This is a genomic window from Rhodoplanes tepidamans (assembly GCF_030813915.1).
Lineage (GTDB): Bacteria > Pseudomonadota > Alphaproteobacteria > Rhizobiales > Xanthobacteraceae > Rhodoplanes > Rhodoplanes tepidamans.
In genome coordinates this window covers 1-56,490 of the sequence record NZ_JAUSUJ010000028.1, presented here as the reverse complement: position 1 = coordinate 56,490, position 56,490 = coordinate 1, and the positions used below count along the sequence as shown (strand labels likewise).

54 protein-coding genes (1 of these 54 only partly in view) are annotated in these 56,490 nt (G+C 69.4%); 14 read left to right on the top strand and 40 right to left on the bottom strand.

Going from position 1 to position 56,490, the window contains the following annotated elements:
• Nucleotides 1–1,503: the 3' portion of a KAP family P-loop NTPase fold protein gene (locus J2S22_RS25870; RefSeq protein ID WP_272778192.1), read on the top strand. It extends 663 nt beyond the left edge of the window; 1,503 of the gene's 2,166 nt are visible here — the last part of the coding sequence; its start codon lies beyond the left edge, outside the window; the stop codon is at nt 1,501–1,503.
• 282 nt (nt 1,504–1,785) lie between these two features.
• On the opposite strand, the gene J2S22_RS25865 is transcribed toward J2S22_RS25870, so the two are convergent.
• The 3 genes from J2S22_RS25865 to J2S22_RS25855 are packed head-to-tail and all read right to left on the bottom strand — an operon-like array spanning nt 1,786 to nt 6,378.
• Nucleotides 1,786–3,120 (bottom strand): phage head morphogenesis protein, encoded by a 1,335-nt coding sequence (locus J2S22_RS25865; protein WP_272778191.1) that lies wholly within the window; start codon nt 3,118–3,120, stop codon nt 1,786–1,788.
• 10 nt (nt 3,121–3,130) lie between these two features.
• Nucleotides 3,131–4,768 (bottom strand): DUF935 domain-containing protein, encoded by a 1,638-nt coding sequence (locus tag J2S22_RS25860; protein WP_272778190.1) that lies wholly within the window; start codon nt 4,766–4,768, stop codon nt 3,131–3,133.
• Nucleotides 4,765–6,378: a hypothetical protein gene (locus J2S22_RS25855; protein ID WP_272778189.1), complete on the bottom strand. Its 1,614-nt coding sequence runs from the start codon at nt 6,376–6,378 to the stop codon at nt 4,765–4,767. Before J2S22_RS25855 ends, J2S22_RS25860 begins: the two co-directional genes overlap by 4 nt.
• Nucleotides 6,379–6,449: 71 nt before the next feature.
• Between J2S22_RS25855 and J2S22_RS25850 the strand changes: the two genes are divergently transcribed.
• Nucleotides 6,450–7,097: a hypothetical protein gene (locus J2S22_RS25850; protein ID WP_272778188.1), complete on the top strand. Its 648-nt coding sequence runs from the start codon at nt 6,450–6,452 to the stop codon at nt 7,095–7,097.
• 1 nt (nt 7,098) lies between these two features.
• Here J2S22_RS25850 and J2S22_RS25845 read toward each other — a convergent pair whose 3' ends face one another.
• The 22 genes from J2S22_RS25845 to J2S22_RS25740 form a co-directional block, all read right to left on the bottom strand.
• A complete protein-coding gene (locus J2S22_RS25845; protein WP_272778187.1) occupies nt 7,099–7,704 on the bottom strand; it encodes a DUF3486 family protein in 606 nt (201 codons plus the stop codon).
• A gap of 10 nt (nt 7,705–7,714) precedes the next feature.
• Nucleotides 7,715–8,008 carry a VpaChn25_0724 family phage protein gene (locus J2S22_RS25840; RefSeq protein WP_272778186.1) on the bottom strand — a complete coding sequence of 98 codons (294 nt, stop codon included), beginning with the start codon at nt 8,006–8,008 and terminating at the stop codon, nt 7,715–7,717.
• 11 nt (nt 8,009–8,019) lie between these two features.
• Complete coding sequence (locus tag J2S22_RS25835) at nt 8,020–8,340, bottom strand: DUF2730 family protein (protein WP_272778185.1); 321 nt, start codon at nt 8,338–8,340, stop codon at nt 8,020–8,022.
• 222 nt (nt 8,341–8,562) lie between these two features.
• The gene (locus J2S22_RS25830; protein WP_272778184.1) at nt 8,563–8,970 is read right to left on the bottom strand and encodes a hypothetical protein; all 408 of its coding nucleotides are present in this window, start codon (nt 8,968–8,970) and stop codon (nt 8,563–8,565) included.
• Complete coding sequence (locus tag J2S22_RS25825; RefSeq protein WP_272778183.1) at nt 8,967–9,857, bottom strand: glycoside hydrolase family 108 protein; 891 nt, start codon at nt 9,855–9,857, stop codon at nt 8,967–8,969. The genes J2S22_RS25830 and J2S22_RS25825 overlap by 4 nt, the downstream gene beginning before the upstream one ends.
• Before the next feature lie 210 nt (nt 9,858–10,067).
• A complete protein-coding gene (locus tag J2S22_RS25820) occupies nt 10,068–12,326 on the bottom strand; it encodes a hypothetical protein (RefSeq protein ID WP_272778182.1) in 2,259 nt (752 codons plus the stop codon).
• 297 nt (nt 12,327–12,623) lie between these two features.
• A complete protein-coding gene (locus tag J2S22_RS25815; protein ID WP_272778181.1) occupies nt 12,624–13,019 on the bottom strand; it encodes a hypothetical protein in 396 nt (131 codons plus the stop codon).
• Nucleotides 13,016–13,330, bottom strand: a complete 315-nt coding sequence (locus J2S22_RS25810; RefSeq protein WP_272778180.1) for a hypothetical protein — start codon at nt 13,328–13,330, stop codon at nt 13,016–13,018. The genes J2S22_RS25815 and J2S22_RS25810 overlap by 4 nt, the downstream gene beginning before the upstream one ends.
• The gene (locus tag J2S22_RS25805) at nt 13,327–13,695 is read right to left on the bottom strand and encodes a hypothetical protein (RefSeq protein WP_272778179.1); all 369 of its coding nucleotides are present in this window, start codon (nt 13,693–13,695) and stop codon (nt 13,327–13,329) included. The genes J2S22_RS25810 and J2S22_RS25805 overlap by 4 nt, the downstream gene beginning before the upstream one ends.
• Complete coding sequence (locus J2S22_RS25800) at nt 13,692–14,453, bottom strand: regulatory protein GemA (RefSeq protein ID WP_272778178.1); 762 nt, start codon at nt 14,451–14,453, stop codon at nt 13,692–13,694. Before J2S22_RS25800 ends, J2S22_RS25805 begins: the two co-directional genes overlap by 4 nt.
• Entirely contained in the window at nt 14,450–14,641 is a 192-nt protein-coding gene (locus J2S22_RS25795) for a hypothetical protein (RefSeq protein WP_272778177.1), read from the bottom strand. The genes J2S22_RS25800 and J2S22_RS25795 overlap by 4 nt, the downstream gene beginning before the upstream one ends.
• Nucleotides 14,638–15,162: a host-nuclease inhibitor Gam family protein gene (locus J2S22_RS25790; RefSeq protein ID WP_272778176.1), complete on the bottom strand. Its 525-nt coding sequence runs from the start codon at nt 15,160–15,162 to the stop codon at nt 14,638–14,640. The genes J2S22_RS25795 and J2S22_RS25790 overlap by 4 nt, the downstream gene beginning before the upstream one ends.
• The gene (locus J2S22_RS25785; RefSeq protein WP_272778175.1) at nt 15,110–15,817 is read right to left on the bottom strand and encodes a helix-turn-helix domain-containing protein; all 708 of its coding nucleotides are present in this window, start codon (nt 15,815–15,817) and stop codon (nt 15,110–15,112) included. Before J2S22_RS25785 ends, J2S22_RS25790 begins: the two co-directional genes overlap by 53 nt.
• Nucleotides 15,814–16,191 (bottom strand): hypothetical protein, encoded by a 378-nt coding sequence (locus J2S22_RS25780; RefSeq protein ID WP_272778174.1) that lies wholly within the window; start codon nt 16,189–16,191, stop codon nt 15,814–15,816. The genes J2S22_RS25785 and J2S22_RS25780 overlap by 4 nt, the downstream gene beginning before the upstream one ends.
• Nucleotides 16,188–16,571, bottom strand: coding sequence for a transcriptional regulator (locus tag J2S22_RS25775; protein ID WP_272778173.1), 384 nt, complete (start codon nt 16,569–16,571; stop codon nt 16,188–16,190). The genes J2S22_RS25780 and J2S22_RS25775 overlap by 4 nt, the downstream gene beginning before the upstream one ends.
• Entirely contained in the window at nt 16,568–17,134 is a 567-nt protein-coding gene (locus J2S22_RS25770; RefSeq protein ID WP_272778172.1) for a hypothetical protein, read from the bottom strand. Before J2S22_RS25770 ends, J2S22_RS25775 begins: the two co-directional genes overlap by 4 nt.
• A gap of 47 nt (nt 17,135–17,181) precedes the next feature.
• Entirely contained in the window at nt 17,182–17,910 is a 729-nt protein-coding gene (locus J2S22_RS25765; RefSeq protein ID WP_272778171.1) for an AAA family ATPase, read from the bottom strand.
• A gap of 67 nt (nt 17,911–17,977) precedes the next feature.
• A complete protein-coding gene (locus tag J2S22_RS25760) occupies nt 17,978–20,209 on the bottom strand; it encodes a TnsB C-terminal domain-containing protein (protein ID WP_272778170.1) in 2,232 nt (743 codons plus the stop codon).
• Nucleotides 20,206–20,661, bottom strand: a complete 456-nt coding sequence (locus J2S22_RS25755; RefSeq protein ID WP_272778169.1) for a hypothetical protein — start codon at nt 20,659–20,661, stop codon at nt 20,206–20,208. Before J2S22_RS25755 ends, J2S22_RS25760 begins: the two co-directional genes overlap by 4 nt.
• Nucleotides 20,662–20,665: 4 nt before the next feature.
• Nucleotides 20,666–21,505: a ParB N-terminal domain-containing protein gene (locus J2S22_RS25750; RefSeq protein WP_272778168.1), complete on the bottom strand. Its 840-nt coding sequence runs from the start codon at nt 21,503–21,505 to the stop codon at nt 20,666–20,668.
• A gap of 11 nt (nt 21,506–21,516) precedes the next feature.
• A complete protein-coding gene (locus J2S22_RS25745) occupies nt 21,517–21,912 on the bottom strand; it encodes a hypothetical protein (protein WP_272778167.1) in 396 nt (131 codons plus the stop codon).
• Complete coding sequence (locus J2S22_RS25740) at nt 21,909–22,208, bottom strand: helix-turn-helix domain-containing protein (RefSeq protein WP_272778166.1); 300 nt, start codon at nt 22,206–22,208, stop codon at nt 21,909–21,911. Before J2S22_RS25740 ends, J2S22_RS25745 begins: the two co-directional genes overlap by 4 nt.
• 125 nt (nt 22,209–22,333) lie before the next feature.
• Between J2S22_RS25740 and J2S22_RS25735 the strand changes: the two genes are divergently transcribed.
• Complete coding sequence (locus tag J2S22_RS25735; RefSeq protein ID WP_272778165.1) at nt 22,334–23,008, top strand: XRE family transcriptional regulator; 675 nt, start codon at nt 22,334–22,336, stop codon at nt 23,006–23,008.
• Nucleotides 23,009–23,013: 5 nt separating this feature from the next.
• Complete coding sequence (locus J2S22_RS25730; RefSeq protein ID WP_272778164.1) at nt 23,014–23,397, top strand: hypothetical protein; 384 nt, start codon at nt 23,014–23,016, stop codon at nt 23,395–23,397.
• 616 nt (nt 23,398–24,013) lie between these two features.
• On the opposite strand, the gene J2S22_RS25725 is transcribed toward J2S22_RS25730, so the two are convergent.
• Nucleotides 24,014–26,581, bottom strand: coding sequence for an HWE histidine kinase domain-containing protein (locus J2S22_RS25725; RefSeq protein ID WP_272778163.1), 2,568 nt, complete (start codon nt 26,579–26,581; stop codon nt 24,014–24,016).
• 1,546 nt (nt 26,582–28,127) lie between these two features.
• On the opposite strand from J2S22_RS25725, the gene J2S22_RS25720 reads away from it, so the two are divergent.
• From J2S22_RS25720 to J2S22_RS25710, 3 genes are all read left to right on the top strand, one after another.
• Complete coding sequence (locus J2S22_RS25720; protein ID WP_272778162.1) at nt 28,128–29,111, top strand: quinone oxidoreductase family protein; 984 nt, start codon at nt 28,128–28,130, stop codon at nt 29,109–29,111.
• A 119-nt stretch (nt 29,112–29,230) separates the two neighbouring features.
• The gene (locus J2S22_RS25715; protein WP_272778161.1) at nt 29,231–30,673 is read left to right on the top strand and encodes a TAXI family TRAP transporter solute-binding subunit; all 1,443 of its coding nucleotides are present in this window, start codon (nt 29,231–29,233) and stop codon (nt 30,671–30,673) included.
• Nucleotides 30,666–31,436 carry a potassium channel family protein gene (locus J2S22_RS25710; protein ID WP_272778160.1) on the top strand — a complete coding sequence of 257 codons (771 nt, stop codon included), beginning with the start codon at nt 30,666–30,668 and terminating at the stop codon, nt 31,434–31,436. The genes J2S22_RS25715 and J2S22_RS25710 overlap by 8 nt, the downstream gene beginning before the upstream one ends.
• A gap of 38 nt (nt 31,437–31,474) precedes the next feature.
• Here the strand turns inward: J2S22_RS25710 and J2S22_RS25705 are convergent, their stop codons facing one another.
• The 6 genes from J2S22_RS25705 to J2S22_RS25680 form a co-directional block, all read right to left on the bottom strand.
• Nucleotides 31,475–31,663, bottom strand: coding sequence for a hypothetical protein (locus J2S22_RS25705; protein WP_272778159.1), 189 nt, complete (start codon nt 31,661–31,663; stop codon nt 31,475–31,477).
• 185 nt (nt 31,664–31,848) lie between these two features.
• On the bottom strand, nt 31,849–32,850 hold the full coding sequence (locus tag J2S22_RS25700; protein ID WP_272778158.1) for a branched-chain amino acid ABC transporter permease: 1,002 nt from the start codon (nt 32,848–32,850) through the stop codon (nt 31,849–31,851).
• A complete protein-coding gene (locus tag J2S22_RS25695; protein WP_272778157.1) occupies nt 32,847–33,728 on the bottom strand; it encodes a branched-chain amino acid ABC transporter permease in 882 nt (293 codons plus the stop codon). The genes J2S22_RS25700 and J2S22_RS25695 overlap by 4 nt, the downstream gene beginning before the upstream one ends.
• 76 nt (nt 33,729–33,804) lie before the next feature.
• Nucleotides 33,805–35,028 (bottom strand): ABC transporter substrate-binding protein, encoded by a 1,224-nt coding sequence (locus tag J2S22_RS25690; protein WP_272778156.1) that lies wholly within the window; start codon nt 35,026–35,028, stop codon nt 33,805–33,807.
• A gap of 89 nt (nt 35,029–35,117) precedes the next feature.
• On the bottom strand, nt 35,118–35,822 hold the full coding sequence (locus tag J2S22_RS25685) for an ABC transporter ATP-binding protein (protein ID WP_272778155.1): 705 nt from the start codon (nt 35,820–35,822) through the stop codon (nt 35,118–35,120).
• The gene (locus tag J2S22_RS25680) at nt 35,815–36,570 is read right to left on the bottom strand and encodes an ABC transporter ATP-binding protein (RefSeq protein WP_272778154.1); all 756 of its coding nucleotides are present in this window, start codon (nt 36,568–36,570) and stop codon (nt 35,815–35,817) included. The genes J2S22_RS25685 and J2S22_RS25680 overlap by 8 nt, the downstream gene beginning before the upstream one ends.
• A gap of 546 nt (nt 36,571–37,116) precedes the next feature.
• Between J2S22_RS25680 and npdG the strand changes: the two genes are divergently transcribed.
• Nucleotides 37,117–37,794: an NADPH-dependent F420 reductase gene (gene npdG, locus J2S22_RS25675; RefSeq protein WP_272778153.1), complete on the top strand. Its 678-nt coding sequence runs from the start codon at nt 37,117–37,119 to the stop codon at nt 37,792–37,794.
• A gap of 183 nt (nt 37,795–37,977) precedes the next feature.
• Here npdG and J2S22_RS25670 read toward each other — a convergent pair whose 3' ends face one another.
• Together J2S22_RS25670 and J2S22_RS25665 are read right to left on the bottom strand one after the other, a co-directional pair.
• Entirely contained in the window at nt 37,978–38,622 is a 645-nt protein-coding gene (locus J2S22_RS25670; RefSeq protein WP_272778152.1) for a DUF1007 family protein, read from the bottom strand.
• 112 nt (nt 38,623–38,734) lie between these two features.
• A complete protein-coding gene (locus J2S22_RS25665; protein ID WP_272778151.1) occupies nt 38,735–39,775 on the bottom strand; it encodes a helix-turn-helix domain-containing protein in 1,041 nt (346 codons plus the stop codon).
• A 249-nt stretch (nt 39,776–40,024) separates the two neighbouring features.
• Between J2S22_RS25665 and J2S22_RS25660 the strand changes: the two genes are divergently transcribed.
• A complete protein-coding gene (locus J2S22_RS25660; RefSeq protein WP_272840539.1) occupies nt 40,025–43,099 on the top strand; it encodes an autotransporter domain-containing protein in 3,075 nt (1,024 codons plus the stop codon).
• A 219-nt stretch (nt 43,100–43,318) separates the two neighbouring features.
• Here J2S22_RS25660 and J2S22_RS25655 read toward each other — a convergent pair whose 3' ends face one another.
• The 4 genes from J2S22_RS25655 to J2S22_RS25640 form a co-directional block, all read right to left on the bottom strand.
• A complete protein-coding gene (locus tag J2S22_RS25655; RefSeq protein ID WP_272778149.1) occupies nt 43,319–45,709 on the bottom strand; it encodes a thiamine pyrophosphate-binding protein in 2,391 nt (796 codons plus the stop codon).
• Between the two features lie 152 nt (nt 45,710–45,861).
• Nucleotides 45,862–46,737, bottom strand: a complete 876-nt coding sequence (locus tag J2S22_RS25650; protein WP_272778148.1) for an amidohydrolase family protein — start codon at nt 46,735–46,737, stop codon at nt 45,862–45,864.
• Nucleotides 46,738–46,763: 26 nt separating this feature from the next.
• Complete coding sequence (locus tag J2S22_RS25645) at nt 46,764–47,750, bottom strand: tripartite tricarboxylate transporter substrate binding protein (protein ID WP_272778147.1); 987 nt, start codon at nt 47,748–47,750, stop codon at nt 46,764–46,766.
• 149 nt (nt 47,751–47,899) lie between these two features.
• Nucleotides 47,900–48,349 (bottom strand): DUF6163 family protein, encoded by a 450-nt coding sequence (locus tag J2S22_RS25640; protein WP_272778146.1) that lies wholly within the window; start codon nt 48,347–48,349, stop codon nt 47,900–47,902.
• A gap of 146 nt (nt 48,350–48,495) precedes the next feature.
• Between J2S22_RS25640 and hemB the strand changes: the two genes are divergently transcribed.
• Complete coding sequence (gene hemB / locus J2S22_RS25635) at nt 48,496–49,572, top strand: porphobilinogen synthase (protein WP_272778145.1); 1,077 nt, start codon at nt 48,496–48,498, stop codon at nt 49,570–49,572.
• A gap of 112 nt (nt 49,573–49,684) precedes the next feature.
• The gene (locus J2S22_RS25630) at nt 49,685–50,383 is read left to right on the top strand and encodes a hypothetical protein (RefSeq protein WP_272778144.1); all 699 of its coding nucleotides are present in this window, start codon (nt 49,685–49,687) and stop codon (nt 50,381–50,383) included.
• 31 nt (nt 50,384–50,414) lie between these two features.
• Here the strand turns inward: J2S22_RS25630 and J2S22_RS25625 are convergent, their stop codons facing one another.
• A complete protein-coding gene (locus J2S22_RS25625; RefSeq protein ID WP_272778143.1) occupies nt 50,415–51,638 on the bottom strand; it encodes a threonine ammonia-lyase in 1,224 nt (407 codons plus the stop codon).
• Nucleotides 51,639–51,791: 153 nt separating this feature from the next.
• Between J2S22_RS25625 and J2S22_RS25620 the strand changes: the two genes are divergently transcribed.
• Nucleotides 51,792–52,328 carry an RDD family protein gene (locus J2S22_RS25620; RefSeq protein WP_272778142.1) on the top strand — a complete coding sequence of 179 codons (537 nt, stop codon included), beginning with the start codon at nt 51,792–51,794 and terminating at the stop codon, nt 52,326–52,328.
• Between the two features lie 220 nt (nt 52,329–52,548).
• The gene (locus J2S22_RS25615) at nt 52,549–53,292 is read left to right on the top strand and encodes an arginyltransferase (protein ID WP_272778141.1); all 744 of its coding nucleotides are present in this window, start codon (nt 52,549–52,551) and stop codon (nt 53,290–53,292) included.
• A gap of 129 nt (nt 53,293–53,421) precedes the next feature.
• Here the strand turns inward: J2S22_RS25615 and J2S22_RS25610 are convergent, their stop codons facing one another.
• Nucleotides 53,422–55,038: a caspase family protein gene (locus J2S22_RS25610; RefSeq protein WP_437182551.1), complete on the bottom strand. Its 1,617-nt coding sequence runs from the start codon at nt 55,036–55,038 to the stop codon at nt 53,422–53,424.
• Nucleotides 55,039–55,196: 158 nt separating this feature from the next.
• On the opposite strand from J2S22_RS25610, the gene J2S22_RS25605 reads away from it, so the two are divergent.
• On the top strand, nt 55,197–56,348 hold the full coding sequence (locus J2S22_RS25605; RefSeq protein WP_272778140.1) for a hypothetical protein: 1,152 nt from the start codon (nt 55,197–55,199) through the stop codon (nt 56,346–56,348).
• The last annotated feature ends 142 nt before the right edge of the window (nt 56,349–56,490 follow it).

Sequence of the window (56,490 nt, the reverse complement as noted above, 5' to 3'; positions counted from 1 at the left end):
CTTGCAGAGGCGATCGTTTCTGAGCGCTATCCGTCCGAAGGACCGCATTATCTCGAAAAAATCATTCAGGCTGGATTCGACGTTCCTCGGCCGCGTCACGTCGACCTCACCAACGAGTTACTGCGACAGATCGAACTTATCTGCGGTTCGCCTCGTGAAGATGCGATAGTGCGGTTTATGAACGTCTTTTACGACGTGATTGCGCCTGAAATCACGACACCCCGCGATCTCATCCGAATTGCCAACGTTCTTTCCGTTACATGGCCTGCTGTCGGCAGCGAGGTTGATTGCGCCGATTTCGTCGGCCTGGAAGTAATGCGTCTGTTCCAGCCGTCGGTTTATCGGAACCTGCGCTCAAGCAAGGAAAAATTATGCGGGACCGGCGACAGGACTGGCCGTTCTGGTCGCGACCGCGCGGGCGAGATGAACGCGCTGTTTCTCGATATCGTACCAGAAAAGGACAGAGAACACGTGAAGCGGTCGTTGATGCGGCTGTTCCCGGGGCTCGAATCCGTCTGGGGTAACCTGAGCTATGGAGATGGCGCTGCCGCCACCTGGAGTCGTGACCGATTGGTCTGCTCTGAGGACCATTTCGACTCCTATTTCCGCTTTTCAATTGGCGATGATGTCCTTTCGCGAACGGAACTAGACGAACTCATTTCCAAGGCATCAGATGAGATATTCGTGAAGTCATCAATGCGGGCCGCGCTCGGCGTGAAACGGCGCGATGGCAGTACTAAAGCTAAGTTGATCTTGGATGAGCTGAACCTGCATGCTGCGAGAGTTGAGAAGAAGGATGTCGGCCCTTTGTTGAAGGCTCTCTTTGAAATTGCCGACGAGCTGGACGTTGAAGCCGATAGAGAGCGAGGCTTCTCGATCGGCGACAACGAATTGCGCATCCATTGGCTTCTGAGGAGCCTCACACGAGGCCGATTCGATCTTGCGACGCGCTCGAAGTTGTTTGCAGCCGCGTGCAGGACGGCAAGCCTGAGTTGGCTAGTCGATTTTGCTCAGTCTGCTTATACAGATTACCATCCACGAGAGGGCAAGGCACCGTCGGCCGAAGCCGACTGCCTGACAACGGAGCCAGATGCCGAGGCTTTACATGCTCTCGCATTGAAGCGAATCCGCGCAGCAAGCAGGTCAAGCGAGCTGGCATCGTCCAAGCGCCTAGCGTATCTCATGTTCCGCTGGCGCGAGCTTGCCGCTGATGAGGGGCAGCAAGTCAAGAGGTGGGCGAAAAAGCAGCTCAAAGACGATGCAATGGTCGCAATCTTTGCCAAGGCGTTTACTTCTCATTCGTGGACCCAAGGCGCCGGCGATGCGGTGGCCAGGCGGCATACAGTCGCGAGCGTGGGCTCACTGGACAAGGTACTTGACCGCGATCAACTCCGCAGGCGCGTCGAAGAAATAGCGGCGGAAGGCGCTACAGACGATGCCGCGATAGCGGTGATGGACTTCCTGACGGCTTGGAAGAAGAAAGACGCAGATAACGATCACTAGCCGTCGCGTTCTATTCCGGCCATCCCGAACATGATCGATGCCCCGTCCCGCCCCGTAGAAGGGGGCGTAGAAGCCGTTTCGAGGTCGGGCGGGCCGAGATGCCCCGGAGGGCGGCGGCGCATCAGCGGGCTTCCCACGGGCTCGCCATCAGGATCGAGCGCCCGTTGCGGATCCGAGCCGCGAGGAATATGTTTGGAGGTGCGGGGAAATTGGCGCTCCGGCGCCGCCGTCCCGGTCCTGATGCGTCTCGACCAGAGGGGGTTACGGCCCTCCCCCGCATTCTCATCCCACGCGATCGGCATCGGCGAGCGCCTTGGCCAGATAGCGCTGTGGCACCTGGAACAGCGTGACGACCCCGCAGCGATCGCCGGGGACTTCCGCCAGGACGAGCATCATCGTCCGGCCTGCGACCTCGCCGACGACGAGATAGCGTCCGTCGTGCCGCCGTCGGTAGATCGCTCCGCTTTCGACCATCTCCTGCAAGCGTGACCACACCCAGTCCGGGTAATGGTGGGCGGGAGAGTGCCCGACCGCCGCGTCCGTGATCGTGACCGCCGGGTTCGTCACTCCGAGCTTCGCCGCAACGTCGTCGGACAGCCGCGCGACTGGCACCGGACTGTGCGACCACGGAGCGGCAGCCTCGATCGCCGTGCGGCTCGCTCCAGCCTGCTGCAGCGCCGCGCGCCGCGCGCCTTGCTCCTGCGCCCGCCATAGGAACGAGCGAAACCCCTCGCTGTCGGTCAGCCTCTCGATACGGCCGCGGGCGAGGTCGAGCGGCGTCGCGTCCACCTGGTCGGCGAGGATGCGCCCGAGCGTGCGGCCGCGGCCGATGCCGGGATTGGTCTGCCAGCCGGGGTCGATGCCGACCGGCACCTCGGCGCGCTCGCCGGTGCGCCGGTTGACGAAGGTGCGCGTGACGGTCGGTGGCGGCTCGTCCGTGTAGCTGATCGCGCCCGGCGCATCGCTCGCCGGCCGGGACAGATAGTCGTCGCGCTCCTCGGCCGTGATCGACCGCACGGAGCATTTGCAGCCCCAACCGTTCGGCGGGAAGTGGCTCGACCAGAACGGATGGTCGACCGGCAGGATGGTGCCGACCCAGCGCAGGTGATCGGGCCGCTTCCGTTCGGACACCGAGCGCACGTAGAGCAGATAGGGCAGCGCCCGCTTGGTCCGCTGGATGCGGTCCCATTGGCCTGCGGCACGCGCCGCCCGCATGTTCGCCCAGAACGTCGTCTGCAGGCGGCGTGGCGCCGAGAAGTCGACCGGCTTGGTCCGCCAGCGGCCCTCCGGGTCCTCGACCTGGCGCGGCCCCCACCACCCGCGCGGCGAGAGGCGCTTCTGCATCTCTTCGCGGAAATGCTCGAAGCCCCAGCCCTCGACGATCGCCTTGTCGATCGAAGCCTGGAATTGCGCCAAGACCTTCGCCTCGGTGACGCCGGCGACCGTGAAGGCGTGGGCGTGCTCCTCGCCCCACACGTCGAGCCAGGAGAATTTCGGCGTGAGGCTCTTGTCGCGGAAGAACGACAGCACCTCGGGCGGCGCCGCCATGCCGCGCTCGATGGTGCCGGCCAGCGCCGCGATCAGGCCGAGGACCTGGCGGCGCGTCGGCCGCATCATCGAAAGCCCCTCAATCCGTGGCGTCGCCGAGGCCGCGGGCGATCGCCGTCAGCCGCGCCAGGCGCTCGGCGAGCTTGCTGCCGTCGATCCGGCCGGACGCCTCGGCCAGCAGGGCCTGCAGCTCGTCGAAGGAATGCGCACGAGCGAGCGCCTGGCGCAGCGGCGCCAGCAGCGGATCGGCGAGTTCCTCCCAGTCTGCGAGCTGCTCCTCGAGGAGCTGGTCGAGCTCGGCCTCGACGTCGACGCCGGTGCGGGGATCGGCCGCGAGCGCACTGGTGCCCGCCTCGGTGCGCGCGGGCCGGCACGACGGGCACGCGCAGCCGCCGTGATGCGCCGACGCGATCGCCGGCCGAGCCGGCTGCCGACTGCCGGCGCCAGTGCGCACCTCGATCGGCCCGGCCGGGGCCGCCGCCGGCGGCGTCAGCAGATCCTCGCCCGCAGCCGGCTCCGACAGGCCGAGCTTTCCGCGCAGCTCCTTCTGCGACACCTTCAGGCCGAGCGGGACGAGCTTCTCCACGGCGTTCGCGAGCGCCGCCGTGTCCTCCGGCTCGGCGACCGGCATCTCGATCGACGGGTACGCCGCCTGCGGCCCGAAGTTCATGGCCACGAACAGCCGCACCAGCTGGCTGTTGGCCGTGTGGGCGAGCTGGCCGCAGTCGGCCCGCTGGATGTCGAGCCGCACCTGGTTGTGCACCTTCGCCTGGGCGAGGCTCGCGCCCTTGTCGGCCGTCATGGTCTGGCCGACGACCAGCTTGGAGATGTTGCGGTCGAGATAGTCGACGAGCTTCTCGAAGCTCGAGCCCTCCAGCGCCTTGCGCTCGATGAACTCGATCTCCATTCCCTGCGGGATGATGGCGGCCGCGTCCGACGAGAAGCCGGCGACGGCGCGCAGCAGCGTCTTCTTGTCGGCCTCGCTCGCGCCCGAGTGATACTTGCCGAGGCGCAGCGGCATGCCGAACACCTCGCAGAAGGCGGCCCAATCCTTCAGGGTGAACTGCTGGATCAGGAACGCCCAGGCGGCGGCGCGCGCAAAACCGCGACGGATCGGGATGCCGGTCTTGGCCCGTGGCGCGTGGACGATGAACTTCGCCTTCGGCAGGGGCACGCCGTCGAGATTTCCGTCGACCGCGAGCCGCAGCTCGGTCATCGACAGCCGGTCGAACTGGAAGAAGCGCGGATCGCGCCAGCGATAGGCGACGGGCCGCAAGAGGCCGGCCTCGTATTCCCAGATCGGCTCGACCACGGCGAAGCCCTTGGCGATGCCGTCGGTGAGCGCGCCCATGGCGTCGAGGAAGCCCGGATCGGCGATCAGCTCGTGCACGGCGTCGGCGATCTTGGCCGGCACGCCGTCCGGCACCTGCAGCGAGATCTCGGTGCCCTCGATCGCCAGCCGCCGCGTCTGCACCTGGCTCGCATAGTGGAGGTAGCGCTCCTCCATCTCCTCGGCGAGCGTGAGATAGGCCCGGATCTCGCCGATGGTGGCGCGCTTGAGCACAGCCGCGAGGCCCTCCGGCGTCAGGCCGGACGCGACCGCATCGGCCAGCACCGAGCGGGCGCCGCCGAAGGTCGCGGTCGCCACCTCCTGCGACAGCAGCGAGGTGTCGATCGGCTCGCCATCCGGGCCGAGGATCGGCTTTCGCGGGGTCACCACAGCGCACGCCCTCCCGTATCGTCCGCCACCACCTGGTCGAGCCAGGCGTCGCTATCGTCCGCCAGCGCGGAGGCCGGCACGTAGCCATAAGCTCCGACCTCGGCGTCCATGGCGGCGTTCGCCAGCACCAGCGCGATCGCGTAGTCGCCGTGGCGCTGGCCGCCGTCGGTGCCGGTCGTGTGGGCGTCGTCCGGCACCTTCGGCACGCCGCGCACCATGCGGATCTGGCGCAGATCGTCCTTGTGGTCGCCGTCGCGCGGGATCGCGATGGTGCGGTCCTCGAAGCGGCGCTTCAGCGGCGGCACGTTGGCGATGTACCAGGGCTGCGACGGCATCACGGCCTCGATCGCCAGCGCGCCGTAGCGCTGCACGGCGTACTCGGCGAGCGCCTGGCCGTTGCCGCGGGCGTCGTGCTTGCCGGCGCCGAAGCGCGGCAGCCGGTCGACGACATGGAACAGGATGCGCTCCTGCTCGCGGAACGGCACGTTGCGCAGCTCGATCACGAAAGGCGTCCGCCGCACCAGGTCGCGGCCTTCCGACAGCGGCACCATGACGGAGAGGTCGCCCGAGCGCGCAAAATCCCAGCCGTAGCCGTGGCGCACCCGCACATCGAGCGCCGCCAGCACGGGCGCGAGCGCGTCCTCGATCCAGGCGTCGACGAAGCTGGCGCGCTCGGCGTCGGGCTTCAGCTCGAAGCCCTTCGGGCAGGCGAGCCGCAGCACCGGCGCGCCCGCCGTCATGCAGGCCTCGATCAGCGCGCCGGTGAGATAGACTCCGGAGCCCTGCGCCGGGATGCAGTCCAGTTCCTCGGCGGCGCCTGAGCCGTAGAAGCCGCGGATGTCGGCCCGGAAGGTCGCCTCGGCCTCCGGCGACCAGGTCTTGCCGGTGACCAGGCAGATGCGCTGATAGAGGCCCTGTTCGAGCGCGTCGTCGAAGGTGCAGCGCACGACGGCGCCCGGCCGGCGCTTCTCGCGGATCTCCTGGATCAGCGTGTTGAACGGGTTGTCGACGCCGTTGTGGGTGGAGATCACCAGCACCTTGCCGCCCCAGATCAGCAGCGCGATCGCGGCCTTCAGCAGTTCGTCGGCCTCGTCGTGGAAGGCGAACTCGTCGAGGATCACGTAGCCCTGGCGGCCGCGCAAGCTACGCGGGCGCGACGACAGCGCGACGATCTCGAAGCCGCTGGCGAAGCTGATCCGGAAGGCCTGGATGGCCCGGTCGGCGCCCTTGTCGTCCTGCTCGTGGAACAGGAACTCCTGCACGGCCGAACAGGCCGGCGAGAAGGCGCGCGCCCACATGGCGCAGGTGTCGATGAACTCGCGCGCCATGTCGAGATTGTAGCCGAGATAGAGCACGTCCATGCCGCCGGCGCTCTTCTGGCTCCCGGCTGTCAGCACCGCATCGGCGCCGATCCCCCAGGTCGCCCCGATGCGGCGGGACTTGTCGACGACGACGAGCTGCGTCCGCGCCGTCGCGGCGAGCAGCTCGCGCTGATACGGGAGCAGCACGGCCGGCAGGCTCTCGCCCTGCAGCGCGGGCGGCAGCGCGGCTAGCATCTCGTGCCGGTGCTGGGCCCAGTCCTCGGGAGTGACGAAGGGGGCAGTCATAGGGCGCACCCCTTCACAGGCGATTGTTTGCGCGCTTCTATCTCGGTTCCGCCGAGATGCTGGAGGGGGCAATGAGTATCGAACGCTGGAACGCGAGTGTCCTGTGCGCTGCCGTCGGGATCATCGGTTTCGTCGGCGGCTTTGCCTATGGAATCGAATTTCGCCGAGTCGACCTGGACTGGCTCCAGAGATGGCAAACATTGATCAGCGCAATTGTGGCGCTCGGTGCGGCGACGACGGCATTCTTCATGACCCGTCAGACGCACCGAATAACCGTGCTGATCAAGGAGCAGGAGAGAATTGACAAAATCCTCCCGGTCGTTGCGCCGGTCGCGCATGATCTTGGGGCGCTGCATCTGAAGCTCAAAGAACAGATAAATTCTCTTCAAGGGATGTGCGCAATCTTTCGTGACACTTTTGATCTCACTGCGGGACTGCCCGTGAAAATCGACGAACAGGTCCTGTCGAAGTTTCCGACTGCCGACATTGAGACCGCTGACCTCCTCCGGCGTCTTCTGAAAGAACCGGCGCAGATCGCGGTGAAGTGGCTGCCACACCACGCGCCGATTGGAGCAGCTATTTTCACGATGAAGATGCAGTATTTGGTCAGAAATATCGGAGAGGCAGCGAGGTATCTGAATCGCAAGGTCCACAAGCTCAGTGCTCGTCGCAGTTCGGTCGAGAGGCAGCTCAGCAGGTACTTCGAAGATAGGCTGTAGCCTAGCCATTCGAGTGCCCCGACACTCCCAAAATCTTCGCCTTGATCGTCTCCACCGTTTCCGCCGAGAGCCCCTTGCTCGCCGCGACCGCATCCACGGCCTTCGCGGCCTTGACCTGGAACTCGGTCTCGATCTTGCGCCGCGTGTCGGTGCTGATCCGCTTCGCCTCCTCGGCGTGCTTCAGGGCGCGGGCCGTCATCATCAGCATCTCGGCCGTGGCTCCGTCGGCGGCGATCTCGCCGGCGTTGGAGAGCAACTCGTTCAAAAGCATCTTGATGCTCTCGGAGACGAGCAGCGTGACGGAATCGTCGCCGGCGGCTTCGAGCTTCGGGGCCAGCACGGCAGCGATCTCACGGGTCTCCTCCAGGCGGCGGCCCAGCACGGCGAGTCGGCAGGCAGTGCGGTTGAAGGCCGTGCGCGAGATCTGCGGCGGGTCCATCACGCCGTTGGTCAGCGCCGCGGCGCGCAGGCGCGCGTTGAACTCGTCGAGAATGTCGAGCTGGGTGCGCTTGCGCTCCTTCAGCTCCGAGAACGCCCACAACTTCGTCTCGTCGGCCCAGTCGGGCAGACGGTCGATGGCGGAGAGCTGACCGCGGCCTTCGGCCATCGTCCGGTCCTCAGAGGTCCGGTGCCGACATCGGCTTGACGCCGTCGAGCAGCGCGCGGCGCTCGACATGGTCCTCGCCGCGGCGGGTGAGGCAGGCGACCAGGACCGAGCCGGCCGACACGATGGCGACGGCGCCGAGCTGCTCCAGGTAGCGCATCTCGCCGTGCACCCAGTCGCGCGAGCGGCCGATGCCGAAGCTCTCCAGCGAGCGGCGCAGCAGCTCGGAATTCAGCCGCTTGTCCATCTCGCCGGCCAGCGTCCGCAGGATGATGAGGCGGGCCTCCTCGCGGACGATCCTGTCCATGATGCTCATCGTCACTTCGCCTGTTCGAGAAGAAAGTTCTGTAGCCGGGCAGAGGTCGCCGCCATCGGCCCGATGCGCTCCGTCAGGGCCTTGAGGTCGCCGCGCATCTCGGCGAGCGACAGCTCGAGCCGGTGGGTCGCGTCGCGGTCCGGCAGGCTCTCGATGCGTCCCTCGATCTGGGTCAGCCGCTTGTCGGCTTCGCCGAATTTTTGGCCGAGGGCCGCGAGCTGATCGGCGTTCGCCTTCCGGCGCTGGCTGACGATCGTGTAGACGAGGGTCGCGAGCGCCACCCCGGGCCCGGCGAGCGCGAGCAGAACGGTCTCCAGGGTCACTTCACGCCCTCACAGCTCGCACCGGCCGGTGCCTCGCCGGCGAGGCCGGCCCGCATGCAGTCCCAGTCGCGCCGGGCCGCGCCGATGATCGCGTTCGCCTTCTCGCGGCCTGCCTTTTCGCGCGCCGCGACCAGGAGGGCGTTCTCGCCCTTGCGGGCCCGAGCGACCTCGACCGGCTGCAGATAGGCGGGCGCCAGCGGGACCGCGGCCGTCGTCTCGGGCCTAACGACCGTCGAGGAGGCGCAGCCCGCGATCAGTGAGGCCGCAAGCGTCGTCGAGCAGGCGATCGCTGCGACGTGCAGCAGCCGAAGCGCCCGGGCGCGCGGCGCGCAGGCTCTCGATCTCGGATTGAAGGTCACGGTGTCGCTCCTGTGCGGCGGCGTCCTGGGCGGCCAGCTCGGCGGCCGTCCGGCGGGCGGACTCGGCGAGCGAGGTGGCGGCGGCGAGCTCGTTCTCCAGCTTCGCGACCCGGGCCTTGGCGGCGGCCGCGTCGCACTTCTGCTCGGCGGTCTGGTAGCCGGCGTCCCACACGGCCCAGACGAACCAGGCGAAGGCGATCGCGGCCGCGGCGCCGAGCAGCCAGCGCCAGCCGCCGCCGACGAGCCACGCGATGATCCGGGCGATGGTCATGCCGGCCCCCCGAAGGCGAGGTCGACGGCGGCCCAGTCGTCGACCTCGGCGCGCGCCTCGGCCGACCAGACGCGCTCGGCCTGGCGCCGCTGCCGCGCCGCCCACAGGGCATAGGCGGCGCCGCCGAGCGCGATGGCGATGCCGGCCAGGGTGAGCACCGTGAACACCAGGTCGACCGTCTTGTTGCTGCCGACCAGCGGCAGCAGCGACTCCTTGCCGCCGTTGACGGCCGCGGCGATGGCGCCGCCGCCGAGCGTGCCCTGGGTGGCGGCCTCGGCCGAGACCTTCGGCAGCGCCACGTCGGCGACCAGCGCCTTGGCGTCGCCGCCGATCTCGTGCACGGCCACGGGCTGCGGGCCGACCGAGCCGGTCGCCCAGGCCTGGCCGATCGCCTTGACGTTGGCGACCCGGCGGCCCCAGCCCTTGCCGAAGGCGTCCCAGGTGGAGAGCCGCTGCAGCATGCCGAGCCGGCGGGCGCAGATGTCCGCGATCAGGGCGTCGTGGTCGGGATGCGCCAGCGCGGCCGCGATCGTCGCCTCGCCCAGCTCGCCGTCGACGCGTTCCATGCCGAGCGCCCGCTGGAGCCACTTCGTCGACTGCGAGAAGCCGGAGTTCACGGCCCCGTCGAACACCACGAAGTCGACGCCGTCCGGCAGCCGGTCGCCCTGCACCTTGTCCCAGTACTGGCGCCGGTAGATCTCCAGCAGCTCCTCGCGGGTGAGCCGCCGCACGCTGCGAGGCTCCAGCCCCTTGGAGCGCCGGAAGCCGTCATAGACGCGCTGGATGATGCCCTTGTTGGTCGGGCCGCCCGGATCACGCGGATGATTGGAGTACCCGCCCTCGTAGACGAGCACCCGCTCCAGCGCCTTGGCGAAATTCTGCTTCATGTCCGGCCCCCGAGGACCGGACAGTGCGGTGATTAGGCGACACGCGAGCCCCTGACAGGGTCAGGACGTGCGCCGGCCGCTATGGCTATGTTAAGATTTCGATGATCAATCGAAAAGATGGCGTGTTATTTTGAACCGAAGGGTTACACCAAGCTCGTCGCGACCGTTATGTTCTTGTCGAACCAGCCGTGTAGGCGATGCACACTTTGCTCAGTCTGGCGGATCGGACGACCACTGTCCCTCGGTATCGGGGGAGATCAGGCTGGCGATTTCATTAAGAAGTGGTCGCAGAGTCTTGGAGTCAACTTGAGACATCGCAAAGGCGATATTGGACGACCAGTGACCGGGGCGATCCAGATTCGCAGCACGATTGCGAACGTCTTTTGCAGCGCGGTCGCGCGCTTCCTTGTCTGGCAGTCCTCCCGCCATCAGTTGCGAAGAAATCTCGGCCTTCAGCTTATCCACCGCGCCAGGATCATCAGCTAGCAAGGCAAGCACAGCGAGCCCGCATAATGAACGCTGCAAAATGGACCATGGAGTTTGGTGCTGACCCGCTTTAAACATCCATGAAAGCAGCATTCTCTGGCTGCAGGCGAAGACCTCTGTACACCCAAGTCGATGCGCGTCAGCCGCCGCTTCGAAAAAAATCTCGGTCATTCTGAACGTTTCGACAAAGCTTACAGTTTCTTTTTCTGTCGGAATCCACGACAAAACTGAAACAAGTCGAACAGCGGAACATTGCAGTTCGCTTTTGTAATAATTATTGCAGGCGGCCGCGTTCGATGCTGTGATGAGAATCTTGGTGATAGCCGTAATCCGGTGAATTATATCAAATGCAAAATGAGATCGCTTCTCGATGGCTCGGAGAAGAACTTCTCGCTCAGTTTCGCTTATGTCATCCGCCCATTCCCTTAGATTGGCAATTGCCTTGCGCGCATCGGCATCGTTGGGTGGCGCTTCCATGACAGTGTTAACGAAGTGAGACAGGCGCTCGACTAGGCCTTGTGCGCTGGCTGCGGAGTAGTATGGCGCCAAATATGTGCTCGCGACGTTGAATAGTGGCGTGTCCGGTATCGTGAGGAAATATTTCGCGAGCGATGCCATAGTCGATCGAATCTGCCGCTCTGCATATCCAACCTCGCAGGAGCGTGTGCGTAGAAGATCAGAACTGAGGCGAGCTAATTGCTCAACTCCCGTGAGAGAGACAGCTCGATACTCCTCACGTACTGCGCCGGCACTTGAAATTGCGCCAATCTTTTGCGTCAGAGCTACTATTCCGATAGGCCCCTCGCTGACTAGCAGCATATCAGCGCACTTCCCCATAAGCCGCACGCCCTCCATCAAAACGTCTGGCATGCCGTGCGGAACAATACGCTCAACTTCGGCTGCTAAATACGTCGTCGCTAAATGCGCGTGAGTTTTCGATGCATCGGCGCTCGCATAATCTATCTTCAGGTAGACGCCGACTAGTGCTGTTAAGCAACGAAACGCCTGCTCAATCTGCTGTTCGTCTCCGCGCGAAATTCCGGCCCGAATTGTCTGCCGAAATTGCTCTAGCGTCTCGTTTATAAACTCATCGGAAGTATATGGATTGTCAAAAAGCAGCTGATGAGCAAAAAACGTTTTTCCCTTCGCCTCGATGTAAACTGCATTAATCGCAACGATTATGTTCAGAGCGGCGGCACTGACCTCCTGATCGCCTTGTTCGGAATAGCGTCGAGCGAACGATGTTGCATATTTGACACCTTGTAAGGCGCTTTCCGCCCAGCCGGGATTGACTTGAAAGTAGGTGAGGCGGGCAACGTCGCGTTGCGGTTGCTCGGAACTCATCTCCGTCCGATCGGATGTGTCTTGAAGACGAAGTAACGGTTCAGCTCGTTTGGCGCGGCGAACCCACGAGCGCAGTTCGCGCTGAGTGCGGCGAAGCACCGAATTGAGCTGCTGGATAGGATTAATTAGATATAATGCGCGCCGATAACTATAAAGAAAAAGAACGAGAATCAATATAGTCCCCCAAAATCCGGCGACGAGCGCAACCCCAATCCACTGGTGATCGGGTATCAAGCAAAGACTGGTGACAGTCACTGCCAAGAGAAATGTGAAGGAAAATGCGCTTAAAAGCTTTCGGTCCGAGCTGAGCATCCGAAATAATCCATGAGGCATTCTCTCGATATTCACCTGCATTGCAAATAGAACAAGCGATGAGACGATGGCGGCCGCTCCGATGAGTGAGCCACCAAGCTGCACAAAAAACGCTCGAAGCGCTGCGATTTGCGTTTCTGCCCGGAAGTAAGGGGTCAGCGCTTCCTGGAGGGGGGATATCAAAAGGAAACTAAACGCGATTAGCAAAAGGAGGGTGCCGACCGCAGCGGTAGAGCCGTATCGCTTCTTCCAGATGAAATATCGATAGCGCGCCACTCCCATTCGCCTCCAAAGAATTGCTCTGAGGCGGCGCAATTTCTCAGCCACTTCTATCCTTCTTTGCTTCAAGCGCCGAAGCGCCTCCCGCATACGAGTGCTAACTCTTCCGACCACCGAATTCCGGAGCCATTTGGAGCATTTCAATGCGAATTTTGGCCCGCGAGTTGGACGCGAGTGAGATGGACTGTGTGGAAAGATTTTTGCGGCCATTGCTCTTCCCTCGGTTGTTGCGAGGAAAGCGATCAAATGCCCGAAAAGCAAGAAGTCTTGGAAGCGGGCGAGCAACACGATCGCCAGGCAGAAGATTAATGTCGATCCGGCTATGGCGCCTAGAATTATTCCGTGTCAGAACAGCCGCCCCTGCCTGTCATCGCAGCCGCGCCTGGAACGTCGTCGCATTCGATACGCACTCCGCTCCGTCATCCCGGCCGCTCTGGCCGCCTCGGCGGCCGAGGCGCCGCGGGCGAGCGCCTGCGCCATGACGCGGCGGGCGTTGGCGGCGCGGCCGAGCGGGACCTCGACATAGACGCCGCGGGGGCGGTTGGTGCCCTGGCGGAAATGGATGCAGATCGCGTCGGCGGCCTTGCGGCCGACGCAGCGGGTGAGCCAGTGGTCGTCGTCGGCCTGGGCCGGGATGCGGACGCGGGTGCCGCCGCGGGCGGCCGCGAGCGCCAGCGCCGCGTCGAGGCCGGCAACCTCGGCGATCTCGGCGAGCAGCCCGGGCAGCCAGGAGTAGCTCATGGCACCGCGGCCTCCCTCGCCGGAGGGAGCGCGAGGACCGGGACGGCTGCCGCGGCCGGAGCGCCGGCGGCGTTCACTAGCTCCCGCACGGCCGCCTCGTGAGGGGCGAGCAGCGACAGGAGCATGGAGGCCTGGCCGACCAACTCGGCGCTCGCGCGCAGCTCCGCCAGCGTCACGCCGAGGCGGTCGTTCGGGTAGCGGGCCAAAAACTCCTCGACGCCGTGGTTCGCCAGCACCTCGCGGTTCGCGTAGACCCGCAGCTCGAAGGCGAGCGTGGCGAAGGAGGCGGACGGCATCACCAGGCGGCTCACATCCAGTCTCCCGAGAGCGCGTCGATCGTGGCCTGGTCGAGCCGCGCCGCGGCGAGCGGCACGCCGTCGCGGCCCAGCGCCGCCAGCACCACGCTCTTGGCATCGGCCGAGATCATCACGGCGGCGGCCGCGCGGAGGCCGTCCCGGGGCCTCGGCGACAGCTCGACCGTGACGGTGAGGCCGCCATGCGGGCGGGCGTCTAGGGCGTCTCGGACCGCCGCCGCGACGAGCCGCCGGGCGCGCGCGTCGAGCGTCGCACGGGCGCTGCTGGCCCAGCCGCGCAGGAGGACGAGCGTGTCGGTCCCGCGCGGGACGACGTCCACGGTCGGCTCGTCGGCGGGCAGGCGGAGGGCGGCGTCCGTCATGGCGTTGCCCTCGCCGGCGTGGCCTTGGCGGCGATCGCCTTGCGCAGCTTGCGGCCGAGGGCGGCCTGGACGGCCGCATAGTCGTCGCCGTCGAACCACACCCAGCCCTGCTTGGCGGCGACCGTGAAGGCGTAGCGCTCCAGGTCGTGCAGCGGCTTGTCGGCGAGGAACAGGCGCACGGCACCGAGCTGCACCAGGCGCATCCACTGCGCCGTGAGGACGGCGCGTTTGAGATCGAGCGGATCGGCCTCACGGCCGGGCCAGACGATGCCGCTCTCGCGGGCGATCCAGCTCTTGAGCGCCTCGATCACGGCGGCCGCGTCGCGAGCGTCGCGCAGCCACCGCGTGTGGATGATGCCGGTCTGGCGGGCGACGAAGGACACCAGCGCCGCATCGCTGCGGTCGCGCACGATGCCGAGGTCCCAGGCCGCGATCCACAGCGCCCGCAGCTTGGCCGCATAGGTGCCGTCGAGCCGCAACGGGCCGGCGGCCGCGCCACCCGGCGCCGCGGCCCGCGGCAGGGTGTCCGGCAACCCGGACTCGAAGCCGCTTCGAGCCTGCCCCGAAAGCCCCTTCAAGCGGTCGATGACGCGGGCCGCCTGGGCCGTGGACAGCGCCTTGGCGGAGCGAAGCCCGGTCTCGATCTCCAGGAGGCCGCGATAGGCCGCGTCGTCGAGATCGAGGCGCGACTTCAGGGCGTGAATGGCGCCGATCTGCTTCGAGGTGGCCGGCCCGGCGGTGTGCGGCACTGCGGTCATCGAACGATCTCCCCCTCGATCTCGGCGGCCGGGCGCGAAAGGTCGAGCTTCAGCTCGCCGCGCGCGACCATGCCGCGCAGCTCGCCTTCGAGCGCGTCGGCGAGCCCGGTGCTGGTGCAGGTCACGTCCACCGAGACGGTCGCGTCGGCCCGCCCGATCGACACCGAGACGGCATTCGCGGTCGTCATGCGGCGGCCTCGGCCATCTGCAACGGCTCGACCACGAAGTCCTCGCCGGCCGAGCCGATCGATACGCCGACGATGCTCTTGGCGAGCGCCGGCTCGCGCAGCATCGCCTCCTTGTCGATCTCCTCCTTGGTGCGCACGAAGCGGGTCAGGCCCAGCGCCTTCACACGGCCGATGATCTCGTCCACCTTGTCGCGCAGCGTGACGCTGGCCGGCCGGGCCCGCCAAGCCGCCGTGCCGGTCTCGAACGTCACGGTCTTGCGCTTGAACTGATCGGTGAGACGGGAGCGGTTCGCCTCGCAGAAGGTGCGCAGGCCTTCCGTCTCGGCCCTCAGGCGGGCACGCAGCGGCGCCGACGTGGCATTGACCTCGGCGGCGATCGCCGCGACCTGGTCCTCGCCGCGGCCCTTGATGCGCTCCAGCTCTCGCATCAGCTCGCCGATGCGGGCGACGGCCGCCGCCGCCTCGACGTCACTCTGCGGCACCGGCATTTGCGGGGCCGCGATCTTGGTGCGCTTCGCCATGGGTCTCGTCCTTCGGTTCGGAGGCTGTGTCGGGGTCGGCGTACTCGTAGCCGAGGCCCTGGAGGGCCTCGGCGATGGCATCGCCGAGGGCGCGTACCGAGGCCGCGATCTCGGACGCACGCTGGGGCGGTTGCGGGAGGCTGGGCTGGCGGCGCAGCCGCTCGAACTCGTCGAGCAGCGCGAGGAGCTGGTAGGTGCCGCCCGCCACCTCTTCGAGGGCGACGGCGCGGGCCGCGACGGCGACGACCTCGTCGACCGAGAGGTCGGTCGCGGCGCGCCAGGGATCGGCGGCCGCCATCACGGCTCGCGCCGCCTCCACGGCATCGGCGTCCTGCCAGCGGTCGGCGGTGGCGAGCTCGTCCAGCACGATCTGGCGGGCGGTCGCGAACCGCGCGGCGAAGTCGGGATCGCTGTCGCGCAGCGCCCGGCCGCGCGCGACGCCGTGCATGATGGAGGTGTGATCGCGGTCGCCGAGAAGCCGGCCGATCGCCGCGAAGGTGTATCCGGTCATCTCACTGGCCAGCAGACAGACGGCATGGCGCGGCACCGCGATGTCGGCGGTGCGCCGATTGCTCCGGACCTTGTGGGCGGCGACGTTCCACGCCAGCCCGACGGCCCGCAGGATCATGCGGATGCTGACCGTGCCGTCGCTCATGCCGCGTCTCCGCCGAACGGCACCTCGACACAGCCGGTGGCGAGCCGGTGCGGCTTCGGGAACAGGACGACGTTGGGGACCTCGCCCCGCGCGACCGCGAGCAGCGTGTCGAGCTGCGCGGTCGTGAACGCCAGCTGGGGCACGGCCGCCTCGATCCGTTCGGACAGGAGCGACCGGGCCGCGTCGTCGAGCAGCGCGGTCCGGGCCTCTCTCAGCTCCGCCTCGAGCCGCTCGGCCTCGTCGGCGCAGCCGTGCAGGAGCGCCTCGAACGCCTCCATGCCGTCGGGCGTGAACGCGTGGACGCCGTTGCGGATCGACGTGAACCAATGGGCGAGGCGAAGCAGGTTCTCGGACAGCGGGGGTGCGGGGATCATCCGGCCTCTCCCTTGATGCGCGAGTGCCGGCAGCCGGCCCGGCAGGCACGATAGAGGCGCGCCCGGACCGAGGACGTGGCGGCGAAGCCGAGCCTCTGCTGATCGAGGCAATGGTCGCGGGCGATCTCGCCCAGCACGGGGCAGTCCACGGTCGCGCCCATGAGGGCGCCCGAGACGCGGGCCTCGACCGCCGCGTAATCGCCCTTGTAGGAACGCGACAGCACGGCCGAGACGACGGGGGCCGAGTAGCCGATGCGGCTCGCGGCGGTGCTCTGCGACGTTCGCGTCGCCTCCTCGGCGAGCGCCTCGACCCAGGCCGGCAATTCCACGCCCCAGGCCTCGGCCGCCTTCTCGATCGGGGTCTTCGCGGGCTGCTTCACGCGGAGACCTCCTCGGCCTGCACGGGACCGCCCACGACCGCGCCGCGGTTCGGGTCGAACACGACATGAGCGCGCAGGATCTGCGGCGCCTTCGGGCCCGTGTTCATGCTGGGCTTGAGCTTCCAGACGGCCGGCTTCCCGGGGGCGCCCGGCACCACGGCCGTGATGTAGCCGGCCGCGGAGAGGCGCTTGAGATAGCTGCGCGCCGTGATCTCCTCGATCGCCAGCTCGTCGGTCGACGCGGCGAGGATCAGCTCCGCATAGGTGAACTGGCCGAGCTGGCGGATCGCACACCACAGCTGCGCCTGCGCCGAGGGCGGCGCCGCGGTGCCGTTGCGCCGCAGCCGCGGCGTCGCGGCAGGGCTCTGCGCGAGGCGATAGCGCGGCGCCCGCTCGCCGCCGGCGTGGCGCGCGATGCCGGCCTTCACCAGTCGCCCGACGAAGTCGTGAACGCTGGCGCGGTGCGCGTTGCTCTCCCCGACCACCTCGCCGGCCGTCCACGGGCCGGCCTTGTCGAGCGTCCGGATCACGGCCCAGTAGTGATCGTGTCCGCGGGGGATCACGAGCGGGACCGTGTGCGCCGTGGGTGCCGGTGTGACGCGCTTGCCCATCACGCGCTCCAGCGGCCGGCGTCGACGGTGCGGGGCGCCGGCGCCCGCGAGGTGTAGAAGGCGGTTCCGCCCCAGGCGGCGCGATCTACCGCAGTGAGGCCGCGATTGCGGGCCAGCTCGCCGACGCGCGAGAGGTTGACGACGATGCGGCGCGCCCGGCCCTCGGACTGCCTCCGGATGTCGTCGAGCAGGTCCGCCGCCACGGAGACGCGCGGGCACAGCGCCCTGGCGAGCGCCGTCGTGTCGTCGAGATCGCAGGGCTGGGCCGGCATCCAGTCGAGGACGCGATTGTGGATGCGCTCGTGCTGGACGAGCTTGGCTGGAAGCCGCTCCTCGCCGATCAGGATGACGGGGCAGCCGGCGACGTCGCCGATCTCGCGGACGAGCTCGACCATGCCCTTGTCCACCAGCTTGTCCGCCTCGTCGACGATCAGCGGGCGCCGCGGGTCGTCGCCGAGCAGCGCCTTGGCCTGGTCGGCCATGTCGCTGATGGTGCCGCGCGCCTGCACGCCCAGCTCGAACAGCAGCGACTTCAGGAAGGTCTTGCGCGTCCAGGACTCGCCGACCTCGACCCGCACGGCGCGGGTGCGGTTCTGCGCATAGATCGAGGCGTAGGTCTTGCCGTAGCCCGAGGGCCCGTGGCAGACGCCGAAGCCCGGCAGATGCGGCTCCCGCTCGATCAACCGCATGGTCAGCGCCATGAAGTTCGCCACGTTCTTGAGTGGCACTTGCCCGCTTGGGCCATGACCCTTGACGCCGTTCTGTGCGGTGGTCATCTTTCTCCCTCGTCCATCTTCAGACTGACTGCCCCGTCGCGTCGTGCCAGGACGCGGCGGGGCTCTTCGTTTCGGCGGGCTGCGCCATCGGGTCGCCATAGGTCATGGCGAAGCCCTTGAACTCCGGGCCGGCGCGATAGCCGCCGAGCCACATCGCCTCGTCGGCCGGCACCGGCTCGCCGGCGGCGATGCGGGCGATCAGATCGAGGGCGCGCTTCCAGCGCTGGTGCGGCGTCTCCTCGCTGCGCAGCGGCCGCACCACCTGGTCCTCGGCGATCAGCTTCGCCTGCATGGCCAGCACGTCGGCTGACGGGGTCGGCGGCTCGATCGGGCGCGGCGCCATGGCGTCACGGGCCGCAGTGATCGCCGGCGTCTCGTGAGCCTCGCTGCGCTTCGGAAGCGTGATCACGTTGCTGGCCGCTGCCGCGGCACTCGCCTTGTCGCGCTCGGCGACCGTCAGCACGCGCTCGATCAGCGCCGGCCCCTTGGTGATGTCCCTGATGACCTTGCGGGCCTCGCGGGTCGCGTCCGAGATGATCTCGGCCTGCGCGGCACGCTTCGCCGCCATCAGCGCGGCCGGGTCGATGCCGGCCAGCTCGGGGCACAGGCCCTCGCCGACGAAGCGGCCGTCGTCGGCATCGAAGGCGTAGATGCGTCCGGCGTCGACCGGGTCCATGCGGACCAGCACGCGGTCGCCCGGCAGGGCCTCCATGACCACGTAGTGGAAGCCGTCCACCCGCACGCCGAGCTTGGTCACCTCGCGGAAGCCGTCGCCGCCGGCGACTGGCATCAGCAGCAGGTCGAGGGCGCGCGGATCGACGGTGCGGACCGGCCGCTTCGAGGCGGCGGCGGCGAGACGCGGCGAGGTCTTCAGCGCGGCGTGCTCGCGCTCCGCATAGACGGTCTCGACCCAGCGGTCGACGACGGCCTGCAGCGCCGCCCCGGTGAGGCTCACGCCGAAGGCTTCGGCCGCGTCCTCGCCGAGGCGCTCGGCGAAGCTCTTGCGATCCTCGATCGCCTTGCGATCCGCCACCGAGTGGCCGACGAAGCCCGGCAGCAGCGTCGCGCAATCGTGCTGGAAGGTCTTGATGACGCGCTCGACGAAGGCCTTCTGCTGCGGCTGGTACGGGTCCGACAGCTCCATCTCGATGCCGAGCGAGGCGAACAGGCGCTGCGTGTCGCGGGCGACGAAGTCGGAGCCGTTGTCGGTCTTGATCTTGTCGGGCACGCCCCAGGCGATGATCGCCTTGCGGATCAGCAGCGCGACGGCGCTCGCCCGCGGGGTGCGCGAGACGTACAGCACGGTGCGCCGCGTCGCGATGTCGATCGCCGCGTAGATCGTGTGCCGGCCGTCGACGCAGAGCGCATCGACGGGCGAGGCGTCGATCATCCACAGCGTGTTCGGCTCGACGACCCAGCGATAGGTGCCGACGCCGGACGGGGCCATGATCGAGCGGTAGCGGTCCGGGTTCGACAGCTTGGTGAGGGCGACGTGCTCGTCCTGCTTCAGCCTGGCGACGACGTGCTGGATGGTGCGCACCGGCGGCACCGGCACGGCCTTGCCGTTGCAATCGAGCGTGTCGCCGAACTCCGAACGGATCAACTGGCGCAGGTGCTGCGCCGAGAGGTGCGGGTTCTGCGCGATGAGCGCGAGCAGGAACGTGCGCACCCGCCCGCCGGCGGCCACATCGAGAACGCCCTTGCCCTTGCGGGCGGCGCCACGATCGACCGCGAGCGTCTCGGTGCGGCCGGCCGCCCGGGCGGCGCGCCAGCGCGCCAGCGTGCGCGGCGACAGCGCCGGGACGATCTCGCGGATCCACGGCTCGATCGCCAGCGAGCCGGCGTTGTAGGCGTCGACGAAGATCTTGGTGCGGGACGTCTCCGAGAGCCGCTGCCCGACGGAGAAGCCCCTGTAAGCCGTGACGATCGCGAGCCGCGCATCGCGCTCGATCGCGGCGCGGTCGGAGAGGTCCGTGCTCGGCGAGCGCGAGGCCGGACCGACGGCGGCCGGCGCCTGGGGCGCGAGGGCCTCGATCCGGCGATGGCGGCGCTCGTAGGCGATGCGGGCGAGCGGCGGCAGCAGCGCGATGTTGTATTCGAGACCTCCGCCGCGTCCGGCGCGGTTGCGCACATAGGCGGCGCTGTCGGCCCAGCCGGCGCGCTCGGCGAAGCGGATCATCGCGCTCTTGGTCGACGGCACGCCCGGCAGTTCCTGGCCGGCGATCTCCGCAGCGGTGAGCCACTCCTTCATCGCCGCGCCTTCCATGCCGCGTCGGCCGCCTCGATCTCGCGGTCGAGCCGCTCGCGCAGCTCCCGGGCCTTCTCACGCCGCAGGAGCGCCTCGTATTTCGCCTCGATCACGATCAGCCCGGCGGCGTCGAGGAGCGTGTTGAAGGGGCGCACGTCGCCCGTGACGACGGCCAGCGCGGCGAGCCGCTGCGCCGAGATCGCATGCGGCTTTTCGGGGGAGGCGTAGGCGTCGAGCATCGCCTTGGAGACGCGCTCGCCGAGATGCTCCGAGAGCGCAGTGGCCACCTCCTCGCGGGAGCGGCCGCACTCGTCGAGCGTCTTGGCGATCGCGCGGGAGAGCCGCCGCGCCGGGGTCCACGCCTTGACCTCGTCGGCCGCGAAGCGCGGCACCACGGGCGCCGGCTCGAAGTCGCGGAACAGATCGAGCGTGGAGGTGTCCCGGCGCGGGGCCATGACGTCACCGCTTGGTGGTCTGGGCACCGGCGCTGCGCTTGGAGAGCCACAGCGTGATGGCGTCGTGATGCGCCTCGAAGAACGCGTGCTGCTGCGCCTCCTTCAGCCGCGCGAAGCGATTGGACAGCTTCTCCCACGCGGCGGCGCGGGCCCGGGCCGGAGTTCTGTCGAGCGTCGCAATCGCCACCGCGACCGAGTCGATGCCCTGCTCGGGATCGAGCAGCAGCGCGGCGATGGCCTCCTGTCGTGTGCTCGTCTGCTGCGCGAGGGCGAGCAGGTCCGCCTGATGATCGGCGACCTGATGCAGCGCGAGCGCGGCGCGGACCCCCTTCTCGATGCCGGTCGCGATCTTCACGGCGACCTGGACGGAGCGCTCGGAGATGGCGAGCACCTCGGCCGCAGCCTTCGAGAAGCTCGCCGAGAAAATTCCCGCAGATTCTGCGGCAATTTCCTCGGCGCTCTTCCGGCCGCGTTTCGGCAGAGGGTTCGTCGCCTCGTAGATGTCCTTCCAGGCCGCGATGGCGACGCAGCGATCGAGCTCCGTCAGCCCGACCCTGTAAAAGTTCTCCTTGATCTCGCGGAGCCGGCGCGACGCCTCGTCGCCGTACTTCGCCGGATCCTTCACCTCCGCCGCGATGACGGTCCGACCCGCCTGCCTGTGGGCTTCGAGCCGATGCTTGCCGGTGATCAGCCGATAACCGTCGCCGGCTTCGACCACCTCGATCGCCGGCAACTCGTCGCCGGCGGCGATCTGCTCGGCGAAGGCTTCGATCCATTCGGGGCGGGTCGGCCGCAGCCGTCCGCTGGCGTCGATCTTTTCGATCTCGATAGTTTTGATGGTCATGTCCGCCGTTCTCAACGCGCTTCAAAAAGACCGGCGGACGCGCCGGGAGCGCGCCCGCCGGAGTTCGGACCAGCCGGTGCGGGGGCGTCCCCGCCATGCGGGTAGCCCCGCCGCCCCACCACAGACGGCCCGCGAAGGACCGGCGCGCAGGTGGCGCGCATCGCGGCCCGCGTCGGTTCGGGCCGACCGGGCTGTTCACAGGGAAGGCCGAACGCCGCGCGCGGCTCGTTCGGTGCGGTCGCGGCCTGGTTCGGCTGGCGCGGGGTGATGGCCTCCAGGATGACGGCCGACAGGGTGAGCCAGGCGCAGACGAGGCCAGCGATCACCACTCCGTGGACGTACAGCCGCTGTGCGGTGCTCGGCCCGATATCCATCGGCACGCGAAAGCCTGACATCCGGCGGCTCACGGCAGCCCTCGCGATGTCCAGCCCACGGGGGCGTTTTGACTGGTGGCGGCCGACCCGAGTCGGGTACGCTGCTGGGGAGAGACGGGTCTGGCGTCGTATCGCTCGGGCCACAGGACGGAGGGCTCGATCCCGAGCGCCGCCGCGATCGCTCGCTCGCCGCCGTAGTTGCGACGGCGCAGCGCGACCTTGCACGCACTCGGCTCGAGACCCGCGCCGCGGGCGATCCCGAGCAGGGTCATGCCGCGACGGTGCACCTCCGCCTTGATGGCATGACGATCCCAACGCCGTTTCCGCATCTCGGTCTCCGGAGCACCGGCCGCCCTCACGGCCGGTTTTTCTGGGTCGGCAAATCACTTGGGTGACGATAATCGCCATAGCGATAAATCGCAAGGCGGATTATCGCTTTAGTGGATTACACAGCGTGCCCCGCCCTCGCAAGCAACCGGCTCGTGAGCTTTCGCAATTTCATTTGCGATTGCAGGAGCTTGTTTCTGGATCGACGCAGGCCGACTTCGCCCGGCGGGCCGGCATCTCGCAGTCCGGCTTGAACAAGATCCTGGGCGGCGGCGACCCGAGCCTCGCCACGATAATCGCTTTGGCGAAGGCGGGGCGGGTCTCGCTGGAATGGCTGGTCGCAGGCGTCAATAAGCTTCAAGATACTGATATAATTGAGGATTTTTCGTTCGTCCGGCGCTACGACGTGCGGGCCAGTGCGGGTCCCGGCGCCTTAGTCCCGCTGGACGATCTCGACGGCACATCGCGATTCGTGGCGTTTCGCACCGAATGGCTGCGCCGGATCGGCCTGAATGCCCGGCAGGCCGAGGTCCTGATCGCGGTCGGCGACTCGATGGAGCCGACCATTCGGGACGGCGACCTTCTCCTGATCGACCGGGGCATCGACAGCGTCGTCGACAATGGGATCTACGTGCTGGTTCTCGGCGGGATGGTGCTGGTGAAGCGCATCCAGACGCGGCGCGACGGCAGCGCCGTGCTGAAGTCCGACAATCAGCACTACGACGACGAGGTCATCCCGGCTGCCGAGCTGCCCGAGCTGCGGGTCGAGGGACGCGTGAGATGGTACGGGCGGACGATCTGAGGCGCGTGATCGGGACCTTGATCGCTTTCGTCGGCGTCATAGGCGCGTCGGGTCCCGCCCTGGGCGCCGACTTGGTGCAGATCGTCCGGAGCATTCGGGACGCGGAGCGTACGGTCCGAGCCGGAATCGCAACGCACGATCGAGAGGCGCTCGCAGCGCCCCGCCGAGCCTTGCTCGCGAACCACGCGGCCATCATAGCCGCAACCAAGCCCGGCGAACTGGGGCGGATCTTCTGCGGCGTCGCCACCCAGACGCTGTTGAACATGATCTACGACATCGATCTGCCGCCGGACCGGGTTCGGGCCGCGCTCTTGGCCGACGACCGGGAGTATCGGCGGCAGATGGCGGACTGCGAACGCTCAGTGCGCTCGTCTGCCGGAACCCGTTGAGGCTCGGACGACGGTGCATCGCCGCGTCACTGTTCGACCCATCACCGGGTCGCGGCTTTCGGGCCAGCTCGGTCGTGTTTTCAATGGTTTGTGGTACGATCGCCGGCGTCGGCTGGAACAGTGACGCCGCGTCACCCTTCGCCACTGACTCGTCGACGCTTTTTCCGCCGCGCCGTCACGCGCCGTGCCATCCGATCTTGCGCCCCCCGGATCCGCCGTCCGCCCCCGCCGCGCCCGTCAAGTTCCGCCACCGTCGAGGTTTTCCCGGCTGATCCCGGCCGTTCCCGCCAGATCCCGCCCATGCCATCTGATCTTGCGGGTTACAGCAAGATCGAGTGGCAGCGGAATGGTGGGGCTGAAGCGCCCTCGGTCGGGCTGCCTCGGTCTCTCTGCCAAGCCCCTGGGGCATGCGTCTCCGAACAGTGCGGACGGACGTCGACCCGGCGGGCGGCGGGCGCCGTATCGATGCAGCGTCGCCCAGTTCGCCGTCGACGCGCTCCGGGCCGAGCGCCCGGCAGCCATGTCGTCGACTGGGAGAAACCGGACGATGGCGGGATCAGAACAGATGGAAGCCGCTGAAAGCGTCAGGGAACGCACTTGATGTGTGTAGCGAGTATTAACTTGAAACGAGCGCGCGTTGCATTTCACTCAGAAGCAGGGCCGAGTCGTAGGGTTTGTTGACCGTGATGAGCCCGGCCAAGGCAGCAGGCCGCTCGAAGGCCTCGGAGTAGCCGGTCGCCAGTACGACAGGGATGCCCCTGTCGATGACCAGATTGGCGATCGGCCAAGACGGTCTGCCGCGGAGATTGACGTCGAGCAGCACAATGTCGAAATCCTCGTCGGCCGCCGCAGCGAGACCTTCGCCGAGCCGCCCATAAGGACCGATCACGGTCGCGCCCGCGCTTCGCAAGATTTCGGCCAAGTCGGCGGCGATCAGGCCGTCGTCCTCCACCACCAGCATCCGGACGCCGACCAGGGTTCCCGGTCGCTCCCGCTCCACCGGGGCAGCGCGGCCGTAGTGCGTCTTCTCGGCAACCGGCGCCACCGGAACGAGCCGCTCGAATGGAAATTCGATGAGGCAGCGAACGCCCTCCGGGTTCATGGCCAGATCGACCCGCCCGCTCACGTCCTCGGCGAACACCCGCTCCAACAGGGTGCGGCCGAAGCCACGTCGTTCCGTGGGCATCACTGGCGGACCTCCCACCTCGGTCCAGTGGAAGGCGAGCCACGTCCTGTCGTCTCTGGAAACCTCGTTCCAGGTCACAAGAACCTTTCCCGCCGCGTTCGAAAGACTGCCGTGCTTGACGGCGTTTGTGATCAGCTCATGCAAAGCCAGGGCAAAGGAGAGCGCCGCGCGCGGCTCGAGCGCGTACTCGTCGCCCTCTATGATGACGCCGACGTCCAACCGGGACCTCAGGGCGGCGAACTCTTCTTCGACGATCGTCCGCATCGAGGCGCTCTGCCAGCGCGAGGCCGACAAGAGGGTGTGAGCCTTCGCCATCGCCTGGAGCCGCTTTTCGATCGAGCGGGTGAAGTCGACCAGCTCGTCGGCGCTCTTGCTCGACAGCCGCACCAGCGACTGAATGGTGGCGATGGTGTTCTTGACCCTGTGGTCCAGCTCGTTCATCAGCAGGTTCTGCTGAATATTCGCCTTGGCCTTCTCGCGCAGCGCCTGATCGATGCGATGCAGCACCACTTCCAGCACGGTGGTGCGGAGCAGGATGGCGGCGTCGATTTCGACGGCGCGCCACGGGCGCGACCGGCCGGCCACGGTTTCCGTCCAGGCGGCGAAGGATTTGCGCGGCGTGAGCCGGTCGCCGAGCGGGCCCGACGTCACGGGCTTGCTGGGATCTCCCGCCCATGTCACGGTCGAGATGACCTCGGGAAGGAACCAGAGCACGTAATCGCGCGGCTGGCGCGACACCGACAGCGCCAGCAGGCCTGCGCCGCGGTCGAGGAAGCCTTCGGCCGCGGGATAATCCGCCGCCAGATGGTCGGTGAAGAACACGCCCTCGGACCGGGTGCGGTTGAGCCATTCGACCGGGGCGTCGAGTTGCCCGTCATCGGGCGCTTGTCCGAGTGCGAAGTTTTCGCCTTCGACCCTGACCACGACACCCGCGGCCTGAATATAGTCCAGGAGGTTGGGGCGGGAGCCGATTAGCGCCTCGGCCAAGCCTTGCTGGCTCATGGCGCGGGTCAATTGATCGTGGACGTCGCGGAACCGGATTCGCTCGTTAGCCTCGCCGAGGTCGATCGTGCTGCCCAGGTGAAGCGAGGCGAGCTGAGCGAACACTTCGAGCGCCAGCCGCAGCCTGGCGCTGAGATAGAGGGGCGCCGCCGCGTGGCACGCGATCAGACCCCAGAGCCTGCTCCCGACCATCAACGACAGCGACATCGACGAGCGCACGCCCATGTTGCCGAGATATTCGAGGTGGACCGGCGAGACGGCGCGCAGCCGGCTCCAGCTCAGATCCAACGGTTCCCCGGTCCTCGGATTGAGCGGCGGAACCAGCGGCTCGGGCGTGTAGGCCGCATCCGGAATGTAGCGGATCCAGCTCCTGGCATAGAGCTCGCGGGCCTGTGCGGGGATGTCGCTCGCGGGATAATGCAGGTCGAGATAGGACGGCACCGCCTCCGCCGAGCGGGCCTCGGCCACGACATGGCCGCTGTCGTCCGCCTGGAACCGGTAGACCATCACACGGTCATAGCCGGTGACATGCTGGACCTGATCGGCCAAGGACTGCAGCAGCGTCTCCAGTCGCTCTGCCGGGCGCATCTGACCGATCATCGAATGAACGAGGTCGAGCACGTCGGCGGCGGGCAACGGACGCTGCGGCTCCAGCTCGAGAATGACCAGCCCGTCGTGCAGATGCGCGGTCGCATCCATGCGACTGCCGAGAATCTCCACCTCCAGCGCCAGCGACGTGCGGGGCATGGCGGGATCGTGTGCGAACTGGGCTTCGAGCCTGATCCTGGCCGCAGAGCCGATCTGCGTTTCGAGCCGCTGGCCGATCAACGCCTGACCGGAGAATCCGAAATACGTGGCAGCGGGTCCGGCGACCTGCACGACCTCGAGCGTTTTCGGATCGAGCGCGATCAGAACGCCATGCGGCTGAATTGCACCGGGCCGATGGATGGGCTCACGGTCGCAGCCAGTGAGGTCCGCTTGGCTGGAATGCAGCATCGGCCGCTCGCGTCCAGGTGCGCCGTGAGTAGGAGGCTGCGGCATGTAATACCATCCTCCTAGCTCGCGCTGGAGTCAATGAGCGCTCACGGGCTTGTGCTTACAGCAACCAAGTCGAGGCAGTGGCGACAGGGCATCAGAAACGCCATCGAACGCAGATTCCGCAACCGAAGGATTTCCGCTGCGTCGACCTCGTCAGGACCGGCTCGCCATCAGCTTTCTTGCCGAAATCCTTATCATCACATCCGTCGGCTACTGGTGCGACTTCGGCCATAAAATCGAACACCCCTGCTTTCGATGTGCTGGCGTCGACGTCTCAGAACAGCCTTCCCTGGCTGCACCCGCTTCTCGGCGCGAGCGCCGGCGCAACCGACAGCGCTCCGCTCCGTCATCCCGGCTGCTCGGGCCGCCTCCGCCGCCGACGCGCCGGGAGCCAACGCCTGGGCATGATGCGCCGGGCGTTGGCGGGGCGCGGCCGAGCGGGACCTCGACGTAGACGCCGGACGGCAAGGCGCCGCGCCCGACTCGACTTCCTCGCGCATTTCGGAAAGACTGCGCGCCGACGGCTGGCGGGCGCCTGTGTCCCGACCTGGGCGCAAAAAAAGAGGCCGCACGGCGTGAACGTCGGCGGCCCGAAGTCTAGGGAGGAAACGCCCAAGGAGGGCACCGCCAGCCGTCGGCCAGCGGCGTGCCTGACTTACGGTGCCCGGCCCCGCTGCACATCCGTCAAGTCCCGTACTGCAAAGGACGAATCCTCCTCCCCGTCGCTCCGAAGCCACACTTTTCGGGACCCGAAAACCGATCTGCAGCGCAGCCATAAGGTCGCCTCGCGCGGCCATAAGGCGGGGCCGGGATACCGATAACCGGACACGGCGTTTTCATAAGGTTTCGCGGTCGCGAACCCGGCGGGCGTGGCCGGGCGGACGGCGCCGGCGGTGTCGATCGCAGCCCGGAGCCGGTGGGCGATTCGGGGCGCCGCGTTCGGCCGTGGCGGGATCGTGCATCGCTGGGCCGCACATCGCGGAATCGCGCATCGCGGGGTCGCGCATCGGGGGGCGCACGGCCGCGGCCGCATGGTTCGAGACGCGGCCTGCGGCCGCTCCTCACCACGAGGGGTTAGGCATCATGTGGCGGCCCGGCATTACGGCGGCGAGGCAGCGCGAGCAGCTCCGAGCGTGCGGCCGCACTGGCGCCGCGCGGCACGCGCCGTGCCGCCAAAAGAAAAAGGGGCGGTCCGTGGGACCACCCCTTTTGCGTCACACCACTCACCCCCGTGAAGCGGCGCGACGAGGGTCTTGTAGGCGCGCCGGGCGTCTCGCTCTTTGACACAGATCAGTGTCGGACGTTTTTCGCGCGCGGCCGTCGCCCGCCCTCCCTGCCGCCCGACCGCTGCGGCGCGGCGCCACGCCCGGCGATTTCACATGGCACGTCCCCTGCCCCCGGGCGTTCCGACCCGCCGAGCGGGTTGCTAACACTTCGCGTCCGACGGCACCGCCCGCAGAAATCCCCGCGGTGCCGGGGCGACCGACAGATCCGGAGGAGACGCATGAGCAGCAAGGCACGGGTGGTGAGATACGCGACGCCGGGCGGCCCCGAGGTGCTGGCGATGGAGACCATCGACCTCGCCGATCCCGGCCCGGGCGAGGTGCAGATCCGCCAGTCCGTCGTCGGCCTCAACTACCAGGACTGCTACTTCCGTTCCGGCTTCTACCCGGCGCCGCTGCCAGGCGCGGTCGGCACCGAGGCGGCCGGCACGGTCACGGCGGTCGGCTCCGGAGTCACGGACTTCAAGGTCGGCGACCGGGTGGTCTATGCCGGCGGCGCCTCCGGGTCCTACACGGACCTGCGCAACATGCCGGTCGAGCGCGTGCTGAAAATCCCGGACGGCATCTCCGAGGAGGACGCCGCTGCCCTGCTGATGAAGGGCATGACGGTCGAGTACCTGATCACCCGTTGCTACCCGATCAAGGCCGGCGAGTGGGTGCTGTTCTGGGCCGCCTCCGGCGGCGTCGGCCTGATCGCCGGCCAGTGGGGCCGCCACATCGGCGCCCGCATGATCGGGGTCGCGGCCGGCGAGGAGAAGTGCCGGCTCGCCCGGGAGAACGGCTACGAGGTGGTGATCGACCGCACCCGCGAGGACGTCCTCGCCCGGGTCAAGGAGATCACCGGCGGCGCCGGCGTGCCGGTGGTGTTCGACTCGATCGGCAAGGCGACCTTCGACACCTCGATCGGGGCGCTCGCCCCGCGCGGCTACTTCGTCTCGTTCGGCACCACCACCGGGGCGCCGCCGCCCGTCGAGGCCGGCCTCCTGCAGAAGAAGGGCTCGCTCTACTTCACCCGGCCGACGCTGGCGACCTACTGCGCGACCCGCGAGGAGATCCGGATGTCGGCCGGCAAGCTGTTCGACCTGGTGAAGGCCGGCGCCGTCAAGGCGCATGTCGGCCGGCGCTACCAGCTCGCCGACGCGGTCGCGGCCCACCGCGACCTCGAGGCCGGCAAGACCATCGGCTCGTCGCTGCTGATCCCGTGAGCTGTTGATGGCGCGACGGGCGGGAGGCCGGGCCGCGCCCGGCCCCTCGACACGCCGCGCGAACCGCACGATACCCTTCGGGCGGCGGAACGAGCCGCCGCCCCGCCCGGAGGAGCGCCATGGACCAGGGCCAGCTTCAGAAGGTCGCCGTCGGCACGGCGGTGGCCGCCGGCCTCGCCGCGGTCGCCACCGGCCGGCTGCCGCGCTGGCTGCGCGTCGCCGTGGTGCTGGCCGCGGCCGTGATCGCCTTCGCGGCCGGCCTGTGGGGCTGGCGCCTGTTCACCGCGCCGAAGACCCTGACCGTGGCGGCCGGCTCGCTCGACGGCGCCATGCCGCGCACCGTCTCGGCCGTCGCGGCCCGGCTCGCCGCCACCGGCGCGCCGGTGCGGCTCAAGGTCGTCGACAAGGGCACCGTGATCGACGCCGCCGCGGCCTTCGCGGCCGGCGAGGTCGACCTGGTGATCGGCCGCGGCGACGTCGGCGATCTCGCCGACGCCCGCGCCGTCGTGGTGGTCTCCAACGCCGTGGTGATGCTCGTCACCCCGCCGGGCAGCAAGATCGAGGAGATCACCGACCTCAAGGGCCGGGCGGTCGGGGTGATCGGCGGCAGCGTCAACCGCAGGCTCGTCGATGCGCTGCGGCGCGAGTACGACCTCGACCATCTGAAGGTGACGTTCCGCGACCTGACCCCGGCGGACGCCCAGCACGCGCTCGCGTCCCGGCAGGTCGCCGCGCTGCTCGCCGTGATACCGACCACCGAGCAGTATCTCGGCATGCTGCGCGGCCTCTTCCCGTCCGGCAAGCAGACGGTCGGGCTGGTGCCGATCGAGGCGGCCGGCGCCATCGCGGCGCTGGTGCGCGCCTACGAGAGCTACGACCTGCCGAAGGGCACGCTGCGCGGTGCGCCGCCGGTCCCCGACGACGACCTGACGACGCTGCGCGTGCCCGTCTACCTGCTCGCCCGGAAGGCGCTCGACGACGACACCGTGACGGCGCTCGCCAAGGCGATCATGGACACGAGGCGCGAGCTCGTCGCGGCCTATCCGATCCTCGCCGAGATCAGCGCGCCGTCGACCGACAAGGACGCCTTCGTGCCGATCCATCCCGGCGCCGCCGCCTATTTCGACGGCGACGTGAAGACCTTCTTCGACCGCTGGGGCGACCAGATCTTCTACGGCTCGATGCTGCTCGGCTCGCTGACCTCGCTGTTCGCGGCGGCCTGGAAGTTCATGGCGCGCGACGCCGGCCACAGCGACAACGCGCTGGCGCGGCTGCGGGCGCTGTCCGAGACCGTGGAGGCCACCGGCGACGAGGCCGCCGTGGCGGCGCTGGAGCGGCAGATCGACCGCATCCTGCATAACGCGCTCGACCGCATCGCGGCGCGCGACCCCGACGCCGCCGACCCGGCCGCCCTGATGCTGGCGACCACCCGGCTGGAGCACCTGATCGCCCGCCGGCGGGCGGCGCTCGCCGGCGCGCCGCAGCCCGCGGCGTCGGCCCCGGCGGCCGGGGCCGCCCCGGCGGAGCTGGCCGCCCCGGCCGGGGAGCCGCAGCATGCGTGATCCGGCGAGCGCGAGGCCGGCCCGCGGCTTCCGGGCGCGCCTGCGCCGTGCCCAGGAGCGCTGGAGCGACCAGCTGCTCACCGTGCTGACCATCCTGCTGGTGGTGCTGTTCTTCGTCGCCGTGCCGCTGCAGGCGAGCGGGGCCGAGCCGGCGCAGATTCTGGGCGGGCTGGTGCTGCTCGGCATCATCGCCGGCGCGCTGGTGCTGTCGGGAAGCCCGTGGGTGTTCGCGGCGCTGTCGGTCGGCCTGCTGATGAACGCGTCCGCCGTGGTGATGCGGCTCAGCACCCCGTCGAAGACCGACATCGTGCTGGCGGCCGGCGGCTGGCTCATCCTGGCGCTGGTGCTGGGATCCGTCGTCGCGCGGCTGGTGTTCGGCCCGGGCCGCGTGACCACCCACCGGGTGATCGGCGCCGTGCTGCTGTATCTCCTGGTCGCGGCGGCCTTCGTGGCCGTCTTCGCGGTGGTCGGGATGGCGATCCCGAACGCCTTCGCCGGGCTCGAGGTGGTCGACAGCCCGGGGCTGGCCGCCAACCTGATCTATTTCAGCTTCGTCACCCTGACCTCGACCGGCTACGGCGACATCGCCCCCGTGCACCCGATTGCGCGGGCGCTGTGCAACATCGAGACGATCATCGGCCAGCTCTATCCGGCGACCCTGCTGGCCCGGCTGGTGACGCTGGAGCTGGAGCACCGGCGCGAGCGCGTCGCCGGCCGCGACGCCTCGCGCGGCGAGCACCCGGGACGGGTCCGGAAGGAGTGACGGCCCGGGAACGGTGACGGCCGGGGGCCGCCGCCGCCCTACTCGCTCGCCAGCATCCGGCGGCCGTGCTCGGTGAGCCGGTCGTGGCGGTCGATCAGCCCGTGATCGCGCAGCCCGTCGACCACCCAGGCATGCAGCGAGGATGCGTGCCCGTGGGCGACGCGCGCGAGGTAGTGGCACATGTCGGAGGTCGGCATGAATGCGACGAGATCGCTGCGCTGAAGCACGGGGTCGCTCCTGCTACGGGTTGCATCTGTAGAATGATACGTACCCGCGCACGCGGCGCAACAGTTTTGTGTCGCACTGTACTTAATTTCTGTAATTTTCTTTCTTGCAGTGCAGCAAAGTGGGGCGGCAGGGGCCGAACGCCCCCCGGCCGTATCCCCGCCGGGCCGGGGATGGCCCGGGCGCCCTACCCGCCGGCCGGGGCCTCGCGGCCGACCGCCTCGCCCGCGGCCGCGCGCCGGCGGGCGATCGCGACGATCTCGCCGACGATGCCGCGGCGGAACAGCAGCACGGTGAGCACGAAGATGCAGCCCTGCGCCACCAGCACCCACTCGCCGAAGCCCGTGAAGGTGTTCTGCATGACGACGATGACGGCGGCGCCGACGATCGGCCCGAACACCGTGCCCATGCCGCCGACCAGCGTCATCAGCACCACCTCGCCGGACATCTGCCAGGTGACGTCGGTGAGCGAGGCGAGCTGGAAGACCAGCGCCTTGGTGGCGCCGGCGAGGCCGGCGAGGGTCGCCGACAGCACGAAGGCGATCAGCTTGAAGCGGTCGACCGCGTAACCGAGCGAGACGGCGCGCGCCTCGTTCTCGCGGATCGCCTTGAGGACCTGACCGAAGGGCGAGTGGATGGTGCGCCAGATGATCAGGAAGCCGGCCGCGAAGATCGCCAGCACGACGTAGTAGAGCGACAGGTCGCCCGAGATGTCGACCAGGCCGAACAGCGGCCGGCGCGGGATCGCCTGGATGCCGTCCTCGCCGCCCGTGAACGGCGCCTGCAGGCAGAAGAAGAACACCATCTGGGCGAGCGCCAGCGTCACCATGGCGAAGTAGATGCCCTGCCGGCGGATCGCGATCACCCCGGCGACGAGGCCGAGCGCGGCCGCGACGGCAGTGCCGGCGAGAATCCCGAGCTCGGTCGAGAAGCCCCAGGTCTTCACCGTGTAGCCCGACACGTAGGCGGCGAAGCCGAAGAACATCGCATGGCCGAAGGACAGGAGGCCGCCGTAGCCGATCAGCAGGTTGAAGGCGCAGGCGAACAGCGCGAAGCACAGCACCTTCATCAGCAGCACGGGGTAGACGGCGAGCGGCGCGACCAGCAGCGCGGCGACCAGCACGGCGAAGACGATCAGGTCGACGTTGCGGCCGGCGCCGCCCGAGGCTCTGCGGCTGGTGCTGGTCATCGCGGCGTTCCGAACAGGCCCTGCGGGCGCACCATGAGGACGATCGCCATGATGACGAAGATGACGGTGGCGGAGGCCTCGGGCCAGAACACCTTGGTCAGCCCCTCGACGACCCCGAGCCCGAACCCGGTGACGATCGAGCCGGCGATCGAGCCCATGCCGCCGATGACGACGACGGCGAACACCACGATGATCAGGTTCGACCCCATGGTCGGGTTGACGGTGTAGATCGGCGCGGCGAGCACGCCGGCGAGCGCCGCGAGGCCGACGCCGACCCCGTAGGTCAGCGTGATCATGCGGGGCACGTTGACGCCGAAGGCCTGGACGAGGTCGGGCCTCTCGGTCGCGGCGCGCAGATAGGCGCCGAGCTTGGTGCGCTCGATGGTGAACCAGGTGACCAGGCACACGGCGAGCGAGAAGGCGACAACCCAGCCGCGATACCAGGGCAGGAACATGAAGCCGAGATTCTGCCCGCCCGGGATCGGGTTGGTGTAGGGCAACCCGGACGAGCCGTACTGCTGGCGGAACAGGCCCTCGACGATCAGGGCGAGCCCGAAGGTGAGCAGGAGCCCGTAGAGATGGTCGAGGTGGTAGAGGCGCGAGATCAGCAGCCGCTCGATGACGATGCCGGTCGCCCCGACGATCAGGGGCGACAGCACCAGCGCGCCCCAGTACGGGATGCCGGCGTATTGCAGCAGCATCCAGGCCACGAAGGCCCCCATCATGTACTGGGCGCCGTGGGTGAAGTTGATGACGTTCATCAGGCCGAAGATGACGGCGAGTCCGAGCGACAGGAGCGCGTAGAACGCGCCGTTGATCAGCCCCAGGAGGAGCTGGCCCAACAGGGCCTGCGGCGGCACGCCGAGCAGCTCGAACATCTTCGCATCACCTCGTCTCGACGTTTCTCACCTCTCCCCGCGCGCGGGGAGAGGTGCGGCAGCGCTGCGCCTCGCCTCACTTCACCAGGGCGCAGCCGCCCTCCGCGAGCGGCCGGAACGCCTCGGCGGCCGGAATGGTGGCGACGACCTTGTGGTAGTCCCACGGGCCCTTGCTCTCCTCCGGCTTCTTCACCTCGACCAGCATCAGGTCGTGGATCTTGCGCCCGTCGGCCCGGATCGTGCCCTTGCCGAACAGCTTGTCGTCGGTCGGCATCTCCTTCATCTTGGCGACCACCTTGGCACCGTCGGCGTCGGAGCCGAGCGCGTGCACGGCCTTGAGATAGTGCATCACGGCCGAGTAGACGCCGGCCTGCACCATGGTCGGATAGTTGCCCTTGTTGGCCGCCGCGAACTCCTTGGCGAAGGCGCGGTTGGCGTCGCTCGTGTCCCAGTACCAGGCCTCGGTGAAGGTCAGGCCCTGCGCGGTCTTCAGGCCCAGCGCGTGCACGTCGGTGATGAAGACCAGCAGGCCGGCGAGCTTCTGGCCGCCCTGGACGATGCCGAACTCGGAGGCCTGCTTGATCGAGTTGATGGTGTCGGCGCCGGCATTGGCGAGCCCGATCACCTGCGCCTTCGACGCCTGCGCCTGCAGCAGGAAGGACGAGAAGTCCTGGGCCGGGAACGGATGGCGCACCTTGCCGACCACCTTGCCGCCCATCTTCTCGACCACCGCCGCGGTGTCGCGCTCCAGCGCGTGGCCGAAGGCGTAGTCGGCGGTCAGGAAGTACCAGGACTTGCCGCCCTGCTTGACGATCGCCGAGCCGGTGCCGTGCGCCAGCGCCCAGGTGTCGTAGGTCCAGTGGACCAGGTTCGGCGAGCAGGCGCTGCCGGTGAGGTCCGAGGCGCCGGCGCCGGAGTTGAGGAAGACCTTGTTCTTCTCACGGGTGATCTGGTTGACGGCGAACGCGACCGAGGAGGTCGGCGTGTCGACGATCATGTCGACCTGCTCGACGTCGTACCAGCGGCGCGCCACGCCGGCGCCGATGTCCGGCTTGTTCTGGTGATCGCCGAACACCACCTCGATCTTCTCGCACTTCTGCGCCTTGCAGAAGTCCTCGACCGCCTTCCTGGCGGCGAAGACCGAGCCCTGCCCCGACAGGTCCGCATAGGTGCCGGACTGGTCGTTGAGGACCCCGATCTTGATGACGCCGTCGCTCATCTGCGCGCTCGCGTGCCCGGTCGTGCCGACGCACAGCGCCGCGGCGGCGAGGCCTCCGAGCAGCATGGACTTGGTCTTCATCTCATTTCCTCCGGATTTTTATGTGCAGCGTGTTCACAAGCGGCGTGGTCGGCTCTCGGCGGGATGCGACCCGGATCCGACGGTCCGAGTCAGACGCCCAGATAGGTCTTGAGCTTCTCCCGGTTCTGCTCGAGCGAGGCGTTGGGGATCATGTCGATCACCTGGCCGTGCTCGACGACGTAATGACGGTCCGCGACCGTGGCGGCGAAATGGAAGTTCTGCTCGACCAGCACGATGGTGAAGCCGGTCTCGCGCAGCATCCGGATGGTGGCGCCGATCTGCTGGACGATGACGGGCGCCAGCCCCTCGGTCGGCTCGTCGAGCAGCAGGAGGTCGGCGCCGGTGCGGAGAATCCGGGCGATCGCCAGCATCTGCTGCTCGCCGCCCGACAGCTTCGTGCCCTGGCTCGTCGAGCGTTCGCGGAGATTGGGGAACAGCTTGTAGATGGCCTCGAGGTCGAGGCCGCCCGGCTTCACCCGCGGCGGCAGCAGCAGGTTCTCCTTCACCGAGAGGCTGGCGAAGATGCCGCGCTCCTCCGGACAGATGGCGATGCCGGCCTTGGCGATGGCGTTGGACTTGAGATGGATCAGCTCGCGGCCGTCGTACTTCACCGAGCCCGAGCGCTTCGGCAGCATGCCCATCACGGCCCGCATGGTGGTGGTCTTGCCGGCGCCGTTGCGGCCGAGCAGCGTCACCACCTCGCCGCGGCCGACCTCGAAGGTCATGCCGTGCAGGATGTGGCTCTCGCCGTACCAGCCCTCGAGGTCGCGGACCTGGAGCAGCGCCTCAGCCATGGCCGGTCCCCATATAGGCCTCGACCACGGCCGGGTTCGACGACACCTCCTCGTAGGAGCCCTCGGCGAGGATCTCGCCGCGCGCCAGAACGGTGATGCGGTCCGAGAGATCGGCGACCACCGACAGGTTGTGCTCGACCATCAGAACGGTGCGGTTCGCGGCGACGCGCCGGATCAGGTCGGAGATGCGCCTGATGTCCTCGCGGCCCATGCCGGCCATCGGCTCGTCGAGCAGCAGCATCTCGGGATCGAGCGCCAGCGTGGTGGCGATCTCCAGCGCCCGCTTGCGGCCATAGGGCAGCTCGACGGCCTGCAGATGCGCGTAGGATTCGACGCCGACCTGCTCAAGGAGGTCCATGGCGCGGTCGTCCAGGACCGCGACCGAGGTCTCCGGCTTCCAGAAGTGATAGGACGTGCCGAGCGTCCGCTGCAGCGCCACCCGCACGTTCTCCAGCACGGTGAGGTGCGGGAACACGGCGGAGATCTGGAACGAGCGCACCAGCCCGAGGCGGGCGACGTCGTGCGGCTTCATCGCCGTGATGTCGCGGCCGTTGTAGAGAATGCGGCCGGTCGTCGGCTGCAGGAACTTGGTGATCAGGTTGAAGCAGGTGGTCTTGCCGGCCCCGTTCGGCCCGATCAGGGCATGGATGGTGCCGCGGGCGACCCGCAGGCGGACATTGTTGACCGCCCGGAAGCCCTTGAACTCCTTCGTCAGACCCTCGGTCTCGATGACGTGGTCGGATGCCATGGAGGGCGGTCCGCTTCCCTCGGTGCGCAATCAACGGGCTCGCGGCGCGAGGGGCGCGGCCGCCGCCGGCGCGGTCGCGCACGGTTTCGGCCGCGCGAAAACTCCGCGCGAAGCATGCAATTCGAGTGTCCGGCGAAACGTCACGCCGCGTCTCCTCCCTGGGCGGGGCGGTCCGGGTCGGCCGCCCTCGTGTTCTCGTTGGAAGTTTCGTCTTCGCAGTCTTCTTGTGGTGCGCCGGCCGGCCCCGAAACGGGTCGCCTCGCCCTCGCAACGCGGCGTAGTCTAGCAGAGGCCGCCGCCTTGGCGAGGCGTATTTTGGTCGTAGGTCCCGCCCTGCGCGAGAACGATCCGGGACATCCGGCCGCAGCCCCGTCGCGCCGCCTTCGGGCTTGCATCGCGGCGCCGGCTGGTCCCAGATGGCGCATCGTCCGCCGGCACCCCCGCCCCCCGCCCGAGCCGGCTCCATCCCGCCCGACGCGATCGCGCGAGGCTTCCCGACGCGGACGCTCTGCTGTGGCTGTGGGCCGTTCGGCCCGAGGATGGATCATGACCGAAAGCCTCTCTGTCTGCGTCGTCGGCGGCACCGGAGCCGAAGGAAGCGGCCTCGCCATGCGCTGGGCCCGTGCCGGCCACCGCGTCACCATCGGGTCGCGCGACGCCGCCAAGGCGGCGGCCGCCGCGACCGAGCTCAACGGCAAGCTCGGCGCGCCGCTGCTCTCGGGGGCCGCGTCGGCCGACGGCGTGAAGGATGCCGACGTCGTCGTGCTGACGGTTCCCTATTCCGGACAGATGGCGACGGTCGAAGGGCTGAAGGACGTGCTGGCCGGCAAGATCCTGATCGACGTGACGGTGCCGCTGGTGCCGCCGAAGGTGTCGCGGGTGCAGCTGCCGGCGACCGACTCCTGCGTCGTCGCCCTGCAGGCCGCGCTCGGCGAGGGCGTCAAGGTCGTCTCGGCGTTCCAGAACGTCTCGGCCCACAAGCTGAAGGACCCGGACAAGGTCATCGACTGCGACGTGCTGGTCGCCGGCGACGACAAGGAGGCGCGCGCCGTGGCGATCCGGCTCGCCGGCGACGCCGGCCTGCGCGGCATCGACGCCGGCCCGCTCGCCAACTCTGTGGTCGCCGAGGCGCTCACCTCGGTGCTCATCTGGATCAACCGGACCTACAAGATTCCGGACGCCGGCATCCGCATCACCGGGCTGGGCGAGACCCCGGCCGGGTGACCGCCGGGTGCGCCTCGGCGCGATCGAGCCGACCTCTCTCCGCTTTCGTCCCGAGGTATCGCCAAAGGCGGTGCCGGAGCCTGCGATCCGGCCCGGCGGCGCGAACCCGGATGGCCGTCCTCACCCCGAGGGGAAAGGCGGAGCCCGGAACACCCCGGGACGCATCTCACGGACAGGTGACTGTCACGGACAGGTGACTCGGATCTTGTTGGCGAAGGTGGCGCCCCAGGTGTCGGACTTGTCGAGCGGCACGGCGTCGAGGCCGCTGAGCCGCTGCTGCTCGGCGGCCGTCGGCTCGCGCGGACGCTCCAGGGCGAGCCGGCAGCCCTGCGGCGCACCGACCAGAGTGGCCGGCCGGTCCGTGGCGAAGGCAAAATCGACGAAGATGGACGGATCGTAGATGTCGATCGCCACCGCCCTCGCGGCAACGGGGGTCTTCAGCGGCAGTGTGAAGTGCAGGGTCAGGCTCGGATCCTTGTATTCGAGCCAGTAGTCGACCGGACCCGAGAACGCCGCCGTCCGGCCGTCGGCCTTGGCGAAGGTGAAGTAGTCGTACTCCTTCAGCGACGTCATGTTCACCTCGGCGAGCGAGCGCAGCTCCTCGCGCGTGTAGAAGCCCTTTCTGGCGTGGGCGATGCCCTGGAGGGCATAGGCCGAGAACATGTCGTCGAACGTCCAGGCGTGGCGGACCCCGCTCATTCGCCCGTCGGCTGCGTAGAGGATCTCGCTTCGGAACGTCACCCAGACGTGCGGGTGCGCCACGGCCACCCCCACCGCGTGCACCAGAACGACCAGGGCCGCGCCCACGACCGCCGCCGACCGCTTCATGCGCTGCCCTCCGGTCCCGCCGCGACCCTTGTCGGAGGAGTGCGGCGGCAACGCGGCGACGGACGCCAGCCGCGGTCGCGCGGCTCGCCCGGTGGCGCCCGGGAGGCCCCGCTCACCCCAGGCCGGCGAGCCACTCCTCGTGCAGGCGGTCGCCGACGCGCGGGTCGAGCGAGGGCCGGTCGCGGCGCGCCAGCGGCGGCGCGGCACGGCGGACCTCCGACGGCGTGCGGCCGAAGCGCTGCTTGAAGGCGCGGGCGAAATGGGTCGGATCCGAGAAGCCCCAGGCATAGGCGATCTCGGCGACCTGGCGGTGCGCCTGCTTGGCCGAGACGAGATCGCCCAGGCAGCGGCGCAGCCGCTGCTCGCGGACATACTCGGCGATCCCACCGATCGGCGCGAACAGGCGATAGAGCCGCGCCCGCGAGATGCCGAGCGCGGCCGCGATCATGTCGGGCCCGAGCGTCGGCGCCGCGAGATGGGCCTTGACGAAATTCTGCACCCGCAGGAGCTCGGCCCTGCCGGCCGCCACCGGAACGTCGCCGCCGGCCGGGTCGACGCCGTTGAAGGCCAGCGCGATCAGGTCGATCAACGCCACGGCCGCGGCACTCGCCTCGGCGGTCGAAAGCTGCGGCGCCGACTGGTAGAGCGACGCCAGACAGGCGGCGAGCAGCCGGCCCGTCCCACTCAGCGGATCGACAGCGGCCCCGTTGAGCGAGTCCGGCCGCGCGAGAAGCGGCGCCAGACGTCGCCGCGGGATGATCACGGACACCAGATCGAAATCGGAGTTGACCGTGTCCATGGTGTCGGCAAGGTCGAATGCGATCAACTGCCCGCTCGGGAACGACAGCGACCGCCGCGCGAGCGCCATGTCGATGGTCCCCTCCACCAGGAGCTGGATCATGTAGTGGTCGATCGAATCCTGCGCGACGCGCAGCGGCCGACGATCGAACTTCTGGGCGTTGGCGGCGCAGCGCGACAACACCAGGTCGTCCACCAGGTAGCTCTCCGCCCAGCAGTCGTAGCGCTCCTCGTCTCCCGGGCGCAGCAGAGACACGTCCAGAAACACACCGATGCTCTCGCGCCAGGCGGCGAACCGCTCCGGCGACGGCAGATCCGCGGCATCGAACAGCGAGACAGGCAGCTTCGCGGCCACCCGCCGCGCCCTGGCATCGATACGCCCGTGCAATCGATTGAGACGGATGTCCAAGCCTCTCCCCATGACTGAATGTTTCTGAGTTGATAGCCCATAAGCAGTCGCGGCTGGGCTTTCAACCGGCGGCCGCGGAGTCGTCGAAGCCGCCGTCCCGATGAGACGCGACGAACGGCGGCCGGGTTCGACAAGTCCTGGTGGGGAAGCAGAATGCGTGGTTCGGATCGGCTCGCCGCTCGGCGGCGCCTCTTGTTGTCGGCAGTCGCGACGCTCGTCCTGGCAGAAGGCTCCGGCGCCTTCGCGCAGGGCGCGCCCGACGATCCGGGGAGCTTCGCCGCGACGCCGCAGTATCGGAACCAGTGGGGGCTCGGCCTCATCCACGCCGCCGACGCGTATGCGCGCGGCTACACGGGCGCCGGCGTGACGGTCGCGGTCGCCGACACCGGCTTCACCAGCACGGTGCCCGGCTTCGCCGAGAAGATCGACTCCCGCAGCATGAATTTCGTACTGCCGGCGGAAGGCGCGACCTACGACCCGGCGCAGACCGGCGATCTCGGGTCGCACGGCACGCATGTCGCCGGCATCGTCGCGGCGCCCTACGACCCGACCAATCCCGCCAGCATGTACGGCGTCGCCTACGACGCCGGCGTCGTCGTCCTGCGCATGCTCGGCACCGCGACCGCGGCGGTCGGCAATCCGTCGGTCGCGGCGCTCGACTATTTCACGTCGCTCGCCGGCGTGACGATCTACAATGCGAGCTACGGCCCCAACCTCGACGGCGAGACCGGCCTGCCGACATGGCCGTCCGCCGCGATCGACGCCGACGAGGCGGCGGCGGTCGGGCGGGCGCTGGCGGCCGGCAAGATCGTCGTCGCGGCGACCGGCAACGACCGCGACAGCAACCCGATCGCCGGCCGCAATCCGAGCGGCATCGCCCTCACGCCGTTCATCCAGCCGGCGCACGCGAATGCCGGCGTCTACGACGACGACGGCAACCTGTACGACTTCTCGTCGCTGCTCTCGCAGCCGGGCCGGCTCGTGGCGGTGACGGCCGTCGACATCAACAAGACCATCGCGTCCTACGCCAACATGTGCGGCGTGACGGCGAGCTGGTGCGTCGCCGCCCCGGGCGGGGACCAGCCGGCCGGCGGCGAGGGCATCCTGTCGACCGTGCCGAACAGCGGCTACGCGCAGATGAGCGGGACCTCAATGGCGACCCCGACCGTCTCGGGCGCGCTCGCCGTCCTGAGCCAGGCGTTTCCGGGCTATTCGTCGGCCGACCTGGTCAACCTGCTGTTCGCGACGACGGAGGATCTCGGCGCCGCCGGCCTCGATGCGGTCTACGGCTACGGCATGATCCGTCTCGACCGGGCGACCGACGGCCCGACCACGCTCGCCGCGGGCAGCACCGTCGACGTCGCGGCGCAGACCTCGACCTACTGGAGCCAGCCGCTCACCACCGCGGGCGGCTTCACCAAGGCCGGCGACGGGTCGCTGATCGTCGCCGGGAAGACGACGGCGACCGGCGGCGTCGTCGTCGCCGGCGGCACGCTCGCGGTCGGCGGCACGCTGACGCTCGGCACCTCCATGATGGTCGAGCAGGCCGGCACGCTGGCCGGCTTCGGCACCATCGCCGGCCCCGTCACGATCGCCGGCACGCTGGCGTCCGGCGCGGTGCCGAACTACGCCGATCTCGCCGCCAACAACGGCGGCGTGCTGCCCGAGGGAACGCCGCTCGCCGGCTCCTCGCCGGGCCTGCTGACCTTCGCCGGCAATGTCGCGCAGACCGCCACGGCGACGACCCGGCTCGACGTCGACGGCACCCTCGAAGTGCCGGGCGGCCCCGGCACCTGGGACCGGATCGTCGTCACCGGCGGCGGGTACACGTTCTCGGTCGGCGGCACGCTCGTGCCGGTGATGCGGGGCATCGCCGGCGGCAACAACGACTACACCGCGGCGCTCGGCACCCGCTTCGCCTATCTGACCGCCGAGGACGGCGCCCGCATCGCCGGCTCCTACTCGGGTCTCCTCCAGCCGACCGCCGGGCTCGGCGACAGCACGCGCTTCGACGTGCTCTACGCGCCGACCTCGCTGTCGCTGGTGGTGACGCCGGAGTCGTTCCGGACGCTCGCCGGAACCGCCAACCAGCAGGCCGTGGCGGCGGTCCTCGACAGCCGGCGGCCGGAGGCGGGCGTGCGTCCGTCGGACGCCGCGAAGGGCATCTACGACGCGCTCTATCAGCAGACCAGCACGGCCGCCTATGCCGGGCTGGTCGACCAGATGACCGGACAGGGACAGCCGGCCGCGGTGGGCGCCGTCATGGGCGCGTTCACGGCCTTCGGCAACGCCATCGCCGAGCGGCAGATGATGTGGCAGTCGGGCGGCGCCGCCGTCCAGTCGGCCTTCGCGCCGAGCGTCGCGCTGTCCTATGCGGGCCGCGAGGTGGGCGTCGAGACCCGCACGGCCGGCCATCCGCTGGCAGCCTACGCATCGGCGGACGGCGGCGAGGTCGCGGCCGCGCCGGCCGGCTGGTCCGTCTGGGGACAGGCCTTCGGCCGCACGGCCCGGGTCGGCGATGCCGGCGGGCTGCCGGGCGGCAAGAGCCGCAGCGGCGGCGGCGTCGCCGGCGCCGACCGCCTGTTCGCGCCGGACTTCCTCGCCGGCGGCGCCTTCGGCTTCACCCGCACGACCAGCGACAGCGCCGGCACCACCGGCACGTCCGACACCTATGCGGGGTCGGTCTACGCCAGCTACACGCGCGGCCCGCTGGTGCTCGACGGACGGCTGGCGGCCGGCGTCGCCACCCAGTCGACCTCGCGCAGCGTCGCCGGGACCGGGGTGTCCGGGGCGACCGACGGCATCGCCGCGCTCGCCGCCGGCGAGGCCGGCTGGCGGCTCGCCACCGACCGCTTCACGCTGATGCCGTATGTCGGCCTGACCGCCCAGACGTTCCGCCGCGACGGCTTCACCGAGACCGGAACGTTCGGCCTCGCCTATCCGCGGCAGACCTTCGACAAGCTGACCTCGACGGTCGGGCTCGCGGCCAGCACGGTGCTGTCGACCCCGGACGGCGTGCATTTCCGGCCGGAGGTGCGGCTCGGCTGGGGCCACGACTGGCGCGACGACGCCCTGACCACCCAGGCCTCGCTGCTCGACACGCCGTTCGTCGTCTCGGCCGCCGATCCCGGCCGCGACGCCCTGGTCACGCGGCTCGCCATCACCGGCTGGCGCAGCGACGCGGTGCGCATCTACGCCGCCTACGACGGCGAGCTGCGCCGCAACGCCAGCGCCCACCAGCTCACCGGCGGCCTGCGCGTCTCCTGGTGAGAGGCCACGCGATCGAGACGACGGCGCGCGACGGAGTGGAGAGCGGCTGCGATTCTCGGCCGCGTGCCCCGGACAAGGTGCGTCAGGCAACAGGCCTGACGCACCGCCGAGCCGGGGCCCAGAGGTCACAGCGGCGAGCGCCTCGTTCGTCGCCCCTGGGTCCCGGGTCACGGCGCTACGCGCCGCGCCCGGGACACGAGTTTTTCGCGAGCCGCCCCCTCACAGCGCCTTGAGGTACCGGATCGGCCGGCCCGGGGCGATCGCCTGGGCGGCGGCCACGATGGCGTTGGCGTCGATGCCGTAGTGGCGGTGGAGATCGGGCAGCGCGCCGGTCTGGCCGAAATGCTCGACCCCGAGCGGCCGGGTGCGGTGGCCGGCGACGGCGCCGAGCCAGGCGAGGGTCGCGGGATGGCCGTCCAGCACCGTGACCAGCCCGCAATGGGGCGGCAGCTCGGCCATCAGCCGCTCGATGTGCGAGCGGGCGTGCGGCAGCCCGCGCTCGCGGGCGCGGCTCGCCGCGGTCCAGCCGGCGTTGAGCCGGTCGGCCGAGGTGACGGCGAGGAGGCCGATGTCGCGGCGGTCCTCGGCCATCAGGCCGACCGCCTGGATCGCCTCCGGCGCGATCGCCCCCGTGTAGGCGACCACCACCTGGCAGTTCGGCCCGGGCTTCCGCATCCAGTAGGCGCCGTCGATGATGCCCTGCCGGAGCGCGTCGGTCATGGCGCGCTGCGGCTGCTCCATCGGCCGGGTGGAGAGACGCAGATAGACCGAGCCGCCGGTCTCGTCGCGCAGCCAGGTGCGCTCGCAGGGCTCGCCCTCCCCGTCCCGCTGCACGTAGTCGAACGCGAAGGCGAGGATGACGGCGAGCTCGTCGACGAAGCTCGGCTCGAAGGCGGCGAGCCCGTCCTGCGCCATGCCGATCAGCGGCGTGCCGATCGACTGGTGCGCCCCGCCCTCCGGCGCCAGCGTGATGCCGGACGGCGTGCCGGCCAGGATGAAGCGGGCGTCCTGGTAGCAGGCGTAGTTGAGGGCATCGAGGCCGCGGCAGACGAACGGGTCGTAGAGCGTGCCGATCGGGAACAGCCGCTCGCCGAACAGCGAATGCGACAGGCCCAGCGCCGACAGGAGGATGAACAGGTTCATCTCGGCGATGCCGAGCTCGACGTGCTGGCCTTTCGGCGAGAACTCCCAGGTGAGGGTCGAGGGAATGCGCTCGCTCTTGAAGGTGTCGACCATCGGTTCGCGGGCGAACAGGCCGCGACGGTTCACGAAGGCGCCGAGATTGGTCGACATGGTCACGTCCGGCGACGTGGTGACGACGCGGTCGGCGAAATCGGACTTCAGCCGGCCGACCTCGTTCAACAGCGCCCCGAACCCCTGCTGGGTCGACATGGTCGGCGCGACCTCGACCTTCAGGGCCGAGGGAACCTCGACATGCGGCGCGCGGAAGCGGCGCGGCCCGCCCTGCGCGAACGGCACGTTCCGCAGGAAGGCCCGAAGCTCCTCCTCCGGCCGCGACAGGCCCTCGAACGGATCCCATTCGTGCCCGGGCCGGATCCGCATCGCCTGACGGAACGTCTCCATCTGGGCCGTGGTCATCAGGCCGGCGTGGTTGTCCTTGTGGCCGGCGAGCGGCAGGCCGTGGCCCTTCACCGTGTAGGCGATGATGCAGGTCGGCCGGTCGTGGTCGATCTTTGCGAACGCGTCGAGGAGAGTCGGAAGATCGTGTCCGGCCAGATTGGTCATCAGCCGGCCGAGATCGTCGTCCGACAGCTCGTCCAGCATGGCGCTCAGCGGGCCCTGGTCGCCGAGATCGTCAGGGAGGCGCCGCCGCCAGGCGGCGCCTCCCTGGAACGTCAGGGCCGAATAGAGCTGGTTCGGGCAGGTGTCGATCCAGGTGCGCAGCCGGTCGCCCCCGGGCTTCTTGAAGGCCTCCTCGAGCAGCACGCCGTATTTGAGGATGACCACGTCCCACCCGAACGCGCGAAAAAGCTTCTCGTAGCGCTCCCACAGCCCCTCGCGCACCACCGCGTCGAGGCTCTGGCGGTTGTAGTCGATGATCCACCAGCAGTTCCGCAGGCCCTGCTTCCAGCCCTCCAGCAGCGCCTCGAAGATGTTGCCCTCGTCCATCTCGGCGTCGCCGACGAGCGCGATCATCCGGCCCGCCGGCCGGTCCGCGGCGAAGCCGTGGCCGTGGACGTAGTCCTGCACCAGCGAGGCGAACAGCGTCTGGGCGACGCCGAGCCCGACCGAGCCGGTGGAGAAGTCGACGTCGTCGGTGTCCTTGGTGCGCGACGGGTAGCTCTGCGCCCCCTTGTAGCCGCGGAACGCCGCCAGCTTCTCCCGCGTCTGGCGTCCGAGCAGGTACTGGATGGCGTGGAAGATCGGGCTCGCATGCGGCTTGACGGCGACCCGGTCCTGCGGCCGCAGGACGTGGAAGTACAGCGCCGTCATGATGGTCGACAGCGACGCCGAGGAGGCCTGATGGCCGCCGACCTTGAGCCCGTCGACATTGTCGCGCAGGTGGTTGGCCTCGTGGATCATCCACGCGGCCAACCACAGCACCTTGCGCTCCAGCTCGGAGAGCACGTCCGGCAATTTATCGGTCATCGCCCAATCCATCCGGAAAGCGGGCCGGCCGCGGCGGCCATCGGCCCCGTGCGCCGCGCTGCAGCGCCCGCCGGCAGGATAGAGCGCTCGCCCCGGTCCTTCAAACCACATTCCGGGCAATGCCCGGACAGCCCTGCACGACCGCCGCAGGCTCACCCGCGCGTGGGAAAGCCGTACAGCCGGGCCGGATTGTCGACCAGGATCGCCCGGCGGTCCGCCGCGTCCTCGATCCACTCCGGGATCAGGTCGACGAGATCGCCGTCGTTCGGCATGCCGCGGCCGTCCATGTTGAGGTGGGGCCAGTCGCTGCCCCACACCAGCCGCTCCGGCGCATGCGCTACCAGGGCGCGGGCGATCGGCGTGACCGCCGCATAGGGGAAGTCTCCCGGCACGCAGCGCATCGGGCCCGACAGCTTGATCCACACCCGCCCGGTGTCGAGCATCCGCTTGAGCGTCCGCATCGCCGGCTGGTCGACGCCGCGCTCGGCCTTCACGCTGGCGAAATGGTCGAGCACGATCGTGTTGGGCAGCGCCAGCAGGCGGTCCGCGAAGTCGTCGATGTCGGCGCCGTGCGGATAGAACTGGACGTGCCAGCCATGCGCGGCGACGCGGGCGGCGACCGCCTCCGAGATGGTCGGCAGCACGCCGCCGCGCGAGCCGCTCATGAAGCGCACCCCGCGGACGCCGAGCGTGTTCAGCCGGTCGATCTCGGCATCCGTGATGTCCTCGGGAACCAGGGCGATGCCGCGATACCGGTCGGGATGCCGGGCCAGCACGTCGGCGAGCAGGCGCGTGTCGCGGCCGTAGCCGCCGGGGCTGACCAGCACGGCAGCCGACAGGCCCAGCGTCGCCATCAGCGCGATGTGGGTCTCCGGCAGGGCGTCGGCCGAGACGTAGTAGCTCGTCGGGTCGAACGCGTAGCGGTCCGACGGCCCGATGAGGTGGATGTGGGTGTCGACGCTGCCGGGCGGGCAGACGAAGCGCGGCGTCTTCGGGTTCGGATCGGGCGGCTGGGTGAGGATGGGCATGGCGCGGCCGTGACGGCTCCCTCGTCTCAATCGATGGTGATGTTGCCGGCCCCGGCGAGCTCGCGCCATTGCACGACGTCTCGGGCGATGCGGGCGGCGAAGTCCTGCGGCGTGCTGCCGACCGGCTCGATGCCGTCGCGGACGAGCCGCTCGGCGAGCGCCTCCGAGCGCACCGCCGCGACGCTGGCGGTCGCCACCGCCTCGACGATCGCGGCCGGCGTCCCGGCCGGCGCCATCAGGCCGATCCACAGGACGCCCTCGTAACCCGGGAAGCCGAGCTCGGCGACGGTCGGCAGATCGGGCATCAGCGGCGAGCGGCGGGCGCTGGCGAAGGCGAGCGCCTTCAGCCGGCCGGCGGCCACATGGGCGTTGCTGGTCGCATAGGTGTCGAGCTTGAGCTGGACGACGCCGGCGAGCAGGTCGGTGAGCGCCGGCGCGGCGCCGCGATACGGCACGTGCAGCACCTGGGCGCCGGCCCGGCGCAGCAGCAGCTCCATGGTCAGATGCGGCAGCGTGCCGTTGCCGGCCGACGAGTAGCTCAGCCTGCCGGGATTCTTCGCCGCATAGGCGACGAAGCCGGCGAAGTCCGTGAACGGTGCCGCCGGATGGGCGACCAGGAGCTCCGGCACCTCGGCGACCACCGACACGGGGACGACGTCGCGCTCCCAGTCGTAGGGAAGCTGCCCGGCCTTCAGCGCGGCATTGATGGTGTGGTTCGGCGTCGCGATCAGCAGCGTGTGGCCGTCCGGGGCCGACTTCGCCACCGCGTCGGTCGCCAGGATGCCGCCGGCCGCCGCCTTGTTCTCGATCACGAAGGACCAGCCGCGCTCCGCCGTGATGCGCTGCGTGACCAGCCGGGTGACGATGTCGACGGCGCCGCCGGCCGAGAACGGCACGATCACCCGGATCGGCTTGGTCGGGTACTCGGCCCGGGCCGGTGCGGCGAGGAGGACGACGAGGGCGACGGCGGCGAAGCCGGCAGCATGCGCGGCCAAGCGAAGCGAGCGGACCATGGTCTCGACCTCTCGGGTGGACGAGCCGGACGTCGCGGGAGATTTGCCGCGCGCGGACGCCGCGCCGGCACGGGAAGGAAGGACCGTCTAGCCCGGAAAGGTTATAGCATCGCGGCGGCCGAGACAAACCCCGGCCGGGCCGCCCACGCTCACGTCCCCTGCTCGCGCGCCGCCATCACGGCGAAAAACAGGTAGGCGACGATCATCGCGACCAGGAAAACCACGACGAGCCAGTGGAAGCCGTAGATCAGCGGGAAGAAGATCTGCACGACGATCATGGTGACCGAGCCGGTCAGCCACACCACGGCGCCCCACGGCGCGGCGAGCCACAGGCCGACCGCGGCGACGAGGTCGATCACGGCGAAGAACACGGTGGCGGTCTGCCAGGACAGCGACTGGGCGTCGAACACCTCGTGCGGCCCCGCCCCGATCCCGCACACCGCCGCCCAGTGGTAGAGGCCCTTGAGCATGGCGATGCCGGCCGCGACCCGCAGGAACACGACCAGCCACCACGCCCAGCCCTCGCGGTCGGGCCGGTAGTCCTCCGCCTGGACGGGGTCGAGCTGCTCGATCGGCCCGGCGCCATAGGGCTCGCTCACGACGCGATCCTTCCTGCCGACCGCCCGCCGCGACGGTGCCCGGGGGTGTCACGCATAAGCAGTGTCAAGGACATGGAACACCGATCCGGAACGCGCTAGAACGCCACCAATTCATTCAGCGCCGAGAACCATTACGGAGAAGAGCCATGGCCATCAAGTACGGGCGCCCGATCGAGTCGAAGGTCCGGGTGGTCCCGGCCGAGCCGGCGGGCTCGCCGCGGACCGACGGCCTCGACCTGGTCCACCGGCCCCGCCGCAACCGCCGCACCGACTGGGCGCGCCGCATGGTGCGGGAGAACGTCCTGACGGCCAACGACCTGATCTGGCCGCTGTTTCTGGTCGACGGCGACAATCTCCGCGTCCCCGTTCCGTCGATGCCGGGGGTCGAGCGCATCTCGGTCGACCAGGCGGTGCGCGAGGCCGAGCGGGCCGCCCGGCTCGACATCCCCTGCCTCGCCCTGTTCCCCTACACCGACCCCAAGCTGCGCGACGAGACCGGCAGCGAGGCGCTCAACCCGGACAACCTGGTCTGCCGCACCGTGCGGGCGATCAAGAAGGAGGTGCCGGACATCGGCGTCCTCTGCGACGTGGCGCTCGACCCCTACACCAGCCACGGCCACGACGGGCTCCTGCAGGACGGCCAGATCCTCAACGACGAGACGGTCGACGTCCTGATCCGCCAGAGCCTGCTGCAGGCCGACGCCGGCTGCGACATCATCGCGCCGTCCGACATGATGGACGGGCGCATCGGCGCCATCCGGGACGGTCTCGACGAGGCCGGCCACCAGTCCATCCAGATCATGGCCTACGCGGCCAAGTACGCCTCGGTGTTCTACGGCCCGTTCCGCGACGCGGTCGGCTCGTCGACCACGCTGACCGGCGACAAGCGCACCTACCAGATGGACTACTGCAATACCAACGAGGCGCTGCGCGAGGTCGAGCTGGATCTCGAGGAAGGCGCCGACATGGTGATGGTGAAGCCCGGGCTACCCTATTTGGATATAGTCCATCGCATCAAGGAAACCTTCTCGCACCCGACCTTTGTCTATCAAGTATCGGGAGAATATGCGATGATCCAGGCGGCCGCCGCGAATGGCTGGCTCGACGGCGAGAAGGCCATGGTGGAAAGCCTGATGGCCTTCAAGCGGGCGGGGGCAGACGGGATTCTCACCTATTTCGCGCCGCGCGTTGCGGAAAAGCTGAAGCAGGGCCGGCTGTTCTGACCGACCGTTGAAGCGAGGACGGCGCCCGTCCGGGCGTTCCCCGCCGCCGTTCGTCGAGCCCGGCCCGCGGCCGCGGGCCTGCGGATTCGCGGTGACGCGTGCGGAGGGGACCATGCCGTACCGTGACGAAGAAGACGCGAGGTTCGGCCGCCGTCGGCCGGACCGGGAACGCCCCGGACGCGGCGGACGCGCCCTGCTCGTCCTGCTGACCGTCGCGGTCGGCGGGCTGGGCACCTGGGTGCTCGTCGCCAACACGCTCTTCAAGGACACGACCGGGCCGCGCGCCGACGTCGCCGCCGCCCTGCTGGCCGCCCGTGACGGCGCGCCGCCGACGCTCTCCATCCTGAAGGTCGCCTCGGTCACGGCCATGCCGGACGGCCCGCTGCCCCAGGCCGCGCCTGCGGCCGAGCCGGCCCCGCCGCTCGCCCTGGCGCCGGCGCCGACACCTGCTCCGGCTCCCGCGCCGGTGCCCGTCCCGGAGATCGCCGTCGCCGCCCCCTCGGCCGCGACCGTGGCACGCTCCGAGGCCACCGACATCGACCCGCCCGCGAGCCCGGGCCCGATGGTGCTCGCCGCCGTCTCGGCGGGCGAGGAGACCGGGTCGCTCGCGGCGCCGCCGCTGGCCGCCGTGCCGGACGAGGTCGACGAGGAGGCCGGGACGCCGCTCGCCGGCCTCGTGCCGCTGCCGCGGCAGCGCCCGTCCGCCGAGGCAATTCCGCTGCCCCGCCCGCGCCCGGAGATCGAGACCGACGTCTCCGCCCCGGCGCCGACGCTGGAGCCCTGGCAGATCGACCGCAACCAGCCGCTGTGAGGGCGAGGCCTCCGGTCTCGAGCCGGCGCCCCTACTCGATCGCCTTCACGGTCTCGATCCGCTCCGGATCGTAGCCGTGGGTCGCGAAGGCCTCGACGATCTCGCGGGCGTGGGCGCGGTCGCGCGCCTCGACCGTGACGTCGATCTTGGCGCCCTTGGCCGGCACGTCGAGGAAGAGCCGGTGGTGGTCGACCTCGAGGATGTTGGCGCCGAGCTCGCCGAGCAGCGTCGCGATGTGGCCGAGCACCCCCGGCCGGTCGGGAATCGTCAGCCGGATCGAGACGATGCGCGACTGGCGCTCGAGCTCGCGCACCATGATCGAGGCGAGGATTCGCGGGTCGATGTTGCCGCCGCACAGCACGAGCCCGACCCGCTTGCCGCGGAACCGCTCCGGCCGCGCCAGCATGGCGGCGAGGCCGGCGGCGCCGGCCCCCTCGGCCATGGTCTTCTGCAGGGTGAGGTAGGCGTTGACGGCCTGCTCGAGCTGCGCCTCGTCGACCAGCACGATGTCGGAGACGAGCTCGTGGATGATCGGCCGGGTGAGCTGGCCGACGTTCTTCACCGCGATGCCCTCGGCGAGCGTCGGACCGCCGATCGGCCGCGCCTCGCCGGTGAGCGCGTTGCGCATCGACGGGTAGAGCGCCGCCTCGACGCCGACCACCTCGATGTCGGGCCTGATGCCGTGCGCCGCGATCGCGTTGCCGGAGATCAGCCCGCCGCCGCCGATCGGGATCACCAGCATGTCGAGATCCGGCACCGCCTCGAGCATCTCGAGCGCGATGGTCCCCTGTCCGGCGACGATGGCGGGGTCGTCGTAGGGATGCACCAGGGTGAGGCCCTTCTCGGCGATGATCGCCTCGGCGCGCCGCTGCGACTCGGCGAGCGTCTCGCCGTCGAGCACCACGGTGGCGCCGAACGCCTTGGTCGAGGCGACCTTCACGAAGGGCGTCGTCTCCGGCATCACGATGGTGGCCGGCACGCCGAGCCGCTGCGCGTGATAGGCGACCGCCTGGGCGTGGTTGCCGGCCGACATGGCGATGACGCCGCGCGCCCGCGCCGTCGCGTCGAGGCCGGCCAGCTTCACATAGGCGCCGCGGTCCTTGAACGAGTTGGTGACCTGCAGGTTCTCGTACTTGACGAACACCTCGGCCCCGGTGAGGGCCGAGAGCCGCGGCGCCGGCAGCATCGGCGTGGCGATCACCTGGCCGGTCAGACGCGTCCGGGCGGCCTGGATGTCGGCGAGCGTGACGGTCACGGCCGGGCCCTCCCGGCGACGGTCCGCCGCGAGAATGCCGCACCGCCTCGCCCACCCCTTGCAGGGGCCGCCGGCGACGGCCATGTCGGAGAGCGCAGGCGTGCCGCCTCGCCGCCCGGGCGAGCCGCGACCCGCATCCCGCCGAGGACCCCGATGGCATACGCGCCCTCCGACCGGACCCGTGACCCGTATGCGGATCGCCGGCCGTACGACCCGTTCCTGGAGCCCGAGCGATTCGAAGGCGTGCTCCCGCGCCGCGTCATCGCGTTCATGATCGACGTCGTCGTCCTCTTCGTTCCGGTGGCGGCGTTCGCGATCCTGGTGTTCCTGTTCGGGATCGTGACGCTCGGCCTGGGGTGGGCGCTGTTCTGGCTCGCCGGTCCGGCGACCGTGGTCTGGGCCCTCGTATACTACGGAACCACGCTCGGCGGGCCCGAATCCGCCACACTGGGCATGCGCATGGTCGATCTGCAGATGCGCACGGGCTCAGGCGAGCCGCCGTCCTTCCTGCTCGGCGCCGTGCACGCCGTGGTGTTCTGGGTGTCGGTCTCGGCCCTGTCGCCGCTGGTGCTGCTGGTGTGCTTTTTCAATCACCGGCGCCGGCTTCTCCATGATATCCTGCTCGGCACGGTGGTGATCAACAACGGGCAGCGGGCCGGGCGCCTGCGGGCGGCCGGGCTGGATTATTGAGCGAGATGGTGGTCGGCGCGGTGGGTGTCGGCGTGCGATGGGCCGGCGCGGGGCAGGTCGGATCGGAACCGGCGGATGACGGCCGCACGACGCCGCTCCGCCAGATGCCGCCTCGCCGGATGCCTCTCGGCCAAATACCGCTTCACCGAGTGTCGCTTCGGCCGGCGCATCGCCGCGGACGGATCGCCCCGCCCCGCCCCTCCGGATCGGGGTCGGCCTCGTGACCCAGCATTCCCGCGACACGCCGCAATTCTATCTCACGGCGCCGTCGCCCTGCCCGTATCTTCAGGGCCGCGAGGAGCGCAAGGTCTTCACCCACCTGGTCGGCGAGCGCGCCGGCGACCTCAACAACCTGCTGACCCATGGCGGCTTCCGCCGCAGCCAGTCGATCGCCTACCGGCCGGCCTGCGAGGGCTGCCGCGGCTGCGTCTCGGTGCGGGTGGTGGTCGACGACTTCCGGCCGACCCGCAACATGCGGCGCGTCCTCGACCGCAACCCGGACCTGGCCGGCGAGATGCGGGTGGCGGTGCCGACCTCGGAGCAGTACGGCGTGTTCCGCGCCTATCTGGACGCCCGCCACCAGGACGGCGGCATGGCCGACATGACGGTGCTGGACTACGCCATGATGGTCGAGGACAGCCATGTCGACACGCGGCTGGTGGAGTACCGCCGGCGCGGGGGCGAGACCGGCTACGGCCGCCGCGGCGAGCTGCTGGCCGTCAGCCTGACCGACGTCCTCAAGGACGGGCTGTCGATGGTCTACTCGTTCTTCGAGCCCGAGGAGAGCCACCGCTCGCTCGGCACCCTGATGATCCTCGACCACATCGCCCGCGCCCGTGCCATGGGGCTCGCCTATGTCTATCTCGGCTACTGGGTGAGCGGCTCGCGCAAGATGGACTACAAGGCCCGCTTCCTGCCGCAGGAGCGCCTCGGCCCCGAGGGCTGGGACCGCGTCGAGGCGTGAGGCGACGGCGCCCCGCCTCACCTGCCCCCTTCACCTGCCCTCGTCCCGTTCCCCCGAGCATCGGCCGCCGCTCCGGTCGTCCGGGGCGCGGCCAATCGCGGTCCGCGCGCCCGGAACCGCCGCACGGCGTCAGCGCAGCCCGAATCCCGCGCCGCCGCGGATGTTCGGCGACGGGCCGCTGCGGATCACCGGGCTGCCGCCGCGGACCGGCCCGGTCGGCGTGCCGCGCACGCCGCCGCCCGAGGACGAGCCGACCGGCCCGTGCGAGTGGCCGCCCGGCCGGACCACCGGGCCGTGACCGTGCGGCCGCGGGCCGATCGGGCCGATCGGGATGCCGATCACGCCGATCGACACCGGCGGGCCCGACGGCGGCGGAGGCGGCGGGGGCGGCGGCGGCCCGCTGTCGCGCACCGCGGTGCGCTTGCTCGGCTTGCTGCTCTTCTTCTCCTTCTCCGGCTTCTCGGTCTTGCGTCGGGTCGGCTGCACGGCCGGCGCCGGCGTGCAGATGCACGGCGCGGCGACGACCGGCGTGGCGATGGCGATCTGCCGGTTGCCGGCCCGCTCGAACAGCCTCCGGGCGGTGAGCAGCAGGTCGGAGTCGGGGTATTGCGCCATGAACAGCTCGTAGGAGGCCGGCGTGTTCACGGTGACGGCCGTGTACCAGGCGACCATCACCTTGCGGCGCTCGACGATCTCGCGCACCCGGACCTGGAACGGGGCCGCCGAGAAGAGCTGCAGATAGGCCTGGTAGGCCTCCAGCGTATCCTCGCGGATCACCCGCTCGTAGGCCTCGAACTGCGGCAGCGGCCGGAGCTCGTCGCGCCACGACTCGACCGAGCGGATCGCGATGCGCGGGCCGCCGAGCGCGGCGACCTTCTGGCCGGGGACGCCGCCGACGCTCGCGGGCGTGGCGGCGGGACGGCCGCCGGGCCGACCGGCGGCGGCCGGGGCCGCCTCGGTCGCCGCGACCACCGGGGCCGCCGTCGAGACGCCCGGGAAGAAGGCGAAGTCCGCCGTCAGCGACGAGCTCTCCCACGGCGTCTGCCGCCCCGCGGTCACCTGGTGCACGGCGTAGCGCACCCGCTTGAAGGCCTGCTCGATCGGCATGCCGGGCTCCCTGGCGACGCCGAGCAGCGCCCGGGTGTAGGGGCTGTTGCTCCCCTCCCCGTCCTCCGCCTCGGAGCCCGGGGCGGTCGAGTAGGACACGATCGAGCCCGACGGCGCGTCCACGATGGCGAGCCCGCGCCCGACCACCTTGTTGATCTCCGAGAACGGGTTGTTGCGGCAGGCGTCGAGGATGACGATGCGAGTCTTGCTCGGCACTGCGGCGAGCGCGTTCATCACGTCGGCGAGCCGCACCGTCTGCAGCGGCACGTCGGCCTCGCGCGCGATGCGGGCGTCGACCGGGACCAGGAAGTTCTCGCCGTCGACCTGCAGGCCGTGGCCCGCGTAGAAGACCAGCGAGACCGTGTCGGGCCCCCGCTCGGCGACCTTGGCGGCGAAGTCGCCGATCGCCTTGCGCATCTCCGCCTGGCCGAGATCCGGCGCCGTGGTCACCTCGAAGCCGGCGGCGGAGAGCAGCTCGGCCATCGCCTTGGCGTCGTTGGCCGGGTTCGGCAGTTCCGTGACGGCCTGATAGGCCGAGTTTCCGATCACCAGAGCCATCCGGGGCTCCGCCTGCGCGGACGCGAAGGCGCCCAAGGCGCCCAGGGCCGCGATCGCGACTGTCAGCATTCGCCACGCCATGACCGCACCTCCAGGGAGTTGACGATGTCTTGTCGGTGCAACGCCACGTCCGGTTCGAACCGTCTTCGCCCGATGCGACACCCGGTTTGATGGCCGTCAAGAAAACCGCACTTTCGTGCCGCACCTGAGGGGACGTTCCTCGTCCTGGAGACCCTGCGATGTTCCGTGCACGCCGCCGGCCTGCCGCGTTCCGGCGCCACGCCTCCATCACGCCCCGCCGGCGAAACCTGCTCGCGCACCTCGTCGTTTCGCTGCTCGTCACGAGCGCGCCGGTCGCGGCCGCTCCGGCCCTCGCCGACGACGCCGTGCCGACCATCCGGACGAACCAGGCCTATGTCGAGGGGCTGCAGCGCCGCACCACGCTGAAGACCGACGATCCGGTCGCCGTGTTCGCCGCGGTGTTCGGCCAGCTTCCCGACCGCGTGAAGGTCTACCCGACCGAAAACTACTACTACTTCACCTTCGTGCTCGACGGCGCGCCGTGGAACGGCAACATCCGGCTGGACGCCAGCGACCGCGACAGGGGGCGGCTGCACTTCGCCTATTCGGAGGATCTCGCCGACTGGCGCGAGGAGACCGACGTCGTCCACGTCGCCCTCGACCAGACCAACGACGTCGCGGTCGAGAAGGTGGAGCGCTTCCTCTACCGGGTGACGTTCCGCGACAAGAGCGTGCTGTTCGAGCTCAACGACCTCTCCGGCGTGACGCCGCCGGACGGCGTGCTGGGGCCGGACGAGGCCTTCGTCGGGCCGATCTTCGACGAGTCGGGGCTGCGCTTCTTCCTGATCTTCAATCGCCGGCTCAAGCTGTTCCACTACGTGCTCGACGAGACCGCGCCGGTGCCCGAGCAGTTCGTGCCGGAGAAGTCCGGCCGCATCGTCATCGGCAAGCGCACCGGCTACGGCTTCTTCGTCGACGACCGCCGCCAGCGCAGGATCCTGGTCGGCGTCGCCTTCTCGAACTCGCGGGTGAACAACTACTTCGACGGGCCGTTCGACCAGCTGCCCGACAACTTCATCGAGGGCGACGGCTTCCGCGACATGATCGTGTCGGTCGCCCCGGAGCTGAAGGGCAAGATCGACCGCTTCGGCGGCTGGGGCGAGGGCGAGCAGCGCTTCATGATCGCCCCCTACTATTATTATCAGATGCCCTCCGAGCTCGCCGCCTTCGACCGCTGCGCCACCGACAAGCGCGTCCCGGAGGCGAACCACTACGCCTGCTTCGTCGTCGACGAGGAGAGCCAGCAGCGCTTCGTCCCGGTGCCCCGCGCCATCCGGGAGCTGCGCGGCAAGGGCCGGAAGAGGCGGTAGCGCCGGCCCCATTCCTCCCTCTCCCCTCGCGGGAGAGGGAAAACGGGCGGTCCTGACCGGCTACATGGGTGACAGTTTAGACCGACGACATGGGTGACAGGTCTAGAGATCGGCGGGGAGGGCCTTGCCGATGGGCTGGAAG

Coding starts and splice junctions, on each gene's coding strand:
- J2S22_RS25605 (WP_272778140.1), top strand. CDS start 55,197: ATGTTCCGTGCACGCCGCCGGCCTGCCGCGTTCCGGCGCCACGCCTCC.
- J2S22_RS25755 (WP_272778169.1), bottom strand. CDS start 20,661: ATGGCCCCGCGCCGGGACACCTCCACGCTCGATCTGTTCCGCGACTTC.
- J2S22_RS25685 (WP_272778155.1), bottom strand. CDS start 35,822: ATGGCTGAGGCGCTGCTCCAGGTCCGCGACCTCGAGGGCTGGTACGGC.
- J2S22_RS25720 (WP_272778162.1), top strand. CDS start 28,128: ATGAGCAGCAAGGCACGGGTGGTGAGATACGCGACGCCGGGCGGCCCC.
- J2S22_RS25790 (WP_272778176.1), bottom strand. CDS start 15,162: ATGGCGAAGCGCACCAAGATCGCGGCCCCGCAAATGCCGGTGCCGCAG.
- J2S22_RS25710 (WP_272778160.1), top strand. CDS start 30,666: ATGCGTGATCCGGCGAGCGCGAGGCCGGCCCGCGGCTTCCGGGCGCGC.
- J2S22_RS25830 (WP_272778184.1), bottom strand. CDS start 8,970: ATGACCATCGCCCGGATCATCGCGTGGCTCGTCGGCGGCGGCTGGCGC.
- J2S22_RS25750 (WP_272778168.1), bottom strand. CDS start 21,505: ATGACCATCAAAACTATCGAGATCGAAAAGATCGACGCCAGCGGACGG.
- J2S22_RS25840 (WP_272778186.1), bottom strand. CDS start 8,008: ATGGACAGGATCGTCCGCGAGGAGGCCCGCCTCATCATCCTGCGGACG.
- npdG (WP_272778153.1), top strand. CDS start 37,117: ATGACCGAAAGCCTCTCTGTCTGCGTCGTCGGCGGCACCGGAGCCGAA.
- J2S22_RS25655 (WP_272778149.1), bottom strand. CDS start 45,709: ATGACCGATAAATTGCCGGACGTGCTCTCCGAGCTGGAGCGCAAGGTG.
- J2S22_RS25645 (WP_272778147.1), bottom strand. CDS start 47,750: ATGGTCCGCTCGCTTCGCTTGGCCGCGCATGCTGCCGGCTTCGCCGCC.
- J2S22_RS25805 (WP_272778179.1), bottom strand. CDS start 13,695: ATGACGGACGCCGCCCTCCGCCTGCCCGCCGACGAGCCGACCGTGGAC.
- J2S22_RS25850 (WP_272778188.1), top strand. CDS start 6,450: ATGAGTATCGAACGCTGGAACGCGAGTGTCCTGTGCGCTGCCGTCGGG.
- hemB (WP_272778145.1), top strand. CDS start 48,496: ATGGCCATCAAGTACGGGCGCCCGATCGAGTCGAAGGTCCGGGTGGTC.
- J2S22_RS25845 (WP_272778187.1), bottom strand. CDS start 7,704: ATGGCCGAAGGCCGCGGTCAGCTCTCCGCCATCGACCGTCTGCCCGAC.
- J2S22_RS25795 (WP_272778177.1), bottom strand. CDS start 14,641: ATGACGACCGCGAATGCCGTCTCGGTGTCGATCGGGCGGGCCGACGCG.
- J2S22_RS25855 (WP_272778189.1), bottom strand. CDS start 6,378: ATGACTGCCCCCTTCGTCACTCCCGAGGACTGGGCCCAGCACCGGCAC.
- J2S22_RS25610 (WP_437182551.1), bottom strand. CDS start 55,038: ATGGCGTGGCGAATGCTGACAGTCGCGATCGCGGCCCTGGGCGCCTTG.
- J2S22_RS25630 (WP_272778144.1), top strand. CDS start 49,685: ATGCCGTACCGTGACGAAGAAGACGCGAGGTTCGGCCGCCGTCGGCCG.
- J2S22_RS25650 (WP_272778148.1), bottom strand. CDS start 46,737: ATGCCCATCCTCACCCAGCCGCCCGATCCGAACCCGAAGACGCCGCGC.
- J2S22_RS25825 (WP_272778183.1), bottom strand. CDS start 9,857: ATGAAGCAGAATTTCGCCAAGGCGCTGGAGCGGGTGCTCGTCTACGAG.
- J2S22_RS25715 (WP_272778161.1), top strand. CDS start 29,231: ATGGACCAGGGCCAGCTTCAGAAGGTCGCCGTCGGCACGGCGGTGGCC.
- J2S22_RS25725 (WP_272778163.1), bottom strand. CDS start 26,581: ATGCTGCATTCCAGCCAAGCGGACCTCACTGGCTGCGACCGTGAGCCC.
- J2S22_RS25740 (WP_272778166.1), bottom strand. CDS start 22,208: ATGCGGAAACGGCGTTGGGATCGTCATGCCATCAAGGCGGAGGTGCAC.
- J2S22_RS25815 (WP_272778181.1), bottom strand. CDS start 13,019: ATGAGCTACTCCTGGCTGCCCGGGCTGCTCGCCGAGATCGCCGAGGTT.
- J2S22_RS25760 (WP_272778170.1), bottom strand. CDS start 20,209: ATGAAGGAGTGGCTCACCGCTGCGGAGATCGCCGGCCAGGAACTGCCG.
- J2S22_RS25690 (WP_272778156.1), bottom strand. CDS start 35,028: ATGAAGACCAAGTCCATGCTGCTCGGAGGCCTCGCCGCCGCGGCGCTG.
- J2S22_RS25800 (WP_272778178.1), bottom strand. CDS start 14,453: ATGACCGCAGTGCCGCACACCGCCGGGCCGGCCACCTCGAAGCAGATC.
- J2S22_RS25780 (WP_272778174.1), bottom strand. CDS start 16,191: ATGATCCCCGCACCCCCGCTGTCCGAGAACCTGCTTCGCCTCGCCCAT.
- J2S22_RS25620 (WP_272778142.1), top strand. CDS start 51,792: ATGGCATACGCGCCCTCCGACCGGACCCGTGACCCGTATGCGGATCGC.
- J2S22_RS25680 (WP_272778154.1), bottom strand. CDS start 36,570: ATGGCATCCGACCACGTCATCGAGACCGAGGGTCTGACGAAGGAGTTC.
- J2S22_RS25865 (WP_272778191.1), bottom strand. CDS start 3,120: ATGATGCGGCCGACGCGCCGCCAGGTCCTCGGCCTGATCGCGGCGCTG.
- J2S22_RS25700 (WP_272778158.1), bottom strand. CDS start 32,850: ATGACCAGCACCAGCCGCAGAGCCTCGGGCGGCGCCGGCCGCAACGTC.
- J2S22_RS25695 (WP_272778157.1), bottom strand. CDS start 33,728: ATGTTCGAGCTGCTCGGCGTGCCGCCGCAGGCCCTGTTGGGCCAGCTC.
- J2S22_RS25670 (WP_272778152.1), bottom strand. CDS start 38,622: ATGAAGCGGTCGGCGGCGGTCGTGGGCGCGGCCCTGGTCGTTCTGGTG.
- J2S22_RS25785 (WP_272778175.1), bottom strand. CDS start 15,817: ATGAGCGACGGCACGGTCAGCATCCGCATGATCCTGCGGGCCGTCGGG.